Here is a 57671-nt window from a genome sequence, read left to right on the forward strand (position 1 = left end):
CCCGTCCTTCCTGCGCAAGGGCGAGGGCTTCGGCACACCGGAGGACTGCGCGGCCCTCGTCCCCTTCCTCGCCTCCGAAGCGGCCCGCTCCGTCACCGGCCAGGCGATCGGCATCGGCGGCGACCGCCTCACGCTCTGGTCGCACCCGCAGGAGATCAAGTCGGCCTACGCGGACGGGGGCTGGACCCCGGACACGATCGCCGACGCGTGGCCCACGTCGGTCGGCGCCGAACTCCAGACGGTGGGCATCCCCGCCCCGAAGCTTCCGGAGGGGGAGGCCCGATGAACGCGATGAACATCGACGAGCTGGCCGCGATCGACGTCCACACCCACGCGGAGGTGTCCTCCAAGGGCCACGGCTCCCTCTCCGACGACCTCCATGAGGCCTCGTCCGCGTACTTCAAGACCGAGGGCAACCGGAAGCCGACGCTCGAGGAGACGGCCGCGTACTACCGCGAGCGGAACATGGCCGCCGTGATCTTCACGGTCGACGCCGAGTCCGCGACGGGCACGGAGCCGGTCCCGAACGAGGAGGTGGCGGAGGCGGCGGCCGCCCACCCGGACGTCCTGATCCCCTTCGCCTCCATCGACCCGTTCCGGGGCAAGGCCGGAGTGAAGCAGGCCCGCCGCTTGGTGGAGGAGTACGGAGTAAAGGGCTTCAAATTCCACCCCTCCATCCAGGCCTTCTTCCCCAACGACCGCGCGGTCGCCTACGACCTCTACGAGCTGATCGAGGAAACAGGCACCATCGCCCTCTTCCACACCGGCCAGACGGGCATCGGCGCGGGCGTGCCGGGCGGCGGCGGCATCCGCCTCAAGTACTCGAACCCCCTCCACGTGGACGACGTGGCGGCCGACTTCCCCCACCTCAAAATCATCCTGGCGCACCCGTCGTTCCCCTGGCAGGACGAGGCCCTGGCGGTGGCGACGCACAAGCCGGGCGTGCACATCGACCTCTCCGGCTGGTCCCCGAAGTACTTCCCGCCCCAGCTGATCCAGTACGCGAACACGCTGCTCAAGGACAAGGTCCTCTTCGGCTCGGACTACCCGGTCCTGACCCCGGACCGCTGGCTCGCGGACTTCGCGAAGCTCCAGATCAAGGACGAGGTCCGCCCCAAGATCCTCAAGGAGAACGCGGCACGCCTGCTGGGCCTGACCAAGCCGTAGCAGGCACGCGAGCCGCAGCAGGCACCGGAGCCATAGGAGGCACGGATGCGCAACGAGGGACTGGGGTCATGGCCCGCACGCCGGGCCCGCAAGACCCCGCACCGCACCGCCCTGATCCACAACGGCACCACATACACATACGCCGACCTGCACGACCGCACGACCCGCCTGGCGCACGCCCTGCGCGCACACGGCGTGCGCCGCGGCGACCGCGTCGCGTACCTCGGCCCGAACCACCCCTCGTACCTGGAGACACTGTTCGCGGCGGGCACGCTGGGGGCGGTCTTCGTCCCCCTCAACACCCGCCTGTCGACAGCCGAACTCGCCTACCAAATAGCCGACTCGGGAGCGAAAACCCTCCTGCACACGGGAGACGGGGAACACGCGAAGGCACTGTCGGTCCCGGTGACAATCGAGGCTGACGGAAGCGGATACGAGGAATTGCTGGAGGCCGCCCCAGCGGACCCGGTGGACGAGGCGGTCGGCGGCGACGACGTCTGCCTCATCATGTACACCTCGGGCACGACGGGCCGCCCCAAGGGCGCGATGCTCACCCACGCCAACCTGACGTGGAACGCGATCAACGTCCTGGTCGACCACGACCTGATCGCGGACGAGGTCGCCCTCGTCTCGGCGCCCCTGTTCCACACGGCGGGCCTGAACATGCTGACGCTGCCGGTGCTGCTCAAGGGCGGCACGTGCGTCCTGGTCGGCGCGTTCGACCCGGCGGCCACGTTCGACCTGGTGCGGCGGCACGGTGTGACGTTCATGTTCGGCGTCCCGACGATGTTCGACCTGCTGACCCGCCAGCCCGCGTGGCCGACCGCGGACCTCTCGTCCCTACGCCTCCTGACCTGCGGGGGTGCCCCGGTGCCGCCGCCGCTGATCGCGGCCTACCAGGAACGCGGCCTCACCTTCCTCCAGGGCTACGGCATGACGGAGGCGGCCCCCGGCACCCTCTTCCTCGACGCGGAGCACGCGGTGAGCAAGGCGGGCTCGGCGGGCGTGCCGCACTTCTTCAGCGACGTACAGGTGGTGGGCCCGGACCTGACGCCGGTGGACACCGACGAGACGGGCGAGGTGGTGGTCCGCGGCCCACACGTGATGCCGGGCTACTGGGGCCTGCCGACGGAAACCGCAGCGGCCTTCTCCGACGGCTGGTTCCGCACGGGAGACGCGGCACGCGTGGACGCCGACGGCTACGTGACCATCGTCGACCGCTTCAAGGACATGATCATCTCGGGCGGCGAGAACATCTACCCCGCAGAGATCGAGGCCGCGCTGCTGGCCCACCCCGACGTGGCGGAGTGCGCGGTGATAGGCGTCCCCGACGAGAAATGGGGCGAGGTCCCCCGGGCCATAGTCGTCCCGCGCGCGGGCACGACCCCACTCCCCGAGACCCTCCTGACCTCCCTCTCCGGCCGGCTGGCGAAATACAAGATCCCCAAGTCCCTCCTCCTGGCCGACGGACTCCCGCGCACGGCCTCCGGAAAGCTCCTCAAATCCCGCCTGCGCGAGGCGCACGGCGGCTCTCACGAACAGGACGCCCAACAGCCATGACCACGACCCTCACGGTGAACGGCCTGCCCGAACTCAAGAAGCTGTCCGGCACGGACCTCGGCACCAGCGACTGGCTCGAGATCACCCAGGACCGCATCAACACGTTCGCCGACGCGACGGGCGACCACCAGTGGATCCACGTGGACCCCGAACGCGCCGCGGCGGGCCCCTTCGGCGCCCCGATCGCCCACGGCTACCTGACCCTCTCCCTCTTCATCCCCCTCTTCACCGACCTCCTGGACGTCCAGGGCGTCACCACAAAGGTCAACTACGGCCTCAACAAGGTCCGCTTCCCGTCCCCGGTCAAGGCGGGCTCCCGCATCCGCCTGTCGGCGCGGGTGGCATCAGTGGAAGAGGTGTCAGGCGATGGAGCCCAAATCACCATCGACGGAACCATAGAAATAGAGGGCACCCAGAAGCCGGCAGCAGTCCTCCAAAGCGTCTCCCGCTTCTACGCCTGACACGCAAACGCAAAAAGACCCCGCCGACAGCGTCTCCGCTGCTGACGGGGTCTTTCAGGCACCCAATTCAAGGTGCCCCCGGCAGGATTCGAACCTGCGCACCCGGCTCCGGAGGCCGATGCTCTATCCCCTGAGCTACGGGGGCGTGCGCCGCGCTGTGCGTGGCGACGGGTAGAACACTACCAGCTCCTTTGAGGTCCTCAGGAACGGGTTATTGGGCGGGGAGCGGCGGGGTTCGTGTCGCCTGTAGGGGGCGGAAGTGGGGAAAACCCGGACGCGGTGACCGGTGTCGACCTACTCTCGAGTTGTGCCAGGCGCGTCCGGCCGAGTCCTTGTCGTGGACGACAACAAGGTGATTCGGCAGCTGATCAGGGTCAATCTCGAGCTGGAGGGCTTCGAGGTCGTGACCGCGGCCGATGGTGCCGAGTGTTTGGAAGTGATCGACCAGGTGCGGCCCGACGTCGTCACGCTGGACGTCGTCATGCCCCGGCTCGACGGGCTGCGGACCGCCGCCCGGCTGCGGGCGGACGCCCGTACGCGTTCGTTGCCCATCGTCATCGTCAGCGCCTGCACCCAGTACGAGGTCGAGAGCGGGCTCGACGTCGGCGTCGACGCGTTTCTCGCCAAGCCCTTCGAGCCGAGTGAACTGGTGCGTGTCGTACGGCAGTTGAGCGAGCAGGGGCGCGCGGGGGCGGCCCCCGGCGGTGCCTCCCGCGCGGGTGCAGGGCGCCCCGTGAGTGCCGCAGATGACGCCGAGCAGGCCACCCGCACCGCCGACGCCTGAGCGTCCCGCCGGCCCGGCTCCCCGTCCGTATCCCGGACCTTCCGGGAAACCGACTCGCCTACCCACCCCCCTCCTCCCATACGCTTGTCCCGTGACCCCCGCCGAGCTCTCCCGCACCGTCCTGCGCGCCGTCCGTCGCGCGGTCGACGACGGCGAGCTCGACGCGGCCGTGTGCGCGGCGGGCGAGGAGCGGATCGTCGTCGAGCGGCCGCGGGCCGGCGGGCAGGGGGACTACGCCACCAACGTCGCGCTGCAGCTCGCCCGCCCTGCCGGACGGCCCCCGCGTCAGGTCGCCGAGATCCTGTCCCGTCGGCTCGGGGAGAGCCCCGGTATCGACGGTGTCGTCGTCACCGGACCCGGGTTTCTCAATGTCAGGCTGTCGGAATCCGCGTCCGCCTCCGGCGCATTCGTCGCGGAGATCCTGAGCGCCGGGGAGCGATACGGGTTCGCTGAAGGCGCCACCGCCACCGGTCAGGTTGTTCAGTTGCACGCTCCCGACGAGGTGCGTGCCCTCGTCGTCATGGACTCCGTCGCCCGTCTGCTGCGCTCCCAAGGCGTCCACGTACGGACCAGCTGCGCAGGCCGGCCCCGGCCCGAGTGGGTCGACGTCCTCGGCGTCCACGTCGACGCGGTCGGCAGCCCCGACGGCGGCATCGGCATCCGGCCCGTGCCCGCCCCCGCCGACCCCATGCCGCTCGGCCGTGACGCCGCCCGCTGGGCTCTGCTCCACCCCGCGGCCCACGACCGGCCCCGCATCGGCGACGACGAGCACCAGCACCTCGCACAGCGTGAGTCCAATCCGCTCTTCCGCGTCCGGTACGCCCACGCCCGCACCCACGCCCTGACCCGCAACGCCGCGGACCTCGGCTTCACCGCCGACCCCACCGGACCCGCCGGGCATGCCGAAGACGTACCCGGTCAGGAAGACCTCGTCGCCGTGCTCGCCGACCACCCCCGCATCCTCCGCGCCGCAGCCGAGCAGCACGCCCTCGACCGGCTCGCCCGGCACCTCGTCGGCGTTGCCGACACCTTCATGGCCTCGCTCTGTCCGGCCGTACTGCCCCAAGGCGAGGAGAAACCCTCGGCCGCCCACCGTGCCCGGCTCGCGCTCGCCGAAGCCGTCGGGACGGTGCTCGCAGGCGGCCTGACCCTGCTCGGCATCGACGCACCCGAACATCTGTGACACAGAAGTAGACGAAGAGAGCCACCGCAGCCATGAGCCGTTCCGCACACCCCGCCGGCCCCCGTCACGCCGACGTCCTGCCCGAGGGCCACTACAACAGCGCCCCGCCCACCGACCTCAACGTCCTCGACCCGAAGGTGTGGGCGCAGACCGTGGCCCGTGCCGGCGACGGTGGCGTCAGCGTCGGCGGCATCGAGGTCGCCCGGCTCGCCGAGGAGTTCGGCACGCCGGCGTACTTCCTCGACGAGACCGACTTCCGTGCCAGGTGCGCCGCCTGGCGTGACGCCTTCGGGCCCGACGCCGATGTCTTCTATGCCGGTAAGGCCTTCCTCAGCCGCGCTGTCGTGCGGTGGCTGGACGAGGAGGGGCTGAATCTGGATGTCTGCTCAGGGGGCGAGCTTGCTACCGCGCTCTCCGCGGGCATGCCCGCCGAGCGCATCGCCTTCCACGGCAACAACAAGACCGAGGAAGAGATCAGCCGCGCGGTCCAGGTCGGCGTCGGGCGCATCGTGCTCGACTCCTTCCAGGAGATCGCGCGCGTCGCCCACATCGCCGACGGCCTCGGCAAGCGGCAGCGCGTGCAGATCCGCGTCACCGTGGGCGTCGAGGCGCACACCCACGAGTTCATCGCCACCGCGCACGAGGACCAGAAGTTCGGCATCGCCCTCGCCGACGGGCAGGCGGCAGAGGCCGTGCGGCGCGCCATCAAGCTGGACGGCATCGAGCTCATTGGGATCCACTCGCACATCGGGTCGCAGATCTTCGACATGGCGGGCTTTGAAGTTGCCGCGCGCCGTGTGGTCGGGCTGCTCGCCGAGGTGCGCGACGAGCACGGCATCGAGCTTCCCGAGATCGACCTCGGTGGCGGTCTCGGCATCGCGTACACCAGCGACGACGACCCCCGCGAGCCGCACGAGATCGCCAAGGCGCTCAACGAGATCGTCGGCCGTGAGTGCGAGGCGGCGAACCTCCGCACCCCCCGTATCTCCGTCGAGCCCGGCCGCGCCATCGTCGGCCCGACCGCCTTCACGCTCTACACCGTCGGCACCGTCAAGCCGCTCGAAGGACTGCGTACCTACGTCTCCGTCGACGGCGGCATGTCCGACAACATTCGCACCGCGCTCTACGACGCCGAGTACACCGTCGCCCTCGTCTCCCGCCGCTCCGAGGCCGAGCCGATGCTCGTCCGTGTCGTCGGCAAGCACTGTGAGAGTGGCGACATCGTCGTGAAGGACGCGTTCCTGCCGTCCGATGTCGCTGCCGGGGACCTCATCGCCGTGCCGGCCACCGGCGCGTACTGCCGCTCCATGGCCAGCAACTACAACCACGCACTTCGCCCGCCCGTCGTCGCCGTGCGCGACGGCGAGGCCCGGGTGATCGTCCGGCGCGAGACGGAGGAAGATCTCCTGCGTCTCGACGTCGGATAAATGAAATCTACGTCTCACGATCCGGACCGGGGGCTGAAACCCCGGTCCGGTGGGTGAGACTGGACCCACCGTAGATACACGTAGCGATACACGTAGAGATACGTCGAAGTATCGGAAGCAGTAGAGGAAACGAGGTCGCATGATGCGTACGCGTCCACTGAAGGTGGCGCTGCTGGGCTGTGGGGTTGTCGGCTCAGAGGTGGCGCGCATCATGACGACGCACGCCGACGACCTCGCCGCCCGGATCGGTGCCCCCGTCGAGCTCGCGGGTGTGGCCGTGCGGCGGCCCTCCCGGGTCCGCGAGGGAATCGATCCCGCGCTGGTCACCACCGACGCCACCGCGCTCGTGAAACGCGGCGACATCGATGTGGTCGTCGAGGTCATCGGCGGGATCGAGCCCGCGCGCACCCTCATCACCACCGCCTTCGAGCACGGCGCCTCCGTCGTCTCCGCCAACAAGGCGCTCGTCGCCCAGGACGGCGACGCCCTGCATGCCGCGGCCGTGGAGCACGGCGAGGACCTCTACTACGAGGCCGCGGTCGCCGGCGCGATCCCGCTGGTCAGGCCGCTGCGCGAGTCGCTCGCGGGGGACAAGGTCAACCGCGTCCTCGGCATCGTGAACGGCACGACGAACTTCATCCTCGACGCCATGGACTCGACCGGCGCCGGCTACCAGGAAGCGCTCGACGAGGCCACCGCCCTCGGGTACGCCGAAGCCGACCCGACCGCCGACGTCGAGGGCTTCGACGCCGCCGCCAAGGCCGCCATCCTCGCCGGGATCGCCTTCCACACCCGCGTCCGCCTCGACGACGTGTACCGCGAGGGCATGACCGAGGTGACCGCCGCCGACTTCGCGTCCGCGAAGCAGATGGGCTGCACCATCAAGCTGCTCGCCATCTGTGAGCGGGCCGCCGACGGGCAGTCCGTCACCGCCCGCGTGCACCCGGCGATGATCCCGCTGTCCCACCCGCTGGCCTCCGTGCGCGGCGCGTACAACGCCGTCTTCGTCGAGGCCGAGGCCGCGGGCCAGCTCATGTTCTACGGGCCCGGTGCCGGCGGCTCGCCGACCGCGTCCGCCGTACTCGGCGACCTCGTCGCCGTCTGCCGCAACCGCCTGGGCGGCGCGACGGGACCCGGCCAGTCCGCGTACACACAGCTGCCCGTCTCGCCGATGGGCGATGTCGTGACGCGGTACCACATCAGCCTCGACGTGGCCGACAAGCCCGGCGTTCTCGCGCAGGTGGCGACGGTCTTCGCCGAGCACGGTGTCTCCATCGACACCGTGCGTCAGTCGGGGAAGGACGGCGAGGCCTCCCTCGTCGTCGTCACCCACCGCGCGGCCGACGCGGCCCTCACAGGGACCGTGGACGCGCTGCGTCAGCTCGACACCGTGCGCGGTGTCGCCAGCATCATGCGTGTTGAAGGGGAGTAGCAGCTCATGACCGGACAGACCCACCAGTGGCGCGGCATCATCGAGGAGTACCGGGACCGGCTCCCGGTGACCGACACCACGCCGGTCGTGACACTGCGCGAGGGCGGTACGCCGCTCGTGCCCGCGCAGATGCTCTCCGAGCGCACCGGCTGTGAGGTGCACCTGAAGGTCGAGGGTGCCAACCCGACCGGTTCGTTCAAGGACCGCGGCATGACCATGGCCATCACGAAGGCCAAGGAGGAGGGCGCGAAGGCCGTCATCTGCGCCTCCACCGGCAACACCTCGGCCTCCGCCGCCGCGTACGCCGTGCGTGCCGGCATGGTCTGCGCCGTCCTCGTGCCGCAGGGCAAGATCGCGCTCGGCAAGATGGGCCAGGCGCTCGTCTACGGCTCGAAGATCCTCCAGGTCGACGGCAACTTCGACGACTGCCTGAACCTGGCCCGCGCCCTCTCCGAGAACTACCCGGTGGCGCTGGTCAACTCGGTCAACCCGTTCCGCATCGAGGGCCAGAAGACCGCCTCGTTCGAGATCGTGGACGCCCTCGGCGACGCGCCCGACATCCACGTCCTCCCGGTCGGCAACGCCGGCAACATCACGGCCTACTGGAAGGGCTACAAGGAGTACGCGGCCGACAGCGTCTCCTCCCGCACCCCGCGCATGTGGGGCTTCCAGGCCTCCGGCTCCGCGCCGATCGTGCGCGGCGAGGTCGTCAAGGACCCCTCGACGATCGCCACCGCGATTCGCATCGGCAACCCCGCCTCGTGGCAGCACGCGCTCGCCGCGCGCGAGGAGTCCGGCGGCTTCATCGACGAGGTGACGGACCGTGAGATCCTGCGCGCCTACAAGCTGTTGGCGTCCCAGGAGGGTGTCTTCGTCGAGCCCGCGTCGGCCGCGTCCGTCGCCGGCCTGCTGAAGGCCGCCGAGCAGGGCAAGGTCGACCCCGGCCAGAAGATCGTCTGCACCGTCACGGGCAACGGTCTGAAGGACCCGGACTGGGCCGTCGCCGGTGCTCCGCAGCCGGTCACCGTGCCGGTCGACTCCGCCGCGGCCGCCGAGCGACTCGGCCTCGCCTGAGTCGTACGACTCTTTACGCGACGCTGACACGCCGTCAACTGGGCGTTTCAGTACAGGGGGTGCACAGGGGGGCTTACGACACGCATCGTGCGCCTCCTGTGCGCCCTATGTCGCCACTGAACCTTCCTTCGATAGGCTGTGTCGAACCCGCCCACCGCATATGCCGTGGTGCCGCCGCTGTTCCGTCGATCGCGGCCCGGGTGTCGACGCACGCATCACCAGACATCGACGCATCACAAGACATCGGAAGTTCTCGAAACATCCCGTAGCTCAAGGAGAGTCATCGAGCGATGGCCGGTCCCGCCTTCCGCGCCGCCGCCGTCAGGGTGCGCGTTCCCGCCACCAGCGCCAATCTCGGCCCGGGCTTCGACAGCCTCGGCCTGTCGCTGGGGCTCTACGACGACGTGGTCGTCAGGGTCGCCGACTCCGGCCTGAACATCGACATCGCCGGTGAGGGCTCCGAGACCCTGCCCCGCGACGAGTCGCACCTTCTGATCCGGTCCCTGCGTACGGCCTTCGACGCCCTCGGCGGACAGCCGCGCGGCCTTGAAATCGTCTGCGCCAACCGCATCCCGCACGGCCGTGGCCTGGGCTCTTCGTCCGCAGCGATCGTGTCCGCCGTGGTCGCGGCGCGCGCCGTGACGATAGGCGGCGGCGCCCTGCTCGACGACGCCGCGCTGCTCGAACTCGCCACCGAGATCGAGGGCCACCCCGACAACGTGGCCCCGTGCCTGCTCGGTGGCTTCACCATCGCGTGGACGGAGACCGGCGCGGGCCGCGCGATCCGTCTCGACGCGGCCAGTTCCATCGTTCCGGTGGTCTTCGTTCCCGGAAAGCCGGTCCTCACCGAAATGGCGCGAGGACTCCTGCCGCGCACCGTCCCGCACGTGGACGCCGCGGCCAACGCGGGCCGGGCGGCCCTGCTCGTCGAGGCCCTGACCAGGCGCCCCGAGCTGCTGCTCCCGGCCACGGAAGACCGTCTCCACCAGGAGTACCGGGCGCCGGCGATGCCGGAGAGCGCCGCCCTTGTGGAGCGGCTGCGGGCCGACGGGGTGCCCGCGATGATCTCCGGAGCGGGGCCGACGGTCCTCGCTCTGGTGGAGGAAGAAACGGCCGACAAGGTCGCCCGGCTGGCCGGGGAGGGCTGGGCGGCGAACCGCCTTGACCTCGATGTCGACGGAGCGAGCGTGCTGCCGCTTGGCTCCTGACACCCGGTTGCCGGAATACGAGAGGGGGAATGTTTGTTGGATCCGGTAGTGTTAACCTCAAGTCTGCACCCGGCCCTACCATGGCGAGGTGCTGTGTGTCCCCGTCAGGGACAACCATTCTTCCGGGAGCCTCCCCAGCGATTCTGTGCAGCGTCCTCGCATGTCGAGACGTGGCGCTGAAGAGTGGCGAGCACGCTCCGGAACCGGCGTGACCGAGCCGCGTGACACAGAAATCCAGTGCACCCGCGGAATCGGGCTACGCCGTCACCACCGAATTCTTCCGCCTCTTCGGCGGACAACCGCCCCGGCACACGGTCCGTACAGGCTGGACCACCGCCGGACAGCACAACACGGTCGCCGAGCCAGACAGGCCGACGTCCGCTCCAGGGAAGGACCCTTCGTGAGCGACACCACCGATCTGATGGGCGTGACTGCCGACAGCTCTGCTGCCGCGCCCGCCGCGTCCTCTGCGGACGCCTCCGCCGCGCCCGCCCGGCGGCGCCGCGGTACCGGCCTTGACGGCATGGTGCTGGCCGAACTGCAGCAGGTCGCATCGGGCCTCGGTATCAAGGGCACTGCGCGGATGCGCAAGAGCCAGCTGATCGAGGTCATCAAGGAGGCGCAGTCCGGGGGAGGCAATTCCCAGAGCGCCCCCGCGAAGAGCGCCGACGCCGCAGAGACGAAGCCGAAGCGGCGGGCCACCTCGAAGGCCCGCACCGGCGACGAGTCCGCGGCCGACGCGGCGCCCGCGAAGGCGGGTGCCAAGGCGGACAAGGCCGAGGCCGCCGACGCCAAGGCGAAGAAGGCCACGGCCCAGCAGCAGATCGAGATCCCCGGCCAGGGCGCGAGTGACGAGCAGCCGGCCGGCGAGCGTCGTCGCCGCCGTGCCACGTCCGAGGCGGGCAGCCCCGAGACGGTCACCGCCGAGGCCAAGTCCGAGACGCGGCAGGACCGCCAGGACAAGCAGCAGGACCGCCAGCAGGACCGTCAGGACGGCGGCGACGGCAACAAGGGCGACGGCGGCCAGGACGGCAACCACGAGGGTCGTCGCGACCGTCGTGACCGTCAGGGCGACCGCCAGGGTGGCCGTGGTGGGCGCGACCGTGACCGTCAGGGCGACCGCGATCGTCAGGGCGACCGTGACCGCCGCGGCGGCAAGGGCGACGACCAGGGCGGGAACAGCCAGGGCGGCGGCCGGAACAACCAGCAGGGTGGCGGCCGGAACAACCAGCAGCAGGACGACGGCTACGACGACGACGGCGGCGGCCGCCGCGGGCGCCGGGGCCGTTACCGCGACCGTCGTGGGCGTCGTGGGCGCGACGAGCCGGGCTTCGGCAACGAGCCGCAGGTCTCCGAGGACGACGTCCTGATCCCCGTCGCGGGCATCCTCGACATCCTCGACAACTACGCCTTCATCCGTACGTCGGGCTACCTGCCGGGTCCCAACGACGTCTACGTCTCCCTGGCCCAGGTCCGCAAGAACGGCCTGCGCAAGGGTGACCACGTCACCGGTGCCGTGCGTCAGCCCAAGGACGGCGAGCGCCGCGAGAAGTTCAACGCGCTCGTCCGCCTCGACTCGGCGAACGGCATGGCGGCCGAATCCGGCCGTGGGCGCCCGGAGTTCAACAAGCTGACGCCCCTCTACCCGCAGGACCGCCTCCGCCTGGAGACGGACCCGGGTGTGCTGACGACGCGCATCATCGACCTCGTCGCGCCGATCGGTAAGGGCCAGCGCGGTCTGATCGTGGCCCCGCCGAAGACCGGCAAGACCATGATCCTTCAGGCCATCGCCAACGCGATCACGGTGAACAACCCCGAGTGCCACCTGATGGTCGTCCTCGTCGACGAGCGTCCGGAAGAGGTCACCGACATGCAGCGGTCGGTGAAGGGCGAGGTCATCTCCTCGACCTTCGACCGTCCGGCCGAGGACCACACCACGGTCGCCGAGCTCGCCATCGAGCGCGCCAAGCGCCTCGTGGAGCTGGGTCACGACGTCGTCGTGCTGCTCGACTCGATCACCCGCCTGGGCCGCGCGTACAACCTCGCGGCGCCGGCCTCCGGCCGCATCCTGTCCGGTGGTGTCGACTCGACCGCCCTTTACCCGCCGAAGCGCTTCTTCGGTGCGGCCCGCAACATCGAGGACGGCGGCTCGCTGACCATCCTCGCCACCGCGCTGGTGGACACCGGGTCCCGCATGGACGAGGTCATCTTCGAGGAGTTCAAGGGCACCGGCAACGCCGAGCTCAAGCTCGACCGCAAGCTCGCCGACAAGCGCATCTTCCCGGCGGTGGACGTGGACGCGTCCGGTACCCGTAAGGAAGAGATCCTGCTCGGCAGCGACGAGCTGGCGATCACCTGGAAGCTGCGTCGCGTGCTGCACGCGCTCGACCAGCAGCAGGCGATCGAGCTGCTGCTCGACAAGATGAAGCAGACGAAGTCCAACGCGGAGTTCCTGCTGCAGATCCAGAAGACGACGCCGACGCCGGGCAACGGCAACGACTGACGCTTCACCGGGATCCAGGGGCTGGGCCCCGCCGCTTCGTGCGGCGGGGCCCAGCCCTTTTCCATGCCTGGTCGGAGCCTGGTCGCAGCGATTCGGGGCACTCGTGGGTCAGAGACCTTCACCACACGTATAAGGATCTGTGCCCTCTGTGAAGCATGTGGCACATGGGCGTGAAAGTGCAGGTGAGAGGCTTGCGGGTTGTTGGTACCGCTACGTACCGTCGCACTTCCGTCCCGGAATGCGCACACGTGTTTGTGCAACCCTTCTTGGCGGTCCGCCGTCACACCGAGTGAACGAACAAGCGGACCGAAGGATCAGAAGCAGACGAACCTGCGAGGAGTTATGCCGGAACGTGACAGCAAGCCCGGGCGCCACCGCGGCGCCAAGGGCAGCCGCCGCAAACCGCGCAGTGGGCGCAGCAAGGCGCTGCGGATCGCGGCGTGGAGCGCCGCGGGCGTCGTCGTCCTCGGTGGAACCGGCCTGGGGTACGTCTACTTCCAGCTCAACGGCAACATCAAGAGTGTCGACATCGACTCGCAGCTGGGCACCGACCGTCCGCAGAACGTGGACAACGGCTCCGAGGACATCCTCGTCCTCGGCTCCGACACCCGGGCCGGCGACAACGAGAAGGTCGGCGGCGGTGCCGACGAGGGCTCCGCGCGCTCGGACACCGCGATGGTCGTCCACGTCTACAAGGGCCACAAGCGGGCCAGCGTCGTCTCCATCCCCCGGGACACGCTCATCGACCGCCCCTCGTGCACCGACAAGGACGGCAACGAGTACCCGGCGCAGAACGAGGTCATGTTCAACTCCGCGTACTCGACGGGCGGCGCGGCCTGCGCGGTGAAGACCGTCGAGTCCCTGAGCGGAATCCGCATGGACCACTACGTGGAGGTCGACTTCAGCGGCTTCCAGAAGCTGATCGACGACCTCGGCGGCGTGAAGGTCACCACCACGAAGGCGATCAACGACCCCGACAGCCATCTGAACCTCGACGCCGGTACGCACACGCTCAGCGGCAAGCAGTCGCTCGGCCTCGTCCGCACCCGGCACGGCGTCGGTGACGGCAGTGACCTGGGGCGCATCCAGCTCCAGCAGGCGTTCATGAAGGCCCTGATGGACCAGATCAAGAGCGTCGGCGTCTTCACCAGCCCGAGCAAGCTGTACGCGCTCGCGAACACCGCCACGAAGACGGTGACCACGGACTCGCAGCTGGCCTCGGTCAAGGACCTGACCTCGTTCGCGAGCGGGCTCAAGGGCATCGGCTCCGGCGACATGAACATGGTGACGCTGCCCGTGCAGTACGACCCGAACGACGCCAACCGCGTGCTCCTGGACAAGACCAACGCGAAGAAGGTCTGGAAGGCCCTGGAGGCCGACAGGACCATCCCGAAGTCGGCCACGAAGGACTCCGCCAAGGGCTCCGCCGACAGCGTCGTGAAGTAGCCGCGAAGCAACGACGACCCCTTCTGGGAGGGCCGGGAATACTTCCGGGCCCTTCTCGGTTTTGGGGGATACGGCCAGTCCTGGCAGACTGGTACGTCGGTCCCGGTTCACGCTCCCGCATCCCGCGTCAGCGACCCGGCGCCCTCCATGAACCTAGGAGACACCTTGAAGCGCGACATCCACCCCGAGTACGTCGAGACGCAGGTCTCTTGCACCTGTGGCGCGTCGTTCACCACCCGTAGCACCATCTCGTCCGGCACCGTCCGTGCCGAGGTCTGCTCCGAGTGCCACCCGTTCTACACGGGCAAGCAGAAGATCCTCGACACCGGTGGCCGTGTGGCCCGCTTCGAGGCCCGCTTCGGCAAGGCTGCCGCTGCCAACAAGTAGCGGAGCTCCAGCGCCGGTCCACGGTGCCCCTGTTTATCGCGGGGGCACCGGGACCGGCGCTTTGCGGTGCAGCCCCTTTTGACCCCCGTAACTGCAGGAGCCGGAGATGTTCGAGGCCGTCGAGGAACTGATCGGTGAGCACGCCGATCTGGAGCAGAAGCTCGCGGACCCCTCGGTCCACGCCGACCAGGCGAACGCGCGCAAGCTCAACAAGCGCTACGCCGAGCTGACCCCGATCGTCGCCACCTACCGCTCCTGGAAGCAGACCGGGGACGACGTCGAGACGGCCAAGGAATTCGCCGCCGACGACCCGGACTTCGCGGCCGAGGTCAAGGACCTCGAGCAGCAGCGCGAGGAGATCACCGAGAAGCTGCGGCTCCTGCTGGTGCCCCGCGACCCGTCCGACGACAAGGACGTGATCCTCGAGGTCAAGGCCGGCGCCGGTGGCGACGAGTCCGCCTTGTTCGCCGGTGACCTGCTGCGCATGTACCTGCGCTACGCGGAGCGCGTCGGCTGGAAGACCGAGATCATCGACGCCACCGAGTCCGAGCTGGGCGGCTACAAGGACGTCCAGGTCGCCGTGAAGACCAAGGGCGGGAACGGCGCGACCGAGCCCGGCCAGGGTGTCTGGGCCCGCCTGAAGTACGAGGGCGGCGTGCACCGCGTGCAGCGTGTGCCCTCGACCGAGTCGCAGGGCCGCATCCACACCTCCGCCGCCGGCGTGCTGGTCACGCCCGAGGCCGAGGAGGTCGACGTCGAGATCCACGCGAACGATCTGCGCATCGACGTGTACCGCTCCTCGGGCCCCGGCGGGCAGTCCGTCAACACGACCGACTCCGCCGTCCGCATCACGCACATCCCCACCGGCGTCGTGGCTTCCTGCCAGAACGAGAAGTCCCAGCTGCAGAACAAGGAGCAGGCGATGCGTATCCTGCGCTCCAGGCTCCTCGCAGCGGCGCAGGAGGAAGCGGAGAAGAACGCCGCCGACGCCCGCCGCAGCCAGGTCCGCACCGTCGACCGCTCCGAGAAGATCCGTACGTACAACTTCCCGGAGAACCGCATCTCGGACCACCGTGTCGGCTTCAAGGCCTACAACTTGGACCAGGTGCTCGACGGCGAGCTCGACCCCGTGATCCAGGCGTGCGTCGACGCGGACTCGGCCGCCAAGCTCGCCGCCGCGTAGAACCGCACCGCCCGCCCCGTACGACAGCTCAGCCCGGAGGAACAGCGTGCAGCAACATTTTGGGGGGCGACCCCCGAACCCCCGCAGCGTGCTGCTCGCGGAAGTGGCCCAGGCCACTCAGCGGCTTGCCGACGCCGGCGTGCCCTCGCCGCGCAATGACGCGGAGGAGCTCGCGTCCTTCGTGCACGGCGTCAAGCGGGGCGAGCTGCACTCCGTCAAGGACGCGGACTTCGACGCCCGGTACTGGGAGGCGATCGCGCGCCGCGAGGCCCGCGAGCCGCTCCAGCACATCACCGGGCACGCCTACTTCCGCTATCTGGAGCTCCAGGTCGGTCCCGGTGTGTTCGTGCCGCGCCCGGAGACCGAGTCGGTCGTCGGCTGGGCCATAGACGCCGTGCGCGCGATGGATGTCGTCGAGCCGCTGATCGTCGATCTGTGCTCCGGCTCCGGCGCCATCGCGCTCGCGCTGGCCCAGGAGGTGCCGCGCTCGCGCGTGCACGCCGTGGAGCTGTCCGAGGACGCTCTCAAATGGACCCGCAAGAACGTCGAGGGGTCCAGGGTCGACCTGCGCCAGGGCGACGCCCTGGAGGCCTTCCCCGACCTCGACGGCCAGGTCGATCTCGTCATCTCCAACCCGCCGTACATCCCGCTCACCGAGTGGGAGTACGTCGCCCCCGAGGCCCGTGACTACGACCCGGACCTCGCCCTGTTCTCCGGCGAGGACGGGCTCGACCTGATCCGTGGCATCGAGCGCACCGCCCACCGCCTCCTGCGCCCCGGCGGCATCGTCGTCATCGAGCACGCGGACACGCAGGGCGGCCAGGTGCCGTGGATCTTCACCGAGGAGCGGGGCTGGGCGGACGCCGCCGACCACCCCGACCTCAACAACCGCCCGAGGTTCGCGACGGCCCGCAAGGCGCTGCCGTGACCGACGCGTTGTCCATTGAGTTTGACGAATTCGAGCAGTACGCAGAGCAGGAGGCCCGCTAGATGGCACGGCGTTACGACACCAACGACGCAGTCGACCGCGCTACCGGCCTGCGTGAAGCCGCCTCCGCAGTCCGCCGCGGCGAGCTGGTCGTGCTGCCCACCGACACCGTGTACGGCATCGGTGCCGACGCCTTCACGCCGGAGGCGGTCGGTGACCTCCTGGAGGCCAAGGGCCGTGGCCGCAACATGCCGACGCCGGTGGTCATCCCCTCGCCGAACACGCTGCACGGGCTCGTCACGGACTTCTCCGAGATGGCCTGGGAACTGGTCGACGCGTTCTGGCCCGGCGGCCTGACCCTCGTCGCCAAGCAGCAGCCGTCGCTGCAGTGGGACCTCGGCAGCACCCGTGGCACCGTCGCGGTCCGCATGCCGCTGCACCCCGTCGCCATCGAACTGCTCACCGAGGTCGGCCCGATGGCGCTCTCCTCCGCGAATCTGACCGGCCACCCGGCACCCGAGGACTGCGACGCCGCGCAGGAGATGCTCGGCGACTCCGTCTCCGTCTACCTCGACGGGGGGCCGACGCCCGGCAACATCCCGTCATCCATCGTCGACGTCACCGGCAAGGTCCCGGTCCTGCTGCGCGAGGGCGCGCTGACCGCGGACGAGCTGCGCAAGGTCGTACCCGACCTCGAGGTGGCGAATTGACAGCCCCTGAGACGGGGCGTGGCATAGGCAACGGGTACGTACGCACGCCGGCACTCCCCGGCGACACCTTCCGCATCCTCCACGTCAGCACCGGCAATGTGTGCCGCTCGCCGATCACCGAGCGGCTGACGAGGCATGCCCTCGCGGACCGGCTCGGCGCGCCGCTCGCCGGCGGTCTCGTCGTGGAGAGCGCGGGCACCTGGGGCCACGAGGGCGCGCCCATGGAGGCCAACGCGGAAACGGTCCTGGCCGACTTCGGTGCGGATGCCTCCGGCTTCGTGGGCCGTGAGCTCCTCGACGACCACGTCATAAGGGCCGACCTGGTCCTGACCGCGACCCGCGACCACCGTGCGCAGGTCATCTCCATGGGCCACAGCGCGGGCCTGCGCACGTTCACGCTGAAGGAGTTCACGCGGCTCGTGCAGGCCATAGACCCGGCCACGCTTCCGGATCCCCTGGAGTCGGGTGTGGTCGAGCGTGCGCGGTCCCTGGTGCGGGCCGCTGCCGCGCTCCGGGGGTGGCTGCTGGCTCCCTCCGTGGAGGCGGACGAGGTGTACGACCCGTACGGGGCACCGCTGCCGTTCTTCCAGTCGGTGGGCGGCGAGATCCATGAGGCCCTGGACCCGGTGGTCACGGCCTTGACGGGCGTCAAGAAGTAGCTCCGCTCAGGCCCCCCGAAACGTTTACGCCCCATGCCTCGATCCAGCCCCGCCGGCGTTTGAGGCGCGGGGTCCGGGGCGGAGCCCCGTGGCGTGACGCCGGGCGGGCGCAACGACGCGGATCTACATTGGAAGGCACTTACCTCCCCGACGCGAGGCCCGGAGCCGACCATGCCGGTGATGACACAACCCGCAGCCACAGCGGAGCTACTGCGGCAGGACCCCGAACTGGCCGAGATCCTCCTCGGGGAGACCGCCCGCCAGGCGGACTCCCTCCAGCTCATCGCCGCGGAGAACTTCACGTCGCCCGCGGTCCTCGCCGCCCTCGGCTCCCCGCTCGCCAACAAGTACGCGGAGGGCTACCCCGGCGCCCGCCACCACGGCGGCTGCGAACTCGTCGACGTCGCCGAACGCCTCGCGATCGACCGCGCCAAGGCCCTCTTCGGCGCCGAACACGTCAACGTACAGGCGCACAGCGGCTCTTCGGCTGTGCTCGCCGCGTACGCCGTACTGCTGAAGCCCGGCGACACCGTCCTCGCGATGGGCCTGCCGTCCGGCGGCCACCTCACGCACGGCTCACCGGCCAACTTCTCCGGCCGCTGGTTCGACTTCGTGCCGTACGGCGTCGACGCGGAGAGCGGGCTCATCGACTACGAGCAGGTCCGCGCCGCGGCCCGCGCCCACCGCCCCAAGGCCATCGTGTGCGGCTCGATCTCGTACCCCCGGCACATCGACTACGCCGCCTTCCGGGAGATCGCCGACGACGTGGGCGCCCACCTCATCGCCGACGCCGCGCACCCCATCGGCCTGGTCGCCGGGGGAGCGGCCCCGAACCCGGTCCCGTACGCCGACATCGTCTGCGCCACCACGCACAAGGTGCTGCGCGGGCCGCGCGGCGGGATGCTGCTGTGCGCGGCCGAGCTGGCAGACCGCGTCGACCGGGCCGTCTTCCCCTTCACCCAGGGCGGCGCCCAGATGCACACGATCGCCGCGAAGGCCGTCGCGTTCGGAGAGGCTGCGCGCCCCGCCTTCACCGCGTACGCCCATCAGGTCGTCGCCAACGCGCGGCTGCTCGCGGGCGCGCTCGCCGCGGAGGGCTTCGGCATCACCACCGGCGGAACCGACACCCATCTGCTGACCGTGGACCCGGCCCCGCTCGGCGTCGCGGGCGCGGTAGCGCGTGGCCGGCTCGCCTCGGCGGGCATGATCCTCGACACATGCGCGCTGCCCTACGAAGGGGGCCGCGGCCTGCGGCTCGGCACTGCCGCCGTCACCACACAGGGCATGGGTGAAGGAGAGATGGCCCGCATCGCGGTGCTCCTGTCGGGTGTCGTACGTGACGTTCTCGACGTCCGCACGGTGCGTGAAGAGGTGCGCCAACTGGCCGGAAGATTCCCCCCGTACCCCGCCTGGAACGGGGTAGGAGAGCGGTAGAACACCCCTTGCGCCGCACCAGTGCACCTCTGGAACCGTCAGCCGTGCAACCATCGTCGCTACCCGGAAGTCCCCAACCCTAAGCACGCGAGGCTAGGGTGTGGGGCTGAGATGGCCAGCGATACCTGTGGGGAAGCCCGTGCGTGAATACCTGCTGACGCTCTGCATCACGGCCGCGGTGACCTATCTGCTCACAGGCCCGGTGCGGAAGTTCGCGATCGTGGCCGGCGCCATGCCGGAGATCCGTGCACGTGACGTGCACCGGGAGCCCACGCCGCGGCTCGGCGGTATCGCCATGTTCTTCGGCCTGTGCGCGGGCCTGCTCGTCGCCGATCACCTGACCAACCTGGACAAGGTCTTCGAGTCCTCGAACGAACCGCGGGCGCTGCTCTCCGGCGCCGCCCTGATCTGGCTGATCGGCGTCCTGGACGACAAGTTCGAGATCGACGCCCTCATCAAGCTCGGCGGCCAGATGATCGCCGCGGGCGTGATGGTGATGCAGGGCCTGACGATCCTTTGGCTGCCGATCCCCGGTGTGGGGACGGTGTCGCTGACGCAGTGGCAGGGGACCCTGCTCACCGTCGCGCTCGTCGTGATCACCATCAACGCGGTGAACTTCGTCGACGGCCTCGACGGGCTCGCGGCGGGCATGGTGTGCATCGCCGCCGCCGCGTTCTTCCTGTACGCGTACCGGATCTGGTACGGCTACGGCATCGAGTCCGCGGCCCCGGCCACGCTGTTCGCGGCGATCCTGATGGGCATGTGTCTGGGCTTCCTGCCGCACAACATCCATCCGGCCAGAATCTTCATGGGCGACTCGGGCTCCATGCTCATCGGTCTCGTCCTCGCGGCCGGCGCGATCTCCATCACAGGGCAGGTCGACCCGGACGCGCTCAAGCTCAACCTCGGCGGCTCCACCCGCGACACCACGCACGCGATGCTGCCCGTCTTCATCCCGCTGCTGATGCCGCTGACGATCATCGCGATCCCGTTCGCCGACCTCGTCCTCGCGATCGTGCGCCGCACCTGGAACGGGCAGTCGCCGTTCGCGGCGGACCGCGGGCATCTGCACCACCGGCTCCTGGAGATCGGCCACTCGCACTCCCGCGCGGTGCTGATCATGTACTTCTGGTCGGGCCTCATCGCCTTCGGCGCGGTCGCCTACTCGGTGCACTCCGCGTCCGGGATGTGGGTCATGCTCACCATCGTCGCGCTGAGCTTCGTCGGGCTCGTCATGCTCCTGCTGCCGCGCTTCACGCCGCACGCGCCGCGCTGGGCCCAGCACTTGGTGCCGCCGCGCTACCGGCGACCGGCCGGGGGAGGGGACGGGGCGGCCGAGCCGTCCGAGGGCTCCGAGACGTCCGGCGGCGAACCGGACCGCGACCGGATCCCCGCGGGTGTCAACGGAGCGACGGCGATCGGCGCCCGTTCGCGCTTCACGGATCGGCGTAAGGCCGGAACGTCTCGTTGACGCGGGCGATCACGAAGTCCGAAATGAGCCCAATACCAGACATGTTGGCCTCGTGCGTGCACAGACGCGCAGGATCCCCCTCACGTGTGACGGTTGGCACACCTTCTAGGTAAAGACCGCATCAAATAGTTTGTGATACCGTTCACGAAGCCAGGGGGAGGGCCGAAAGGCCTTAGTGCAACGGCCATTTGGCCCGAATCGGACTGCCGAATCCCCGGACTACGCTCGTCCATGACGACACCCTGCCCCACACCAGTAAGCGGAGTTGCCGCCATGCCGTCCAATGACGCACGGACCCTTCTTCAAGCCGTCGTACCAACCGCTGTCGCGGGCGTGATTGCCGCGGTGATCAGTGGTGTGGTTGCGGGCGGCAAGGGGGCCATCGGTGCGCTGGTCGGTGCTCTTGTGGTCATCGTGTTCATGGGCCTCGGGCAGCTCGTGCTGATCCGCACGGCAAAATCGCTTCCGCAGCTGTTCCAGGCGATGGGGCTGATGCTCTACGTCGCCCAGCTGCTGCTGCTCTTGATCTTCGTGGCAGTCTTCAAGGACACGACTCTCTTCAATCCCAAGACCTTTGCCATCGCGCTGGTGGTCTCGACCGTCGTGTGGATGGCAGCCCAGGCCCGCGCTCACATGAAGGCCAAGATTTTCTATATCGATCCCGAGTCGGCGCCCGGATCCAAGGGGTCCGGAAGCAGCGAAAGGGACGAGAAGACCGGGTCGTCATCGTGAGAGGTAGGGCCGGGATAAGCACCCGTTCGTCGGGCTGCTATCGTCCGGTGCCAACTGCGGCATCGCCGGCGCGGGCACGAGAGCTGACGCCTGCACGATCGCGAGGCTCACTGCCTGCCCGCCGCCCCCACGCCCGAAACACCAGACCGGTGCCGATCCGCGGCTGCGCGCCGCACCGACACAACGAGGTTGCCGTACTTATGCGTCACGCCGAAGGAGCCCGCGGTGAGTGCTGACACGACCCAGCTCGCCTTTGACTGGAGCTGTCGGATCATGTCCGACAACGGATGCGGCTTCCCGGCGCCGGGCCTGCACTCCTTCCTGTTCGAACCGATTGCCGACTTCGGCTGGTTCTACTTCAACAAGGTGATGCTGCTCGCTCTCATCACCACGGTCATCATCTGCTGGTTCTTCTACGTCGCGTTCGGCCGCTCGAAGGTCGTGCCCGGCAAGATCCAGATGATCGGTGAGGCCGGCTACGACTTCGTCCGCCGCAACATCGTCTACGAGACGCTGGGCAAGCGCGAGGGCGAGAAGTACGTCCCGATCATGGTCTCGCTGTTCTTCTTCATCTGGATCATGAACGTCTGGTCGGTCATTCCGCTGGCTCAGTTCCCGGTCGGATCGGTCATTGCCTACCCGATCGTCCTCGCGGCCATCGTGTACCTGATCTGGGTGCCGCTGACTTTCAAGCGCCATGGTTTCGTGGGCGGTTGGAAGAACATCACCGGCTACGACAACTCGCTCGGCCCGATCAAGTGGCTGGTCTCGTTCATCGAGTTCTTCTCGAACCTGCTGGTCCGCCCGTTCACGCACGCGGTCCGACTCTTCGCGAACATGTTCGCGGGTCACCTGATGCTGGTGATGTTCACCGTCGCCTCCTGGTACCTGCTGAACAGCTGGATGATCCCGGCCGCGGGTGTCTCCTTCGTCATGACGATGGTCATGATCCTCTTCGAGCTTTTCGTGCAGGCCGTCCAGGCATACGTCTTCGTGCTGCTGGCCTGCTCGTACATTCAGGGCGCTCTCGCCGAGCACCACTGAGCTGCACCCGTCCAACCACCCCAGGTCGTCCGGTGGACAACCCCCACCGGTTCGTAAAGAAAAGGAAGTAACGGCATGTCCGCGTCCATCGAACTCGCCGCTGGCGTCTCCGGCTCCCTCGGTTCCATCGGTTACGGTCTCGCCGCGATCGGCCCCGGCATCGGCGTCGGCATCGTCTTCGGTAACGGCACCCAGGCCCTGGCCCGCCAGCCCGAGGCCGCCGGCCTGATCCGCGCCAACCAGATCCTCGGCTTCGCCTTCTGTGAGGCGCTCGCCCTCATCGGCATCGTCATGCCGTTCGTGTTCGGTATCTGATTTCTGTACCTGACACGATTCGACGAAAGGCACTGATGTGATCGCCAACCTGGTTGCACTCGCGGCCGAGGAGGAGCAGAGCCCGCTCGTCCCGCCCGGTCCCGAGCTGCTCATTGGCACCCTTGCCTTCGCCATCGTCTTCTTCGTCTTCGCCAAGAAGCTCCTCCCGCGTATCAACAAGACGCTGGAAGAGCGCCACGCGAAGATCGAAGGCGGTATCGAGAAGGCCGAGGCGCTTCAGACCGAGGCCCAGAGCGTGCTCGAGCAGTACAAGGCTCAGCTCGCCGAGGCCCGGCACGAGGCCGCGCGGCTGCGCCAGGAGGCGCAGGAGCAGGGTGCCGCGCTCATCGCCGAGATGCGTGCGGAGGGTCAGCGGCAGCGTGAGGAGATCATCGCCGCCGGCCACTCGCAGATCGAGGCCGACCGCAAGGCCGCCGCTCAGGCGCTGCGTCAGGACGTGGGCCTGCTGGCCACCGACCTGGCCGGCAAGCTTGTCGGCGAGTCCCTCGAGGACACCGCCCGGCAGTCGCGCACGATCGACCGCTTCCTCGACGAGCTCGAGGAGAAGGCAGAGGCTGCACGATGACCGCCCACGGAGCGAGCCGCGAGGCACTGGCCGCCGCGCGTGAGCGTCTGGACGCGCTGACCGACAACACGTCGGTCGACGCCAAGGCGCTCGCCGGCGACCTGGCCTCGGTGACCGCGCTGCTGCAGCGCGAGGTCAGCCTGCGACGGGTCCTGACCGACCCGGCTCAGGCCGGTGAGGCCAAGGCCGAGCTCGCGAGCCGCCTGCTCGGCGGCCAGGTCGGCGGCGAGACCGTCGACCTGGTGTCCGGCCTGGTCCGCTCCCGGTGGTCGGCCTCCCGCGACCTGGTCGACTCCCTCGAGGAGCTGGCCAACACCGCGGACCTGACCGCGGCGCAGAAGAGCGGTGAACTCGACGACGTCGAGGACGAGCTGTTCCGGTTCGGCCGGATCGTCTCCTCCAACACCGAGCTGCGCGCCGCACTGACCGACAAGTCCGCTTCGAACTCGGCCAAGGGCGAGCTCGTCAAGCAGCTGCTCGACGGCCGGGCCAAGCCCACCACCGAGCGGATCGTCGGCCGTCTTGTGACCGCGCCGCGGGGACGTAGCCTGGAAGCGGGACTCGAGTCCCTCTCCAAGCTCGCCGCCGAGCGTCGCGAGCGCATGGTGGCGGTCGTCACCACCGCGGTGCCGCTGAGCGACGCGCAGAAGCAGCGTCTGGGTGCGTCCCTGGCGAAGCTCTACGGGCGTCAGATGCACCTGAACCTGGACGTGGACCCCGAGGTCCTCGGCGGGATCAAGGTGCAGGTGGGTGACGAGGTCATCAACGGCTCGATCGCGGACCGCATCGAGGAGGCCGGCCGCCGTATGGCCGGCTGACCGCAACAAGCTCAACACGTACGACTACGGCCCTAGTTGGGCCGTGCAGAGGATTCCTGGGGGCTGACCCCAGACCCCCCAAGAACACTTCGGGCCCAACAAGGAGAGCAGGGAACCCAGATGGCGGAGCTCACGATCCGGCCGGAGGAGATCCGGGACGCGCTGGAGAACTTTGTCCAGGCGTACAAGCCGGACGCGGCCTCGCGCGAGGAGGTCGGTACGGTCACCCTTGCCGGCGACGGCATCGCGAAGGTCGAGGGCCTCCCCTCGGCCATGGCCAACGAACTGCTGAAGTTCGAGGACGGCACCCTCGGCCTCGCGCTCAACCTGGAAGAGCGCGAGATCGGCGCCATCGTCCTGGGCGAGTTCAGCGGCGTCGAGGAGGGACAGCCGGTCACGCGTACCGGCGAGGTCCTGTCCGTCGGCGTCGGCGAGGGCTACCTGGGTCGCGTCGTCGACCCGCTCGGCGCCCCGATCGACGGTCTCGGCGAGATCGAGACCAGCGGTCGTCGCGCCCTCGAGCTGCAGGCCCCGGGCGTCATGGCCCGTAAGTCGGTCCACGAGCCGATGGAGACCGGCTACAAGGCCGTCGACGCGATGACCCCCGTCGGCCGTGGTCAGCGTCAGCTGATCATTGGTGACCGCCAGACCGGCAAGACCGCCCTGGCCGTCGACACGATCATCAACCAGCGCGACAACTGGCGCACCGGCGACCCGAACAAGCAGGTCCGCTGCGTCTACGTCGCCGTCGGTCAGAAGGGCTCCACCATCGCCTCCGTGCGTGGTGCGCTCGAAGAGGCCGGCGCGCTGGAGTACACGACCATCGTCGCCGCCCCGGCGTCCGACCCGGCCGGCTTCAAGTACCTGGCGCCGTACACCGGTTCGGCCATCGGCCAGCAGTGGATGTACGAGGGCAAGCACGTCCTCATCATCTTCGACGACCTCTCGAAGCAGGCCGACGCCTACCGCGCCGTGTCCCTGCTGCTCCGCCGCCCGCCGGGGCGCGAGGCCTACCCGGGTGACGTCTTCTACCTGCACTCCCGTCTGCTCGAGCGCTGCGCGAAGCTCTCGGACGAGATGGGCGCCGGTTCGATGACGGGTCTGCCGATCGTGGAGACCAAGGCGAATGACGTCTCGGCGTTCATTCCGACCAACGTCATCTCCATCACCGACGGCCAGTGCTTCCTGGAGTCCGACCTGTTCAACGCCGGCCAGCGTCCGGCCCTGAACGTCGGTATCTCGGTCTCGCGTGTGGGTGGTTCCGCCCAGCACAAGGCCATGAAGCAGGTCTCCGGCCGACTCCGTCTGGACCTGGCCCAGTACCGCGAGCTGGAGGCGTTCGCCGCCTTCGGTTCCGACCTGGACGCCGCGTCGAAGGCGCAGCTGGAGCGCGGTCAGCGTCTCGTCGAGCTACTGAAGCAGGCGCAGTACGAGCCGATGGCCACCGAGGACCAGGTCGTCTCCGTCTGGGCCGGTACCAACGGCAAGATGGACGAGGTGCCGGTCTCCGACATCCGCCGCTTCGAGAAGGAGCTCCTGGAGCACCTGCACCGCAAGGAGCAGGGACTCATGACCTCCATCAAGGAGGGCGGCAAGATGTCGAACGACACCATCCAGGCCATCGACGAGGCCGTCGCCGACTTCAAGAAGCAGTTCGAGACCTCGGACGGGAAGCTTCTCGGCGAGGACGCTCCGGCCGCCGCCAAGTGACGTAAGGAAGGGACCTGACTCATGGGAGCCCAGCTCCGGGTCTACAAGCGTCGCATCCGATCCGTCACCGCGACCAAGAAGATCACCAAGGCGATGGAGATGATCGCCGCCTCGCGTGTCGTCAAGGCACAGCGCAAGGTGGCGGCCTCCACGCCGTACGCGACCGAGCTCACGCGCGCGGTCACGGCGGTGGGGACCGGGTCGAACACCAAGCACCCGCTGACGACGGAGTCGGAGACGGCGAGCCGTTCCGCGGTTCTGCTGCTCACCAGCGACCGCGGTCTGGCCGGCGCCTTCAACGCGAACGCCATCAAGGCCGCCGAGCAGCTCACGGAGAAGCTCGTCGGCGAGGGCAAGGAGGTCGACACGTACATCGTCGGCCGCCGCGGTCTGGCCCACTACAACTTCCGCGAGCGCAAGGTCGTGGAGTCGTGGGCGGGCTTCACCGATGAGCCCACGTACGCGGACGCCAAGAAGGTCGCGGCCCCGCTGATCGAGGCCATCGAGAAGGAGACGGCGGAGGGCGGCGTGGACGAACTCCACATCGTCTACACCGAGTTCGTCTCGATGATGACGCAGACGGCCATCGACGGCCGGCTGCTGCCGCTCAGCCTCGAAGAGGTGGCGGAGGAGTCGAAGGCGTCCGGCAAGGGCGACGAGATCCTTCCGCTGTACGACTTCGAGCCGTCGGCGGAGGACGTCCTCGACGCCCTGCTGCCGCGCTACGTCGAGAGCCGGATCTACAACGCGCTGCTCCAGTCGGCTGCCTCCAAGCACGCCGCCACGCGCCGCGCGATGAAGTCGGCGACCGACAACGCGGGAGACTTGATCAACAACCTCTCCCGTCTTGCCAACGCGGCCCGCCAGGCCGAAATCACCCAGGAAATCAGCGAGATCGTCGGTGGCGCCAGCGCCCTGGCCGACGCGACCGCGGGGAGTGACAAGTAATGACGACCACTGTTGAGACCGCGACGGCCACGGGCCGCGTCGCCCGGGTCATCGGCCCGGTCGTCGACGTGGAGTTCCCCGTCGACGCGATGCCGGACATCTACAACGCCCTGCACGTCGAGGTCAACGACCCGGCGCAGGACGGCGCGAAGAAGACCCTGACGCTCGAGGTTGCCCAGCACCTCGGTGACGGCCTGGTCCGCGCGATCTCCATGCAGCCCACCGACGGCCTGGTCCGCCAGGCCCCGGTCGTGGACACCGGCGCCTCCATCACGGTGCCCGTCGGCGACTTCACCAAGGGCAAGGTGTTCAACACCCTCGGCGAGGTCCTGAACGTCGACGAGCAGTACACCGGCGAGCGCTGGGGCATCCACCGCAAGGCGCCGAACTTCGACGAGCTCGAGTCGAAGACCGAGATGTTCGAGACCGGCATCAAGGTCGTCGACCTTCTCACCCCGTACGTCAAGGGTGGAAAGATCGGCCTGTTCGGCGGTGCCGGCGTCGGCAAGACGGTGCTCATCCAGGAGATGATCTACCGCGTCGCCAACAACCACGACGGTGTCTCCGTGTTCGCCGGTGTCGGCGAGCGCACCCGTGAGGGCAACGACCTCATCGAGGAGATGGCCGAGTCCGGCGTCATCGACAAGACCGCGCTGGTCTTCGGTCAGATGGACGAGCCGCCGGGCACCCGTCTGCGCGTGGCCCTCGCGGGTCTGACCATGGCGGAGTACTTCCGCGATGTGCAGAAGCAGGACGTGCTGTTCTTCATCGACAACATCTTCCGCTTCACGCAGGCCGGTTCCGAGGTCTCGACCCTGCTGGGTCGCATGCCCTCGGCCGTGGGTTACCAGCCGAACCTGGCCGACGAGATGGGTCTCCTCCAGGAGCGCATCACGTCGACCCGTGGTCACTCGATCACGTCCATGCAGGCCATTTACGTGCCCGCGGACGACCTGACCGACCCGGCCCCGGCGACGACCTTCGCCCACCTCGACGCGACGACGGTGCTTTCCCGTCCGATCTCCGAGAAGGGCATCTACCCGGCCGTGGACCCGCTGGACTCGACGTCCCGCATCCTGGACCCCCGCTACATCGCGGCGGACCACTACAACACGGCCATGCGCGTCAAGACGGTCCTCCAGAAGTACAAGGACCTTCAGGACATCATCGCGATCCTCGGTATCGACGAGCTCGGCGAGGAGGACAAGCTCACTGTCCACCGCGCTCGTCGCGTGGAGCGCTTCCTGTCGCAGAACACCCACGTCGCCAAGCAGTTCACCGGCGTCGACGGGTCGGACGTGCCGCTGGACGAGACGATCGTGGCCTTCAACGCGATCATCGACGGCGACTACGACCACTTCCCGGAGCAGGCGTTCTTCCTGTGCGGTGGCATTGAGGACCTCAAGGCCAACGCCAAGGAGCTCGGCGTCTCCTGAGCTGCAGAGCTCCAGGGAGGGCCGGGGTGCGTCCCGGCCCTCCCGCAACGCCCACTAGACTTTGAACCGACACCCGGCAGCGAGTGCCGCCGGGTGGTGACCCGAGGAGCCCACCTTGGCTGCTGAGCTGCACGTCGAGCTCGTCGCCGCGGACCGTAGTGTCTGGTCCGGCGAGGCCACCCTGGTCGTCGCGCGTACCACGTCCGGCGACATCGGCGTCATGCCCGGTCACCAGCCGCTGCTCGGTGTGCTGGAGTCGGGACCCGTGACGATCCGTACGACGGACGGGGGAACGGTCGTGGCGGCTGTCCACGGCGGTTTCGTCTCGTTCGCCGACAACAAGCTGTCCCTGCTGGCCGAGATCGCCGAGCTTTCGGACGAGATCGACGCCCAGCGGGCGGAGCGGGCGCTGGAGCGCGCGAAGTCGGACGCGGACGCGTCGGCCGAGCGTCGTGCCGACGTTCGACTCCGTACGGTGGCGGCGCGCTGAATCCAGCGAGCCACATGATGTACCTCAGCCGCGGCCCAGGCCGGAGATAATCTCCGGACCGGGTCGCGGCTGAGGCGATCTACCGGTAGTTGCTGTTTTTGCTGTTCCGTTATCAGGCATTCGGCGCCTGATCGGTCGAGAAGCGAGGAGGTCGGTGCAGATGGTCCTCGTTCTCGTGCTGTGCGTAGTCGCGATCGTCGTACTCGTGGTGGTGGGGCTTGTCGCCTTCGGAGTGCGGCGGCGGCTCATTCAGCGGTCGGGCGGTACGTTCGACTGTTCGTTGCGGTGGGATGCGCCGGGGCCCGATGCGGATGATGCGTCCGGTAAAGGGTGGGGTTACGGGATCGCCCGCTACAACGGGGACCGGGTCGAGTGGTTCCGGGTCTTCTCGTATGCGCCTCGTCCGAAGCGGATTCTGGAGCGGGCGGCGATCGAGGTCACCGGGCGGCGGGCGCCCGAGGGTGAGGAGGAGCTCGCGCTCCTCTCCGACGCGATCGTCCTCGCGTGTACGCATCGCGGTACGCGTCTCGAACTCGCCATGAGCGAGGACGCCCTCACCGGTTTCCTGGCCTGGCTCGAGGCAGCCCCTCCCGGCCAGCGCGTCAACGTGGCGTAACCCTTCTCTTCCCCCACCCCACCCCTTCCCGAAAGCCCTCAATCGCCGGGCGGGCTCTATTTAGAGCCCGCCCGGCGATTGAGGGCAATCTTTAGAGCCGGTCCGGCAGGACTTTCGGGAAGGGGTGGGGTGGGGGAGATGCTTGGAGAAGCCGGGCCCACGGGGGGCGTTCCCGTGGGGCCGGCTTCGGTTTGGGGTGGGGCTACTTCAGGCCGGAGTCGATCGCGGAGACCAGCTCACCGTTGGACGTGTCGCCCGAGAACTCCCAGAAGAACGAGCCGCCGAGCCCCTGCGACTTGGCCCAGGACATCTTCGAGCCGATCGTCGCGGGCGTGTCGTACGACCACCAGTCCGAGCCGCAGTGCGCGTACGCCGTACCAGCGATCGTCCCGTTCGACGGGCACTTGGTCTTGAGGACCTTGTAGTCCTCGATGCCCTGCTCGTACGTGCCGGCCGCCGGCCCTGTGGCCGTGCCGCCGGGCTCCTTCTGCGTGACCCCGGTCCAGCCGCGGCCGTAGAAGCCGATGCCGAGCAGGAGCTTGGACGCCGGCACACCCTGCGCCTTCAACTTGGCGATCGCGTCGGCCGACGTGAAGCCCTGCTGCGGGATACCGGAGTACGACGTGAGCGGGGAGTGCGGCGCCGTCGGACCCTTCGCGTCCCAGGCACCGAAGAAGTCGTACGTCATGACGTTGTACCAGTCGAGGGACTGGGCGGCGCCCGCGTAATCGGCCTTCTCGATCTTGCCGCCCGCGGAGCCGTCGGCCGTGATGGCGGCGGTGACCAGGTTGCTCGCGCCGAACTTGGTGCGCAGGGCCGAGGTGAGGCCCTTCAGCGCGGCGGGGCCGGACGTGTCACAGGTCAGACCGCACGCGTTCGGGTACTCCCAGTCGATGTCGATGCCGTCGAAGACATCGGCCCAGCGCGGGTCCTCGACCAGCTTGTAGCAGGAGTCGGCGAACGCGGCCGGGTTCTTCGCGGCCTCACCGAAGCCGCCGGACCAGGTCCAGCCGCCGAACGACCAGAGGATCTTGAGGCCCGGGTGCTTGGCCTTCAGCTGACGGAGCTGGTTGAAGGCGCCGCGCAGCGGCTGGTCCCAGGTGTCGGCCTGCCCGGAGACGGAGTTGCCGGCCGTGTAGGCCATGTCCGTGTCGGCGTAGGCGTCGCCCATGGTGCACTTGCCGCCCTGGACGTTGCCGAAGGCGTAGTTGATGTGGGTGACCTTGGCGGCCGAGCCGGAGGTCTCCAGGTTCTTCGGGTAGTACTGGCGGCCGTACACGCCCCAGTCGGTGAAGTAGCCGAGCTTCACCTTGTCACCGGGGCCGGGCCCCGGGTCCGTGCCGCCGCCAGTGGTGTGGACCTTGACGGAGCCGGACACCGGACCCGTCTGGTCGGCGGTGTCGCGGGCCTGCACCGTGTACGAGTAGTCGGTGCCGGCGCTCAGCCCCGTGTCGGTGTACGAAGTGCCGGTCACCGTCCCGACCTTGGCGCCGTCGCGCAGCACGTCGTAGTTCTTGACGCCCTTGTCGTCGGTGGCGGCGGACCAGTTCAGCTTGACCGAGGTGTCGGTGATGCCCGAGGCGGTCGGGGTGCCGGGCTTGGAGGGCGCGGCGTCGCCGGGGACGTCGCCGCCGTCGCAGGAGGCACCGTTGAGCTTGCAGCCCGTGGGGGCGCCGGAGCCGCTGCCGTTGAAGCCGAAGGAGACCGAGGCGCCGGGGGCGAGCGTCCCGTTCCAGGAGAGGTTCTTGGCGGTCCAGTGGTCGGCGGAGTTGGTGACGGTCGCGTCCCAGGCGGAGGTGACCTTCGTACCGGACGGGAAGTCCCACTCGACGTTCCACGAACTCACGCTCGTGGTCCCGGAGTTCTTGATGGTCCACTTGCCCTCGAAGCCGCTGCCCCAGTCCTGGGTCTTGGCGTACGTGGCGGTGACGGCGGTGGCCTCGGCCGCGGCGTGCGAGGGGGTGGCGAGACCGACGAGGGCGGCGGCGGGGAGGACGAGGGTCGCGAGTGCGGCGGTCGCTCTGTGTCGAAGTCTGTGTCTGGGTGCGTCGGTTGAACTCATCGGTGCTCCTTGGGAGGTCCTGGGTTCGTGAAGGGGGTGGAACCCTGCGACGCCCATGAGCACCGGAGTGGGGGGTGTGCTCACCGCAGTGCGGCGAGAATAGAAAGGTCTGGACCAGCGGTCAAGGTCTAAACCAATCACGGCTTTCGGCCAAGTTCCGCGCAGCAGCTCAGAGGGCCTACAGGCCCAACTCCTGTGCCAGTACGGCCGCTTGGACTCGGCTGCGCAGTTCCAGCTTGCCGAGCAGGCGGCTGACGTGGGTCTTCACCGTCGCCTCCGCCATGTCGAGACGTACCGCGATCTCCGCGTTCGACAGCCCCTCGCCGAGGCGGCCGAGCACCTCCCGCTCGCGCCGGGTCAGGGTCTCCAACTCCGGGGGAGCGGCCATCGGTTCGGGCTTTCCGGGGCTCGCCGCGAACTCGGCGATCAGGCGGCGCGTCACGGCCGGGGCGATCATCCCCTCGCCGCGCGCCACCGTCCGTACGCCCTCGATCAGGTCCTTCGCGTCCGTGTTCTTCAGCAGGAACCCGGACGCGCCCGCGCGCAGCGCCCCGAACACGTACGCGTCGAGGTCGAAGGTGGTCAGCATGAGCACGTCAGCGAGGCCTTCGGCGACGACCTCGCGCGTGGCCGAAACCCCGTCGAGCCGGGGCATCTGGACGTCCATCAGGACCAGGTCGGGTCGGAGTTCGCGGGCGAGGGACACCGCCCGCTCGCCGTCCTCGGCCTCGCCGACGACCTCGATGTCGGGCGCGCTGTTCAGGATGAGCACGAGCCCGGCCCGTACGGCGGACTGGTCCTCGGCGACGAGTACGCGGATCACGGAGGTCACGTGGGGTCTTCTCCTTCGGTGTGCAGCGGAAGGGCGGCGCGCACCCGCCACACCCCGCCTTCCTGTGGCCCGGCCTCGAACACGCCGCCGAGCAGCGCCGCCCGCTCCCGCATCCCGACGAGCCCGGCCCCGGAGCCCGGCGCGCGCGGCCCGTCCCGGTCGGCCCCGTCGCCCCCGTACGGGCTGTCGACCCGCACCTCGATGCGCTCGTCGGAGCGGTCGACGGACACCGTGACCCGCCCCGGCGCCGCGTGCTTCAGTGCGTTCGTGAGGGATTCCTGGACGATGCGGTAGGCGGCGAGCTCGACCGGCGCGGGCAGGTCGGTGACGGCGCCGGACACGGCCAGGTGGGCGTCCAGGCCGTTCGTACGGGACTGCTCGACGAGGGCGCCGAGGGACTCCAGGGTGGGCGCGGCGACCGGTTCGGTGTCCTCGCCCGCGTCCCGCAGGATGCCGATGAGGCGGCGCATCTCGGCGAGGCCGTCGACGCTGTTCTCGCGGATCGTCTTCAGCGCCCCACGCGTGGTGTCCGGGTCGTCGAGGGACAGCGCGGCCGTGGAGTGGATCGCGATCGCCGACAGGTGGTTCGCCACCATGTCGTGCAGCTCGCGGGCCATCCGGGCGCGCTCCGCCGTCACCGCCTGCGCCCGGTCCATCTCGGCGAGCAGCGCGGTCTGCTCCGCCCGCAGCCGCTCCGCCTGCGCGGCCTCCCGGTGGCCGCGCACCAGCATGCCGGTGGCCGCGGGCCCGAACGACACGAGCCCCGTCGCGACCCCGATCAGGACCGCCTCCGGCTGCCGCCACCAGGCCACGAAGCCGAGCGTGACGGCGACCGTGAGCAGCCCCGTGACCACCGGGAGACGGCGCGCGGCGGCCGGTGTCCCGTACAGCGCGCCCGCGTACATCAGGTCCGTGAACATCAGGACCGTCGCCAGGCTGCCCTGCGTGAACTGGTCGGCGATCACGGCGACCGTGCCGACGATCACCGCGAACCGCGGCCGGGTGCGGCGCAACAGCTCGAGCGCCGCCATGACGACGAGCGGCACGAGCAGCCACGCGCCGTCGAAGACGCGCCCCGGGTTCATCCCGAGGCCGAGGCCCCACAGCGCGAGACCGCCGAGCAGCCCGACGGCGGCGATCCGGACGTCGTCGCGGTGCGGACGGTCGAGGGCGAACTGCATGCCCCCATCCAACACGGCCGGAGCGGGGCGGGCATGGCGCCGTGGGACGAGCGGGGCCACGGCGGCACTACATCGAAGGATGCAGTCGCACTTCGTCATGTACGACGACGATCACGCGCCGTACGGCAGGGAGCCTTGAAGTGGGGAACGAGAGGAGTCCGTCGTGATCGTCACGCTGATCATCGCCTGCGAGGTCGGTTTCTGGGTGCTGCTGGCCGCCGGCCTCGCGCTGCGCTACTGGGCCAAGATGCCGCGCGCGAGCGTCGCCGTACTGCTCTGCGAGCCGCTCCTGGAGGTCGTGCTGTTCGTCGTCACAGCCATCGACCTCAAGAACGGCGCCGAACCCGACTGGAAGCACGGCCTCGCCGCCGTCTACATCGGCTACTCCGTCGCGCTCGGCCACTACACGATCAAGTGGGCCGACGTCCGCGTCGCCCACCGCTTCGCGGGTGGCCCGCCGCCGTCGACCCCCAAGTACGGGGTGCCGCGCGCGATCCACGAGTGGAAACTGGCCGCCCGCTGGACCCTCGCCGCGCTCATCGCGATGGGCCTGCTTCAGGGCGCGATCTGGTACGTCGACGGGGACGGGGCGACCGACTCCCTGGCCGCGTGGCAGCAGAAGATGCTCTTCCTGATCGCCATCAACGTGATCATCGCGCTGAGCTACACGGTGTTCCCGAAGAAGGCCCCGGCCATGACGACGACCAAGGGCTAACGCTCGCCGCCGGGCACCCACAGCACGTCCCCGACCTCCTTGTTCGCGATCCTGGCCAGGATGAAGAGGAGGTCGGAGAGGCGGTTCAGATACGTCGCCGTGAGCGGGTTCATCGTCTCGCCGTGGACCTCCATCGCCGCCCACGTCGACCGCTCCGCCCGGCGCACGACCGTGCAGGCCTGGTGCAGCAGGGCCGCGCCCGCCGTACCGCCCGGCAGGATGAAGGAGCGCAGCTTCTCCAACTGCTCGTTGAAGTGGTCGCAGTCCGCCTCCAGCTTGTCGACGTAGAACTGCTCGACACGCAGCGGCGGGAACTCGGGCTCGGCTACGACCGGCGTCGACAGGTCCGCGCCCACGTCGAACAGATCGTTCTGCACGCGCGTCAGCACCTTCACCACCTCCTCGTCGAGGCCGCCGAGGGCGACGGCGGTGCCGATGACGGCATTGGCCTCGTTGGCGTCCGCGTACGCCGAGATCCGCAGATCGGTCTTGGCGGTGCGGCTCATGTCGCCGAGGGCCGTGCTGCCCTTGTCTCCGGTACGGGTGTAGATGCGCGTCAGATTGACCATGCGGTCAGCGTAGTTATGCTCCGGCTTCGCGGAAGACACGTGTGCCCACCGTCACGGCGAGCCCTGCGAAGACGAGCGCGACCAGGACCCCGTACAGCATGTGCGTCGTCGCGTACTCGCCCACGTACGCGTCCCGCATCGCGTCGACCAGATAGCGGACCGGCATCACGTGCGACAGCACGTCGAGCCAGCCCGGCGCGAGTGCCATCGGCAGCATCAGCCCGGACAGCAGCATCGACGGCATGGTGACCGCGTTGATGACCGGCCCGAACTCCTGCGGCGTGCGCACGTTGAAGGCGAGCGCGTACGACAGCGACGCCAGCGAGATCGTCAGCAGCGCCACGAACGCGAACCCGATGAGCACCCCCGCGAGCGGCGCCCGCAGCCCCATCACCAGCGCGGCGAGCACCAGCAGCACCGCCTGGAAGAGGAACAGCGCGGTGTCCCGCAGCACTCGGCCGAGCAGCAGTGCGAGCCGGCTGACGGGGGTGACGCGCATCCGCTCCACGACGCCGTAGTTCTTCTCCAGGATGATCCCGAACCCGGCGAACGCCGCCCCGAACAGCCCGAGTTGGAGCAGCAGTCCGGGGACCAGTACCTGCCAGGAGCTGCCGCTGGAGCTCAGCGGGAGGCTGGTGAGCAGCGGCCCGAAGAACAGCAGGTACAGCAGCGGCATCAGGATGCCGAAGAGCATCTGGAAGCGCGAGGAGAGGGTCTGGCGGGCGTAGCGCCCGAAGATGATCGCGGTGTCGGACATCAAGGTCTTCATCGTGCTCACACCGCCACCGGAGTCGTGTCCACCGGCGCGGGGCCCCGCCCGGTGATGGCCAGGAACGTGTCCTGGAGCGTCGCGTCGATCGACCCGCCGTGCGCCAGCTTGAGCGCGCTCGGTGTGCCCTCGGCGGCCACGACTCCCTTGTCCACCACGACGATCCGGTCCGCGAGCGCGTCCGCCTCGTCGAGGTAGTGCGTGGTCAGGAAGACGGTCGTGCCGTAATCGGCGCGCAGCCGGCGCACCAGGTCCCACAGGTCGGCGCGGGCGCCCGGGTCGAGCCCGGTCGTCGGTTCGTCGAGGAAGAGCACCTCGGGGTGGTGCACGAGCCCCATCGCGATGTCGAGGCGGCGCCGCTGCCCGCCGGAGAGCGCGGCGGTCTTGCGGTCCATGAGGTCGGCGAGGTCCAGATCGGCCGCCAACTCCCGTGCTCGTACGGCGGCCTGAGGTTTCGTCAGCCGATACAGGCGGCCCTGCGTGACCAGCTCCTCGCGTACGGAGATGCTCGGGTCGACGCCGCCGGACTGGGCGACGTAGCCGACCGCGCGCCGCACGCCCGCCGGGTCGCTCGCCAGGTCGCAGCCCGCGACGGTGGCCGCACCGCCGGTCGGCGGCAGCAGCGTCGTGAGCATCCGCAGGGTCGTGGTCTTGCCCGCGCCGTTCGGGCCGAGGAAGCCGAGGATCTCGCCGGGCTCGACGCGTAGGTCGATGCCCCGGACGGCCTCGACCGGGCCCTGTTTGGTCTGGAAAGTCCGGGCCAGGCCGGACGCGCTGATGACTGCCATGGGAGCCAGAAAAACAGAGTCGCTTAAATTTTGCAACGCCCCCAAAATTTCAGGGAGGCCAGCAAACCCGTAGAATCGGCGCATGGCAGAAGGGCTCAGGGAGCGGAAGAAGCGGCAGACCCGGCAGTACATCTCGGACGTCGCGACCGGGCTGTTCATGGACCGGGGCTTCGATGCGGTGACCGTCGCGGAGATCGCGGACGCGGCGAACGTCTCCGTGAACACCGTCTACAACTACTTCCCGGCCAAGGAGGACCTGTTCCTCGACCGCTCCAAGGGTGTCGTCGACCGGATGTCCCGCTGGGTGCGCGGCCGGGGGCCGGGGGAGTCCGCGGGCGGCGCCGTCCTGCGGGAGCTGCGCGAGGAGGTCGAGGCGGTGTCGCCGCGCGTCGGACTGATGGATGGCTACAGCGACTTCATGCGCGTCGTGCACGCGGCCCCGGCGCTGCGCTCGCGCCTGTGGGCCATCCAGCAGGAGGTCCACGACAACCTCACCGAGACCCTGCACGCGGAGACCGGCGCCTCCGCCGACGACCCGCTGCCCGACCTGATCGCCGGTCAGATCGGCTGGGTCCACCAGACGGTGATGGCGGGCATCGGACGCCGCATGCTCGCGGGCGGCAGCCCCGCCGAGGTCTCCCGCGAGATGCTCGACGTGCTCGACGAGATGGAGGAACTTCTGAGCGACAAGGTGCTCAACTACGCCGTCCGTGACGCCTGATGGGCACGGATGATCGATCACTGATCCGTGCCGGTGTGATGTCCGTCATTCGAGACGTGACGCGCATCTCTTAGCGGTCACACGGCCGCTCACGGGCGCTAGTGTCCGCCGAAGAGCAACGTAAACAGTGGTTAAGCGGTCGCGCGGACACGCGGTTAGGGGACGTACGTGGCAGGGAAGCTCGCCGTCATCGGAGCCGGCCTCATGGGGTCGGGCATCGCGCAGGTTTCCGCCCAGGCGGGCTGGGACGTCGTCCTGCGCGACGTCACCGACGAAGCGCTCACGCGCGGCACCGACGGGATCAAGGCCTCGTACGAGAAGTTCGTGGGCAAGGGGAAGCTCGACGCGGCCGAAGCGGAAGCCGCGCTCGGCCGCATCACCGCGACCACCGAACTGGACGCGGCAGCCGACGCGGACGTCGTCGTCGAGGCCGTCTTCGAGAAGCTCGAAGTGAAGCACGAGATCTTCCGCGCGCTCGACAAGATCGTGCGGGACGACACGGTGCTCGCCTCGAACACCTCGGCCATCCCGATCACCAAGATCGCGGCGGCCACCGCACGCCCGGAGCGCGTCGTCGGCGCGCACTTCTTCTCGCCCGTACCGATGATGCAGCTCTGCGAACTCGTGCGCGGCTACAAGACGAGCGACGAAACGCTCGCCACCGCGCGGGAGTTCGCCGAGTCCGTCGGCAAGACCTGCATCGTGGTGAACCGGGACGTCGCCGGGTTCGTGACGACCCGTCTCATCTCCGCCCTCGTCGTCGAGGCCGCGAAGCTGTACGAGTCGGGGGTCGCCACCGCCGAGGACATCGACGTCGCCTGCAAGCTGGGCTTCGGTCACGCGATGGGGCCGCTCGCCACCGCAGACCTGACGGGCGTCGACATCCTGCTGCACGCGACCGAGAACATCTACACCGAGTCGCAGGACGAGAAGTTCGCGCCGCCGGAGCTGATGCGCCGGATGGTGGACGCCGGTGACATCGGCCGCAAGAGCGGGCAGGGCTTCTACAAGCACGCTTGATCGCACAGCTGATGCCATGTCACCCCTCGGGGTGAATTCGGTATCGGTTCGCTTACAGACGGCAACTTTCGGCCCCCGCGGCCCGTCAGTTGCAGTGACATACCCAGATCACCCGGATCACCGGATCTTCCGGATCACATGAACAGCTGAGTACCGGCTCAGAAGCAGTCGCGTACTCCGACCACGCCGAGCACTTCTGTATTTCCCACGGGGAGCGCATATGTACATCAGGGGCGACCACGTCGAGCTGGTCGTCGGGGGCCGCCTCGACGTCCGCAGCGCGGCGGACGCCCGTTCGGTCCTGCACACCGCCGTCGACGACGGAATCGGCGACCTGGTGCTCGACCTGTCCGAACTCGACTCCTGGGACGCGACGGGGCTCGGCGTCATCATGGGCGCCCACCGCCGGGCGGGCCGCTGCGGACGCCGGCTCGTGCTGCGCCGTGTGCCGCCCCAGATGCAGCGCCTGCTCGTCGCCACCAGACTGCACCGGATCCTGGCCATCGAGGGTGGCATCGGCGTCGAGTCCCTGCCGCGCGTCTGAGCCGCGCGTCCGAGGCGGAAGGCCGCGCGCGGCCGGGAGTTGACGGTTGAACCGGAAGGTTTGACCCCGGAAGGGTGTGAACCAGTCATTCCGGCGGGAACCGCTGACAATCCTCACGAGACTGTGACGTCTCGGGCGGCGCGGGACCTCCCGGCTTCGTAGATACTGGGCGAAGCGACAGTGCGGTGTGCACAGGCCGGGAGGGGCAAGCGGCACACCACGCTTTTGGGGGGCTTTGACAATGGACCCGATGGACCGGGGACCGCAAGATTCCAGCCAGGAACGGCGCGACGGGGCAGACGGCAGCGGGGGACGCCAGCGTCCGCCCCGCGATCCTCTGACGCCCGACTACGGCCAGGCGTCACCGGCGCTCGCCCGCACCGTGCGACTCGTCTCGGGCGATCACCTGCTGACCGTCAATCCCGTTGACGGCAGCGAGATCGAATCCTGCCCGCCCGGCGAGCGCCCGGGCCGGCCCACCAAGTACGACGCCACGGAGCGTGCGGCGCTCGCCCGCGCCGCCCGGCCGCCGCTGCCGCCCGGCCCCGCACAGCCGCAACTGCCGCTCCTGGAGCGGCAGGAGGAGCGGGAGCGCCTGGTGCGGCTCCTGGCGCGCGGCCGCTCCGTACGGCTCACGGGGCCCGCGGGATCCGGGCGTACGGCGCTGCTCGACCAGGTCTCCGAGGACTGCGCCGACATCGCGCCCGACGGCGTCGTTCGGCTCTGCGGCCACCTGCGCTCCGTAGAGGACCTGCTGTACGACCTGTTCGGCGCGGTCCACAAGGCGCCGCTGCACCAGCCCGACCGCGCGCTGCTGCTCGAACTCGTCCACGAGATCGGCGCCGTCGTCGTCCTCGACGACCTCGAGTTCGGCGGCGCCGCGCTCGACGAACTCCTCGAAGCGACGCCCGAGTGCGCCTTCCTGCTGTCCGCGACGCCCGACGTGCCGGCGCCGTCCGCCGACTCGCACGTCGAGGAGGTCTTCCTGGCGGGGCTCGGCCGCGGCGGCGGACAGGAGCTCCTGGAGCGGGCCGTCGGCCGGGTGCTCACCGACGAGGAGGCGCAGTGGGCCGCCGACCTCTGGTTCGAGTCCGAGGGCCTGCCGCTCCGGTTCGTACAGGCCGGCGCCCTGCTCCGGCAGCGCGACCAACTCCGCGCCGACCCCGAGGCCTTCGACGCGTTCGGGTACTACGAGGGTCCCGACGCGGCACCGATCGACGCGCCCTTCGACGCCGACGGGCACGACGTACCGCTGCCCGCGCTCGCCGAGGCCGCCGCGCCCGCCGCGCTGCTCGCGTCCCGACTCGGCGCGTCCGCGCGCGCCACCCTGGAGTTCGCGGTCGCGCTCGGCGGCGAGATCCCGCACCAGGCGCATCTGCCGGCGCTCGTCGGTGACACACACGCCGACGCCGCCCTCGCCGAGCTCGTCTCCTGCGCGCTCGTCACGCCGGTCGGCGGCCGCTACCGCCTCGCCGCCGGAGTGCACCGGCAACTGGAGGCCGCGGGCTACGGCACCGACGCAGCCGGCCGCGGGCACACCGCCGCCCAGCACTACGCGTGGTGGGCCGCGCACCCGTCGGTCGGGCCCGAGCGGGCGGCCGCAGAGTCCGACGCGGTGCTGGCCGCGCTCGCGGCGACGACGGCCCCTGAGACGTCCGTGGAGCTCGCCCGCGCGGCCGCGCCCGCCTTCGCCGCCGGGCTCGCCTGGAGCGCGTGGGAGCGCGCCCTCAGGGCCGGCCTCGAAGCGGCGCGCTCCACGGGACAGGTGGCCGAGGAGGCGTACTTCCACCACGAGTTGGGGATCCTCGCGCTCCTCGACGGGCAGCTCGACCGGGCCCGCTTCGAGCTGGAGGCCTCCATCGCGCTGCGCGGCGCCGTCGCCGACAAGCACGGCACGATCGCCGGGCGCCGGGCCCTCGCCCTGGTCGCCGACCGCTCGGGCGGCTCGCTGCCCGGTGGCAGTACGGCGGCGGGCGACGAGGTCCCGGACGCGATGTACGAGGAGTCGGCCTCGCCGCCCGGCGGAGTCCCCGCGTACACACGGTCCGAAGAGCCCAGCGAGCCCGACACTTTGGTGACCCGTCAGGCCGCCGCGCCCGTACCCGCACCGCCCGCCCCGACCGTCGTCGGGGGCAAGGCGCCCTCGCGCAAATCGGTGGTGGGCGGGGCCCGGCGCAACATGGTGGCGGCGGGCGCAGGCGCGCTGCTCGCGGCGGTGCTCGGCACGGTCGTCACGCTCGGCGCCACGTCGGGCAACGACGATCCGCCGTCGGACAAGGTCGACACGAAACCGTCGGCGACGGCGGGGGAGAACGGCGGGGACCTCGGCGCCGAGGGGGCGGGCGACGGCGACGGCAAAACGAGCGCGGCGCCGACCGACCCGGGCGAGGACGGCGTCCTCGGCACGGCGGACGACCCGACTCCGTCGAGCGGGGCGAGCGACAAGCCGTCCAGCTCGCCGAGCGGCTCCAAGGCGCCGGACGACCCGACGAAGTCGCCGACCAAGTCGCCCACGAAGTCCCCGACGAAATCGCCGACCAAGTCTCCGACGAAGTCGCCCACTCCGACGCCGACGAAGCCACCGACATCGAGCCCGCCGCCGGCGACGACAACCCCGCCACCGGCGACGACGACCCCGCCGACGACGCCGGACACCTCGGACACGGCAAGCGGCCCGATCACGACGACGCCGAACTCTCCGAGCAACGCCGCCTGAGGGCATATCAAGCCCCGTCGGCATTTGAGGCGCGGGGCCCCGAGGCGTCAACCCCGGGGCCCCGCACCCTCAGAAGAGCCGCAGCTTGTCGTCCTCGATGCCCCGCATCGCGTCATAGTCCAGCACGGCGCACCCGATACCCCGGTCCGTCGCAAGGACTCGCGCCTGCGGCTTGATCTCCTGCGCCGCGAAGACACCCCGCACGGGGGCAAGGTGCGGATCGCGGTTCAACAGCTCCAGGTAGCGCGTGAGTTGCTCGACCCCGTCGATCTCGCCACGGCGCTTGATCTCGACGGCCACGGTCTGCCCTTCGCCGTCCCGGCACAGGATGTCGACCGGGCCGATCGCCGTCATGTACTCGCGGCGAATGAGCGTGTAGCCCTCGCCGAGCGTGTCGATACGGTCGGCGAGCAGCTCCTGGAGGTGGGCCTCGACGCCGTCCTTGATGAGGCCGGGGTCCACGCCGAGCTCGTGCGAGGAGTCGTGGAGGATCTCCTCCATCGTGATGATGAGCTTTTCACCCGCCTTGTTGACGACGGTCCACTTGCCCTCGTCGTCTCCGGTGCCCTCCTTCAAGGTGCACGGCGGCGACATCCAGTTGAGGGGCTTGTAGGCACGGTCGTCCGCATGGATCGAGACGCTGCCGTCCGCCTTCACGAGGATGAGGCGGGGTGCCGACGGGAGATGGGCGGTGAGCCGGCCCGCGTAATCCACGGAGCAACGGGCGATGACGAGACGCATGGTCGGCAACGCTACTCGACCCTCGGTGGTCGACGCACTTCTCCCTCCCGTCTCCCACCACCGCACCACCCGAGCACCTGCGGTGCGCCCCTTTAATTCCCGTAATTCCAGTAAGCACGCGTTCGGCATTGGCCGGTTGTGTACGAACGAATACCCCTACGCCCTGTTGCCGTTCGGACACGTTGCCTAACGTAGAAGACAGGAGGTCGCGGCGCGTGCACGCTGCGTGTTCCACGGAGTGCTCGTGCCAAGGACTTCTGCCCTGTCCGTCAGCCCCCGCTCCCCGGGGGTGCGAGAGGAGAACCCATGTCGCTCGACGTCTCACCGGCGCTGTTGGATCAGGCCGAGCGAGGCGAGGTCGACGAAAAGGACTTCGTCGACTGCGTCCGGACCTCCCTGCCTTACGCATGGGAGATGATCAGCTCCCTGGTGGCTCAGCTGAAGGTCGACGGCGGAGCGTTCGCCGACAACCAGACGCCGCCCCCGGACGAGCAGGCACGCGGACAGCTTCTGCGCGCGCTCGCGAGTGACGCCATACGTGGGGCGCTGCAGCGGCACTTCGGTGTCCGCCTCGCGTTCCAGAACTGCCACCGGGTCGCGGTGTTTCCGCAGGACCCGTCGGTGGACGAGACGCTCGCCCGCTTCACCTCGGCCCGCAACCAGCTGCTCAACCAGTCACCGGAGCTGCGTGACTGCTGACGGCTGAGGGCGTAACAGCCTTTGCCTGCCGGCCCGTGCGCGGGAGGTGCATCTGTACGGGCCGGCGGGTGCCGAGGTCAACGTCCCAGTGCGTCAGTCGAGTTGAGGCAGTACCTCGGCTCCGAGGCGCCGCACGTTCTCCTCCGTGGCCGTGAGATCTCCCGAGCCCTCGACGAGCAGCGCGAACCGGGTGATCCCCGTCCGCTCCGATGTCGCCGCGAGTCGGTCCGCGCACAACTGCGGGGTGCCGACCGGGTGCAGGGAGCACAGCAGTTCCGTGTACGCGTACGGGTCGCGCATCGCCCGCGCCCTGCCGTCGACCGTCACATGGGCGTCGAGCCCCTGCTTCAGCCAGCCGGGCATCGCCTTCAGGAGTGTCTCCGCGGCCTCCGACTCGCTGTCACCGATCTGGGCGACACCGGCCGACACGTGCTCCGCCGCGTAGATCTCGTCGACCGAGCGTCCTGCCTCGCGGGCGCGGCGTCGCCACAGGCCGACCATCTCGGCCTTCTCCTCGTCCCCGATGTGCATGCCGAGCAGCATCGGCAGACCCCGCTCGGCGGCGAGCCGCACGCTGTTCGGTGACGTACAGGCGACGATCACTTCCGGCCCTTCCTGGACCGCTCCGCCGATCGCCTCGGTCGGGCGCGGCACGACCGGGACCTCGCGGAAGGCGAAGCGCTCACCGGCGCCCCCGACATGCTCGTCCCGCAGCCACTTGAGCAGCAGGTCGAGGGATTCCGGGAAGCCCTTCTCGTACGCCTCGATGCCGCCCCCGAAGACCTCCAGGTCCACCCAGGGCCCGCCCCTGCCGACGCCGAGCGAGAACCGGCCGCCGGACGTGACGTGCAGCAATGCCGCCTGCTCGCCGAGGGCGACCGGGTGCGCGGTCGGCAGCACGCTGACCGCCGTACCGACCCGCAGCGTGTTCGTGCGGCCGAGCAGCAGCGCGGCCAGCGTCACGGCCGAGGGACAGGTCCCGTACGGCACGAAGTGGTGCTCGGCGAGCCACACGGAGTCGAGGCCCGCCTCTTCGGCGACCTCCGCGGATCGCACCGCGCGATGCAGTGCCTCTCCCTGCCCCTGACCCGGAAACTGGGCCGCCAGTACAAATGTTCCTACGCGCATCGCTTTCCTGCCTTCCTCGGCACCGACGCGGGCATTCCCCCTATAGGCAATAACGGTTGGCAAGTGCCAAGGACACGGCCTCGCATGAAGATTGGCAGATTTTCCGGCAGATCTTGACATCGGGCCGGGCCGATGGACCTCGAGTGCCCCCTCCGTATCGGCGTACGCTGTTTGCGACCTCCTGCTCCGTTCACACACTCAGAGGTGAGACGTGTCTCCGCGCCGCAACCGCCCGAAAGCAGGCGGGTCGTCCCGCAGTAGCGACTCCACGAGCAGCGGGGACGAAGCGAAGCGCTACGGCGGGTTCCAGTCCACGGAGAGCTGGCAGGGCGAGCAGTGGAGCGTGCGCCACGTGGCGGGTGCGAGCGCGGCCGGAAAGACGTATCGCTGCCCCGGCTGCGACCAGCAGATCCCCTCCGGTGTCGCACATGTGGTGGCCTGGCCGGAGTACGGGGGAGTGGACGACCGGCGGCACTGGCACAAGGCGTGCTGGAACGCGAAGGACCGCCGCACCACGAAGGTGCAGCGGTCCAAGAACGCGCCGCGGTACTGAAGGCCACCAGGCCCAAGGAGCGCTGTACGTCCAGCTGTACGGCTATACGTCGCGGCTGTTGAGCGACAGGAACGCACCGCCGAGCGCCACCGCGGTGATCGCCGCCATGATCCACAGCGGCTGCCAGCCGGTCGGGCCCGAGCCCGCGGTCACCGAGTTGTCGTAGAGCACGGCGAGCTGGCTGGGGACCGAGTACTCGAGCAGCGCCTGCTGCAGGTCCTTGAGCGACTCCGAGAACATGAAGATCGCCATGACGAGCGGCAGCAGCACGACGCCGACCATGATGGTGATCGCGCCCGCCGAGTGCCGTACGAGCGTGCCGACGGCGAGCCCGAGCAGGCCGAGCAGCGCGACGAACAGGCCGACGCCGAACGTCGACTTCGCCCACGTGCCGCCCGCCGGCGAGTCCACGCCCACGATGCCCACCTGGAGCGCGCCGACGAGTGCGGCGAACACGGTGGTCAGCACCGTGACGAGCAGGAAGAAGACGATCGCCTTGGCGGCGAGCACCCGGCTCCGGCTGGAGCAGGCCGTCATCGTCGTACGGATCATGCCGGTGCCGTACTCGGAGGCGATGGTCAGGACGCCGAGGGTCATCACGCAGATGGTGCCGAGCAGGGTGCCGAAGAAGCCGAGGCTGAGCACCTGTTGGCTGCTCGGCGACGAGCCGTCGTCGGCGGCGACCACGGCGGCCGAGGCCAGACCGAGCCCGACCATCAGCACGATCATCACGCCCAGCGTCCACATCGTGGAGCGCACGGAACGGATCTTCGTCCACTCCGAGGCGAGTGCGTCGCCCAGGTGCGCCTTGCGGATCGGGATGGGCGAGGCGTACGAGGCGCCGGGAGCGGCGAGGGGCGGGGGCGGCGTGCTCATCGGGCGTCCTTGTCCATCGGCGGGGCGGTCGGGGCCGGTGCGGCGGCCGGAGCGGGCGCGACGGGCGGGGCCGGCGGGGGCATCGGGGCCGCGTACGGATTCTGGTCCGCGACGGGCTGCTGGGCGGGCGGCTGGACCGGGGCGTGGACCGGGGGCTGACCCGGACCCGGGGCCTGGACCGGAGCCTGACCCGGGGCCTGGGGCGGCGGCGGGGCGTACCAGCCCGGCTGGCCCTGTCCCGGCACCGGCATCTGGGCGGGCGGCACCGCGCCGGGCGGCAGCTGCTCGTGCAGGCCCGCGCGCTGGTCGGCGGTCGAGCGGTAGTCGACGGCGCCCTGCGTCATCCGCATGTACGCCTCTTCCAGCGACGCCTGGTGCGGCGACAGCTCCCACAGCCGTACGTCGGCGCTGTGTGCCAGATCGCTGATCTGCGGCAGTACCAGGCCCGTGACGCGCAGTCCGCCGTCCTGCTCGGGCATGACCTGGCCGCCCGCCTCGGTCAGCGCCGCCGTCAGCTTCTCGCGCTGCTGCGGCTCGCTGTCGGGGGTGCGCACCCGCGCGAAGCCGGCCGAGTTGTGCGCGATGAAGTCCCGCACGCTCATGTCGGCGAGCAGCTGCCCGCGTCCGATCACGATCAGGTGCTCGGCGGTGAGCGCCATCTCGCTCATCAGGTGCGAGGAGACGAAGACCGTGCGCCCCTCGGAGGCGAGCTGCTTCATCAGGTTCCTGACCCAGAGGATGCCCTCGGGGTCGAGCCCGTTGACCGGCTCGTCGAAGAGCAGCACCTGCGGGTCGCCGAGGAGCGCGGCGGCGATGCCGAGCCGCTGCCCCATGCCGAGCGAGAACCCGTTGGAGCGCCGCTTCGCGACGTCCTGAAGACCGACGACGCCGAGCACCTCGTCGACCCGGCGGGCCGGGATGCCGGAGAGTTGGGCCAGGCTCAGCAGATGGCTGCGGGCGGTCCTGCCGCCGTGCACGGCCTTCGCGTCGAGCAGCGCGCCGACCTGGCGCGGAGCGTTCGGGAGCCTGTTGTACGGATAGCCGCCGATGGTCACGTGGCCGGCGGTCGGCTGGTCGAGGCCGAGGATCATGCGCATCGTCGTGGACTTGCCCGAGCCGTTCGGCCCGAGGAACCCGGTCACGGTCCCCGGCCGCACCTGGAAGGAAAGGTTGTACACGGCTGTCTTCGCGCCATAGCGCTTCGTCAGGCCGACTGCCTCGATCATTCTCCGCACCCATCGGATCGGAAGGTTCTGAGAGTTTCCGGACGTCGGGGCAGACGCCCCCGTAAGGGTTAGGAGCGTATACGTGCGCTGACGGTTCCGGCCAAGAGTGAGCAAAGCGTCAGGCGGGGCCGGAGGGGATTGTTCCGCCCGAGCGCAGGATCCGGGTGCCCTCTTCGCGTACGGCGGGGGACGCGGCCGCGCGCTGTACCCAGTCCCGCGGGGCAGGGCCGAGCAGCGCGGCCAGCTCCGGAGAGGCCGCCATGAGCGCGATCAGGAGGCCCGCCTGGTCGCCGCCGCCGGCCCGCGGGGCCCCGGTGCCCGGGTCGACGAGAACGCCGTGCTCACCCACGTACATCTGCAGACCGGGGACGGGGGCGCCGGGGACGGTGATCCTGCGGTAGTTCGGCAGCTCCGTGGCGTCGACCGCCTTCAGCTGGGCCGCGTCGAGCCAGGACACGACGAGGGTGCGCGCGGCCCCTGGATCCGGGTAGGGGGCGGCGGCCACATATCCGTTGCGCCCGATGTGTGCGGAGCAGCCGACGCCGATGCCGCGGGTGGGGAGCGGCACCATCGGCACGGCGACCGGGAGACCCAGCTTCCTCAGCTTGTACGCGACCTGGGCGGGGGCCGCGTTGGAGCCGACGGCGAGGACGGGGGTGCGGTCCGCGGTCCAGCGGGGCAGCTCGCGCCCCACGTCCAGGTCGAGGAGTTCGTCGCCGCGCAGGAGGGCCGGGGCGGTGACCGGGCGGCCGGGGTAGCTGAGGGGAGTGAGGGCGGGGACGGTGTCGTAGCCGAGGGAGACAAGGGTGCGGCTGGGATCGATGAGCGCCATGGGGCCGCAGGCTAGGCCCTGTCCTATGCGTCCCGCTTCTTCAGCAGGGCGTATCCGACGATCAGCGCCACCGCCACCCACACCAACAGGATCGCGAGCCCGCCCCACGGCCCGTACGGCGCGTCGTCGCTCGGCGGGTCCACCACCTGCATGACCTTCAGGCCCGCCTGGTCGGGGAAGTACTGGGCGACCTTCTTCGTGGCCGAGACGCTGCCGAGGATCGGCGAGACCAGGAAGAAGAACGGCATCAGGATGCCGAGCGAGAGCATGGGGGAGCGGAGCATCGACGCGACGCCCATGGAGAACATCGTCATCAGCGTCATGTAGACGGCGGCGCCGAACACCGCGCGCAGCACGTTCGGCGCGCCCAGGTCCGTGCCGTGGTCGCCGAGCATCAGCTGGCCGAGGAAGAACGACGCGAAGCTGATGACCAGCGCGACGACGAGCGCGAGCAGCGCGGCGACCAGGATCTTGGAGAAGAGGAACGTGCCGCGCTGCGGGACCGCCGCGAGCGAGGTGCGGATCATGCCCGTGCTGTACTCGCTCGCGACCACGAGGACCCCGAAGACCAGCATCGCGAGCTGGCCGAGGGAGAGGCCGGAGAAGGAGATGAAGGTCGGGTCGAAGGTCAGCTTGTCCCCGGTCGACATCTTGTCGAACTCGTTGCCGGTGAACGCGCTGATCAGCATGCCGAGGCCGACGGAGACGAGCACCGCGAGGCCGAGCGTGAAGGCCGTCGAGTTCACCGATTTGATCTTGGTCCACTCGGAGCGGAGGACCTGGGCCGCGGCCATCTCAGGCGCCCTTCTCTCGGTTCCAGCTGGAACCCCAGCCCGACTGCTGCGGGTTCTGTGGGGCTCCCGGGTTCTGTGGGGCCTGCGGAGTCTGTGGGGCCATCGGGTTCTGTGGGGTCACTGGGCCTTGCGGGTTCTGCTGCTCCGGAGCGTCCGTGTGCGCGTGGTACTCCACCGACTCCGCCGTCAGCTGCATGAACGCCTCTTCCAGGGAGGCCTGCTGCGGGCTCAGCTCGTGCAGGACGAGCTGGTTGCGCGCCGCGAGCTCGCCGAGCTCCTCTGCGGGGTGGCCGTCCACCTCGAGAGCGCCGCCGGACTCCACGACCGTGATGCCGGCCCGGTGCAGCACGTCCAGCAGGCGCTCGTGCTGCGGTGAGCGCAGCCGGACGTACGAGCGCGAGTTCTGCCGGATGAAGTCCGGCATCGACATGTCGGCAAGGAGCCGTCCCTGCCCGATGACCACCAGATGGTCGGCGGTGAGCGCCATTTCGCTCATCAGGTGGGACGAGACGAAGACGGTACGGCCGGCGGACGCGAGGGATTTCATCAGGTTGCGGATCCAGTGGATGCCCTCGGGGTCGAGCCCGTTGACCGGCTCGTCGAACATCAGGATCTGCGGGTCGCCGAGGAGCGCGCCGGCGATGCCGAGCCGCTGCCCCATGCCGAGCGAGAAACCCTTGGCCTTCTTACGGGCCACGGCCGTGAGGCCGACCGTGTCGAGCACCTCGTACACGCGGCTCTTGGGGATGCCGTTGGACTGCGCCAGGCAGAGGAGGTGGTTGTAGGCGTTGCGGCCGCCGTGCATCGCCTTCGCGTCGAGCAGCGCGCCGATGTAGCGCAGCGGGTCCTTCAGCTGGGCGTAGTGCTTGCCGTCGATCCGGACGTCGCCCGCCGTCGGGTTGTCGAGGCCGAGCATCATCCGCATCGTGGTGGACTTGCCCGCGCCGTTGGGGCCGAGGAATCCGGTGACGATTCCTGGCCGGACGGAGAAGGTGAGGTCGTCCACGGCCGTCTTCTCGCCGTAGCGCTTGGTCAGCCCCGAGAGCTCGATCATGCGGCCACGCTAAATCGCGACAAAGCCCCCGGCCACTCGTGAGTGACCGGGGGCTTCGAGCTCGGCTCCCTCAAGCCTCGGCGGGGGCATTTCAAGCCCCGCCGGCGATTGAGGCGCGGGGTATGGGGCAGAGCCCCAAGCCCAGCCCCGGTTACCCGGCGAGCGCCCCGGGGCTCCGCCCCGGACCCCGCTGCTCAATCGCCGCAGGGGCTGAAACGGCCTACCGGGACTGCTGGGCCGGAACCCCGCGGGAGATGGGCTCCTCCTCCGCCGGGGCGCCCGCCGCAGCGACTGCCGCACCGGTGAGGGTGGCCAGCATCTCGCGGACATTCGTCAGCTGCGCGTTGATCGAGTCGCGGCGGTTGGTGAGCGCCGCCAGCTCGCGCTCGGACTCGCTGCGGATGCGGTCCGCCTTGGCGTTCGCGTCCGCGACGATGTCCTCGGCCTGGCGCTGGGCCGTCTCCACCGTCTGGCGGGCGCGCCGCTCGGCGTCCGTGCGCAGCTTCTCGGCCTCCAGGCGGAGCTGCTCCGCGCGGTGCTCGATCTCGGCGAGGCGCTTCTCGGCCTTGGCCTGACGCGAGGCCAGGTCGCGCTCCGACTGCTCGCGGCGCTTGGCCAGGTTCGTCTCGAAGTCGGCGGCGGCCTGGGCGGCCTTGGCGCGCGTCTCCTCGAAGAGGGCGTCCGCCTCCTCGCGCTTGGACTGCGCGTCCTTCTGCGCCTCGGTGCGCAGCGAGGTGGCCTCGCCCTTGGCCTTTTCGACGATCCGAACGCCCTCGTCCTCGGCCTTGGACTTGCGCTCGGCGGCGAACGACTCCGCGTCGTTGCGCACCTGCTGGGCCGCGGACTCGGCGAGCTCCCGGTGCTGCTCTGCCGCCCTGCGGGCCTCTTCGCGCAGGTCCTTGGCCTCCTCCTCGGCGAGGCGGAGGATCTTCTCGACGCGGGCGCCGAGGCCGGCGTACGACGGCTCCGCGTCGTTCACCTGCGCCTGAGCGTTCTGCGTCTCGAGGTGGAGTTCCTCGATGCGCTTTTCCAGAGCAGTGATACGGGCAAGAGCACTGTCACGGTCGGAGACGAGCTTGGAGATCCGTTCGTCCACCTGAGCGCGGTCGTACCCACGCCGCACAAGCTCGAAGCCGTAGGGGGAAGTGTCGCTCATGGGGTTCCTGTCGAATGAGACCGGTGAGGTGATAGGGGGAATCCTAGGGGGCGTAGCGGCGTGTCATCGGGCAGATGTCGTATTGATCAGCCTTCGACTCTAGAATGTCACCCCTTTTGAGTGGCGTAGGGACGGAGTGCTTGCCAGAACAGGGCCAAAGGTCCTTGGCGAGCACGGTAGTTGGCCGAAAGGCTAGCCCTCCGAGCCCTTGCCACCCGAACGTGTGGCCCCCGCCGTGGCCCCCGCCTTGACGCCGCCGTCCTTGCCTCCCCCGCCGGACGGAGCCTCAAAACTCTCCAACGCCTCCAACACGTCCTGGACACGGGAGATCTCGGCATTGATGTCCTCGCGGCGCCTGACCAGTACGTCGAGATCCCGCTGACCCTTGTCGATCATGGCGGTGGCCTCCTGCTCCGCGTCCGCCTTGATCTTGTCCGCCTCACGGGACAGCTCGGCCTTCTTCTGCTCGGCTTCCTTGAGAAGGCCTTCGGCCTTCTTCACGGCTGCGATCCGGACCTTGCCGGCCTCCGAATTCGCGTCGTTCAGAAGCTCCTTGGCCTTCGTCTGCGCCTCGGAAAGTTGTTCCTCCGCGGCCTTGACCAGAGCGTCGCAGCGTTCGCCCGCGTTCTTCATGGCTTCCGCCGACTCGCGGCGGGCGTGCTCGTGGAGCTCCTCGATCTCGGCCGTGATCCGGTCGCGCAGCTCCTCGGCGCGCTCCCTGATCTGCGTCGCGTCCCTGCGGGCGCCGACGAGCAACTCGTCCGCGTCCGTACGGGCCTTCTCCACGAGCGTGTTGCCCTCGACGGTCGACTCCGCGACCAGACGCTCGGCCTCCGTGCGGGCCGCGCCGACCATCGTGTCGGCCTGCGACTCCGCGTCGGCGGTCGTCTTCTGCGCCGTCTCCTGCGCCTCGCGGGTCAGCTTGTCGGCCTCGGTCGCGGACTCCGTGATGAGCTTGTCGACCTGCTCCGCGGCCTCCGTGCGCCGCTTGTTGGCGTCCTTGCGGGCCTCGTCCAGCGTGCGCTCGGCCTCCTCGCGGGCGGCCGCCGTGATGCTCTCGGCCTCCGCCGCGGCGTCCGCCTTGACGCGCTCCGCCTCGGTGCGGACCCGCTCGGCGTGCTGCTGCGCGGAGGTGACCGTCTCCGCGGCCTCGGCGCGCAGCCGCTCCGCGTCGCCGGACGCGTCCGAGATCAGCTTCTCGGCCTGGGCGACGGACTCGGTCCTGACGCGCTCGGCCTCGGTCCGCGTCTCGTTGGTCAACTGCTCGGCGGCGGCCGTCGATTCGGCGCGCAGCCGCTCGGCCTCGGTGCTCGCGTCACCGACGAGCTTCTCGGCCTTCGCGGTGGACTCGGAGCGGACCCGCTCCGCCTCCGCGTTGGTCTCCGTCGTCAGCCGCTCGGCCTCGGTGGCCGCCTCGGTGATCAGGGTGTCGGCCTGCTCGGCCGCGTCGGAGCGGATCCGGTTGGCGTCCGCGCGGGCGTCCGCGCGGGTGCGCGAGGCGTCCTGGTCGGCGGCCGAGCGCAGATCGGAGGCCTCCGTACGGACCTGCTGGGCGTGCTCGGACGCGTCCGTGCGCAGCCGCTCCGCCTCGGTGAACGCCTCCGAAACCGTGCGCTCCGCCATGGCCTTGGCGGCCTCCGCCTCGGCGGTGGCCTCGGAACGGACCCGGTTCGCGTCCTCGGTGGCGCGCTCGCGCTCCGCGTAGGCGTCGGAGCGGACCCGGTCGGCCTCCTCCTGCGCCTCCGTCCTGGTGCGCTCCGCCGCGTGCTCGGCGGCGCTGCGCAGCCCGGTGATCTCCTCCTGGGCCTGCTCCTGGAGCCCGGCCACGGAGTCGCGCACCTGCTGCGCCGTCTGCTCGGCGGTGGAGACCATCTCGGTCGCCCGCTGGTCCGCCTCCTCGACCAGACGTACGGCCTCGGTCTGCGCCTCGTCCACGCGGGCACGTGCCACGGCGAGCAGTTCCTCGCTCCGCTCGCGGGCCCGCTCGCGCTCCTGATCGGCCTCCTCGCGCGCGCTGCCGAGCGTCTCCTCGGCCTCGCGGCGGCGCCGCGCCGCCTCCTCCTGGGCGGCAGCCAGCGTCTCGGCGGCCTCGGTGGCGATCCGCTCGGCGGCGGTCTGCGCCTCGGCACGGATCCGGTCGGCGGACTCCTGCGCCTCCGTCTTGAGCCGCTCCGCCTCGTTCGACGCCTCGGACCGCAGTCGTACGGCGACGTTCTCTGCCTCGGAGCGGGTCGTCGCGGCGTCGGACGCGGCCTCCGTGCGAAGGCGCTCGGCCTCCGTCTCGGCCTGCGCCTGCACTGTACGGGCACGCTCGGCTGCGTCCGCGCGCAGCCGCTCGACCTCCTCGGCGGCCTCGCGGCGCAGCGTCTCGCCCTGCTCCCGCGCCTCGTTCAGCGCCGTCTCCGACGCGGTCAGGCGCTCCTCGGCCTCCGTGTGCAGGCGGGTCAGCTCGCGGGCCGCCTCGTCCTGCTTGGCCTGCATGGCCCGCTCGGCCTCGTTCTTGAGCTCCTGCGCCGCGCGCTCCGCCTCGGACCTGGTGGCCTCGGCCTGCTCCTCGGCCTCGGTGCGGTACCGCTCGGCCTCCGCGCGCGTGCGCTCGAGGGTCTCCTCGGCCTGCTTGCGCAGCGACGTGGCCCGCTCGATGGCCTCCGTGCGGACGCGCTCGCTCTCCGTCGTCGCGGCGGTCCGCAGTTCGTCCGCGTCCGCCTTCGCCTTGGAGAGCAACTGCTCGGCGGTGCTGGCCGACTCCTCGATCTGCTGGACGGCCTCGCGGCGGGCCTCGGCCCGGATCCGCTCGCCCTCCTCGACGGCCTCGGCCCGCAGCTGCTCGGCCTCGCCGCGAAGCCTGCGCGCCTCCTCCTGGAGCTCGACGGTCTTGGCGCGGTACTCCTTGGTGTCGTCCTTGGCGGCGCCCTTGAGCTCCGTCGCCAGGTCGTGCGCCTCGGCGCGCAGCCGGTCCGCCTCGGCCTCGGCATCGGCGCGGAGCCGCTCGGCCTCGTCGGCCGCCGCCTTCGTCGTCGCCTTGGCTTCCTCGGACGCCTTGTTGAGCACGTCCTCCGCGGTGCGCGCGGCCTTCGCGAGCTCGCCGGCGGTCTCCTCGGCGGTGACCGTACGGGCCTTCTCCTTGGCCGCGGCGATCAGCTGCTCGGCCTCGGCGCGCGCGTCGGCGACGACCTGCTCGGCCTCCGACTTCGTGGTCTCCGCGTCCTTGGTGGCCTCCTGGACCAGGCGGGCCACCTGCTCCTTGGCGGTGCGGGTGCGCTGCTCGTTGGTCGACTCGGCGGTCGCGAGCTGCTTGGCCGCGGCGTCCTTCGCCTCCGCGAGCACCTTGTCGGCCTCGGTGCGGGCCTCGCGCAGCGCGCTGTCCGCCTCGGCGATCTTCTGCTCGGCGGCCCGGCTCAGCTCGCCGGACCGGCGGCGGGCCTGCTCGGACTCCTCGCTCGTCGACGTCCGCAGCTGCTCGGCGTGGTCGGTGGCCTCCTGCGCCTGCGTCGACGCGGCGTTCAGCAGGCGCTCGGCGTCCTGCCGGGCGCGGGCCAGGATCGACTGCGCCTCGGCGCGCGCCTCCTCGGCCTCGGAGGTGAGGCGCTGGCGGGCCTGGTCGGCGACGCGCTCGGCCTCGGTGCGGGCGGCGGCGAGCGCCTGGTCGGCCTCGGCGCGCGACTCGTCGAGGAGGCGGCGGGCCTGCTGCTCGGTGCGGGCGCGCAGCTGCTCGGCCCACTGCACGTTCTCGTTGACGTGCGTCTCGACCGTGCGGCGGCGCTCGGAGAGTTCCTGGTCGAGCTGCTGGCGCCGGTTGACGGCCTCCGTGTGCAGCTCGGACTGGAGCCGGGACTGCTGCTCGGCGTGCTCCTGGAGGATCCGCTGGGTCTGCGCACGGGCCTCGCGCAGCTCGCGCTCGGCGTCGGCGCGCAGCTGGTCGGCCTGGATCTGCGCGTTACGGAGGAGCTGCTCGGCCTGGTAGCCGATGTCCGACCCGTCGTAGGCAGGCCGGGTCGCGAGGCTGCGGCGCGCCTCGTGCAGCTTGGCGCGCAACACCTCCACCTGGTAGCCGAGGTCCTCGGCGTGCTGGACGGCCTTCTCCCGATCGGTCTTCAGCCGGTCCATCTCGGCTTCGAACCGCGAGAGATGGTCGGTCTCAGCCGGCCGTCGGCCGTCCTGGCTCTCATAGCCCCGCACTGCGCGGTCCCATCCGTCCCCTGGTCGCAAGTTCTTCTTACGAGCCCCGCCCATCCCGCGACCGGGGCCCCCGGGGAATGGTGTCAGATCGAATGGGACGGCGCCGTCGGACCGTTACGGCTGATGCCGTGTGCTGCCCGACTTGCCCCGACCCTCGTCCCCCGATACCCGGACCCCGGCCCACGACTGGCCGTTGGAGACGGCAGCCGCCCCACAACCCTACCGGCCCGGCTATGTGGAGGTCAGTGCTCCACCGAGTCCTTAGGTGCCGCAGTGACGAGTTCGGTCAGTACGCCGTGACAGTCCTTGGGGTGCAGGAACGTGATGCGCGAGTCCATCGAGCCACGTCGGGGCTCTTCGTAGAGGACGCGTACGCCCTTGTTCTTGATGTCGTTCGCGTCCGTATCGACGTCGGCCGTGCCGAAGGCGATGTGGTGCACACCCTCGCCGTTCTTGGCCAGCCACTTGCCGACGGCGGAGTCCTCGCGGGTGGGTTCGAGCAGCTGGAGGTAGGTGGCGCCCCCGTCGCTCGTCTCGTTGACCTTGAGCATGGCCTCGCGCACGCCCTGCTCCTCGTTGACCTCGGAGTGGTACACCTCGAAGCCGTACGTGGCCCGGTAGAACTCGACGGTCTTGTCGAGGTCGAAGCAGGCGATCCCGATGTGGTCGATTCGCGTCAGCATGCTTTAAGTGCAGCGCGGTTCGAGGTGGTTACGCAACGTGCGCGCGATCACACCCCGGTGACGATGACGTGCGCCATACCGGTCAGTACATTCGAGTAAACCCTCGTTCACTTCTCACCTCCAAGGGGCCGTGCCTCATGTCAGGAACGACCGGTACCACGTCAGTGATCGTCGCGGGCGCGCGGACGCCCATGGGCCGTCTGCTCGGCTCGCTCAAGTCCTTCTCCGGAGCCGACCTGGGCGGCTTCGCGATCAAGGCCGCCCTCGACCGTGCGGGAATCGGTGGCGACCAGGTGCAGTACGTGATCATGGGCCAGGTGCTGCAGGCCGGGGCAGGGCAGATCCCGGCGCGCCAGGCCGCGGTCAAGGCGGGCATTCCGATGAACGTCCCGGCGCTCACGATCAACAAGGTGTGCCTGTCCGGGCTCGACGCCATCGCGCTGGCCGACCAGCTCGTGCGCGCCGGCGAGTTCGACGTGGTCGTGGCCGGTGGCCAGGAGTCCATGACGAACGCGCCGCACCTGCTGCCGAAGTCCCGCGAGGGCTACAAGTACGGCGCGGTCGAGATGCTCGACGCGATGGCGCACGACGGCCTCACCGACGCCTTCGAGAACATCCCCATGGGCGCGTCGACGGAGAAGCACAACACCCGCCTCGGCATCGCCCGTCCCGAGCAGGACGAGGTGGCGGCCCTGTCGCACCAGCGGGCCGCCGCGGCGCAGAAGAACGGCATCTTCGAGGCCGAGATCACGCCCGTCGAGATCCCGCAGCGCAAGGGCGAGCCGGTCGTCTTCAGCAAGGACGAGGGCATCCGCGCGGAGACCACCGCGGAGTCCCTCGGCAAGCTGCGTCCGGCCTTCGACAAGGGCGGCACGATCACCGCCGGCACCTCCTCGCAGATCTCGGACGGCGCCGCCGCGGTCGTCGTCATGAGCAAGGCGAAGGCGCTGGAGCTGGGCCTGGACTGGATCGCCGAGATCGGCGCGCACGGCAACGTCGCGGGCCCGGACAACTCCTTGCAGTCGCAGCCCTCGAACGCCATCCAGCACGCCCTCAAGAAGGAGGGCATCGGCACCGAGGACCTCGACCTCATCGAGATCAACGAGGCCTTCGCGGCGGTCGCCGTGCAGTCAATGAAGGACCTCGGAGTGTCCTCGGAAAAGGTGAACGTCAACGGCGGGGCCATCGCGCTGGGTCACCCGATCGGGATGTCCGGCGCGCGCATCGTCCTGCACCTCGCCCTGGAGCTGAAGCGGCGCGGCGGCGGTGTCGGCGCGGCGGCCCTGTGCGGTGGCGGCGGTCAGGGTGACGCGCTGGTCGTGCGGGTACCCAAGGCATAACGCCTTCGTATTCGAATGACGTCTTCGTCGGTGTACGAGAACTGGTGAACGGAGCTGTGATGCAGGACGTCCCCACGTTGGTCGCGCAGGCGAGGGAGGGCAGGCCGCGTGCCGTGGCCCGGCTGATCTCGCTGGTGGAGGGGGCGTCCCCGCAGCTGCGCGAGGTCATGGCCGCGTTGGCTCCGCTCACGGGTGGGGCCTACGTGGTCGGTCTCACCGGTTCGCCGGGTGTCGGCAAGTCGACTTCGACCTCGGCGCTCGTGAGTGCGTACCGGCGGGTCGGGAAGCGGGTCGGCGTGCTCGCCGTCGACCCGTCGTCGCCGTTCAGCGGTGGCGCGCTCCTTGGCGACCGGGTGCGGATGTCGGAGCACGCGTCCGACCCCGGGGTCTACATCCGCTCGATGGCGACGCGCGGGCATCTGGGCGGGCTCGCGTGGGCGGCGCCGCAGGCGATCCGTGTCCTGGACGCGGCGGGCTGCGACGTCGTACTCGTCGAGACGGTCGGCGTCGGCCAGTCCGAGGTCGAGATCGCCTCGCAGGCGGACACGTCGGTGGTCCTGCTGGCCCCCGGCATGGGTGACGGCATCCAGGCGGCCAAGGCAGGGATCCTGGAGATCGGCGACGTGTACGTGGTCAACAAGGCCGACCGGGACGGGGCGGATGCCACGGCCCGCGAGCTGAACCACATGCTGGGGCTCGGTGAATCCCGTGCCCCCGGCGACTGGCGCCCGCCGATCGTGAAGACGGTCGCCGCGCGCGGGGAGGGCGTCGACGAGGTCGT

At 69.8% G+C, this 57671-nt stretch carries 54 protein-coding genes and 1 tRNA gene (2 of these 55 only partly in view); 38 read left to right on the forward strand and 17 right to left on the reverse strand.

Translation table 11 applies throughout. The annotated features are described in order from the left end of the window. The 4 genes in view from OHA73_RS28695 to OHA73_RS28710 are tightly spaced (at most 45 nt apart) and all read left to right on the forward strand, a layout consistent with a single transcriptional unit that may run on beyond the window. Positions 1–286, forward strand: partial view of an SDR family NAD(P)-dependent oxidoreductase gene (locus OHA73_RS28695; protein WP_327656477.1) — the 3' portion only. The gene continues 638 nt to the left of window position 1, outside the view; 286 of the gene's 924 nt are visible here — the last part of the coding sequence; the start codon falls outside the window, past its left edge; it ends in the stop codon at positions 284–286. 5 nt (positions 287–291) lie between these two features. Next, on the forward strand, positions 292–1167 hold the full coding sequence (locus tag OHA73_RS28700; RefSeq protein WP_327658541.1) for an amidohydrolase family protein: 876 nt from the start codon (positions 292–294) through the stop codon (positions 1165–1167). Positions 1168–1212: 45 nt separating this feature from the next. Beyond that, positions 1213–2727 (forward strand): acyl-CoA synthetase, encoded by a 1515-nt coding sequence (locus OHA73_RS28705; protein WP_327656478.1) that lies wholly within the window; start codon positions 1213–1215, stop codon positions 2725–2727. Further along, the gene (locus OHA73_RS28710; RefSeq protein WP_266714070.1) at positions 2724–3188 is read left to right on the forward strand and encodes a MaoC family dehydratase; all 465 of its coding nucleotides are present in this window, start codon (positions 2724–2726) and stop codon (positions 3186–3188) included. The genes OHA73_RS28705 and OHA73_RS28710 overlap by 4 nt, the downstream gene beginning before the upstream one ends. A gap of 73 nt (positions 3189–3261) precedes the next feature. Here OHA73_RS28710 and OHA73_RS28715 read toward each other — a convergent pair. Next, positions 3262–3333, reverse strand: a tRNA-Arg gene (locus OHA73_RS28715). A gap of 141 nt (positions 3334–3474) precedes the next feature. Between OHA73_RS28715 and OHA73_RS28720 the strand changes: the two genes are divergently transcribed. The 25 genes from OHA73_RS28720 (at position 3475) to OHA73_RS28840 (ending at position 29712) form a co-directional block, all read left to right on the forward strand. After that, positions 3475–3972, forward strand: coding sequence for a response regulator (locus OHA73_RS28720; RefSeq protein WP_266714072.1), 498 nt, complete (start codon positions 3475–3477; stop codon positions 3970–3972). A gap of 91 nt (positions 3973–4063) precedes the next feature. Continuing rightward, the gene (gene nrtL / locus OHA73_RS28725; protein WP_327656479.1) at positions 4064–5155 is read left to right on the forward strand and encodes an ArgS-related anticodon-binding protein NrtL; all 1092 of its coding nucleotides are present in this window, start codon (positions 4064–4066) and stop codon (positions 5153–5155) included. 32 nt (positions 5156–5187) lie between these two features. Then, the gene (gene lysA, locus OHA73_RS28730; RefSeq protein ID WP_266714076.1) at positions 5188–6582 is read left to right on the forward strand and encodes a diaminopimelate decarboxylase; all 1395 of its coding nucleotides are present in this window, start codon (positions 5188–5190) and stop codon (positions 6580–6582) included. A 139-nt stretch (positions 6583–6721) separates the two neighbouring features. Then, positions 6722–8014 (forward strand): homoserine dehydrogenase, encoded by a 1293-nt coding sequence (locus OHA73_RS28735; protein ID WP_266714078.1) that lies wholly within the window; start codon positions 6722–6724, stop codon positions 8012–8014. Positions 8015–8020: 6 nt separating this feature from the next. Then, positions 8021–9088, forward strand: coding sequence for a threonine synthase (thrC, locus tag OHA73_RS28740; protein WP_267069231.1), 1068 nt, complete (start codon positions 8021–8023; stop codon positions 9086–9088). A gap of 290 nt (positions 9089–9378) precedes the next feature. Continuing rightward, entirely contained in the window at positions 9379–10296 is a 918-nt protein-coding gene (gene thrB / locus OHA73_RS28745; protein WP_266714082.1) for a homoserine kinase, read from the forward strand. 400 nt (positions 10297–10696) lie between these two features. Continuing rightward, positions 10697–12799: a transcription termination factor Rho gene (rho, locus tag OHA73_RS28750; RefSeq protein ID WP_267069230.1), complete on the forward strand. Its 2103-nt coding sequence runs from the start codon at positions 10697–10699 to the stop codon at positions 12797–12799. A 342-nt stretch (positions 12800–13141) separates the two neighbouring features. Beyond that, the gene (locus tag OHA73_RS28755) at positions 13142–14245 is read left to right on the forward strand and encodes an LCP family protein (RefSeq protein WP_327656480.1); all 1104 of its coding nucleotides are present in this window, start codon (positions 13142–13144) and stop codon (positions 14243–14245) included. Between the two features lie 165 nt (positions 14246–14410). Continuing rightward, positions 14411–14632: a 50S ribosomal protein L31 gene (gene rpmE / locus OHA73_RS28760; RefSeq protein ID WP_100595864.1), complete on the forward strand. Its 222-nt coding sequence runs from the start codon at positions 14411–14413 to the stop codon at positions 14630–14632. Positions 14633–14738: 106 nt separating this feature from the next. Then, positions 14739–15815 carry a peptide chain release factor 1 gene (gene prfA / locus OHA73_RS28765; RefSeq protein WP_266714088.1) on the forward strand — a complete coding sequence of 359 codons (1077 nt, stop codon included), beginning with the start codon at positions 14739–14741 and terminating at the stop codon, positions 15813–15815. A 46-nt stretch (positions 15816–15861) separates the two neighbouring features. Continuing rightward, on the forward strand, positions 15862–16743 hold the full coding sequence (prmC, locus tag OHA73_RS28770; RefSeq protein WP_327656481.1) for a peptide chain release factor N(5)-glutamine methyltransferase: 882 nt from the start codon (positions 15862–15864) through the stop codon (positions 16741–16743). Between the two features lie 62 nt (positions 16744–16805). Further along, positions 16806–17453, forward strand: a complete 648-nt coding sequence (locus OHA73_RS28775; RefSeq protein WP_266714092.1) for an L-threonylcarbamoyladenylate synthase — start codon at positions 16806–16808, stop codon at positions 17451–17453. After that, on the forward strand, positions 17450–18112 hold the full coding sequence (locus tag OHA73_RS28780; protein WP_266714094.1) for an arsenate reductase/protein-tyrosine-phosphatase family protein: 663 nt from the start codon (positions 17450–17452) through the stop codon (positions 18110–18112). The genes OHA73_RS28775 and OHA73_RS28780 overlap by 4 nt, the downstream gene beginning before the upstream one ends. 171 nt (positions 18113–18283) lie before the next feature. Beyond that, complete coding sequence (gene glyA, locus OHA73_RS28785; RefSeq protein ID WP_266714096.1) at positions 18284–19546, forward strand: serine hydroxymethyltransferase; 1263 nt, start codon at positions 18284–18286, stop codon at positions 19544–19546. 139 nt (positions 19547–19685) lie between these two features. Beyond that, the gene (locus OHA73_RS28790) at positions 19686–21017 is read left to right on the forward strand and encodes an MraY family glycosyltransferase (RefSeq protein ID WP_266714098.1); all 1332 of its coding nucleotides are present in this window, start codon (positions 19686–19688) and stop codon (positions 21015–21017) included. Positions 21018–21290: 273 nt separating this feature from the next. Beyond that, the gene (locus OHA73_RS28795) at positions 21291–21749 is read left to right on the forward strand and encodes a hypothetical protein (RefSeq protein ID WP_266714115.1); all 459 of its coding nucleotides are present in this window, start codon (positions 21291–21293) and stop codon (positions 21747–21749) included. A gap of 273 nt (positions 21750–22022) precedes the next feature. Beyond that, a complete protein-coding gene (gene atpB, locus OHA73_RS28800) occupies positions 22023–22793 on the forward strand; it encodes a F0F1 ATP synthase subunit A (protein ID WP_267072788.1) in 771 nt (256 codons plus the stop codon). Positions 22794–22868: 75 nt separating this feature from the next. Further along, the gene (gene atpE, locus OHA73_RS28805) at positions 22869–23108 is read left to right on the forward strand and encodes an ATP synthase F0 subunit C (protein WP_266714117.1); all 240 of its coding nucleotides are present in this window, start codon (positions 22869–22871) and stop codon (positions 23106–23108) included. 37 nt (positions 23109–23145) lie between these two features. Further along, complete coding sequence (locus tag OHA73_RS28810; RefSeq protein WP_267069227.1) at positions 23146–23694, forward strand: F0F1 ATP synthase subunit B; 549 nt, start codon at positions 23146–23148, stop codon at positions 23692–23694. Further along, entirely contained in the window at positions 23691–24512 is an 822-nt protein-coding gene (locus OHA73_RS28815; protein WP_266714121.1) for a F0F1 ATP synthase subunit delta, read from the forward strand. Before OHA73_RS28810 ends, OHA73_RS28815 begins: the two co-directional genes overlap by 4 nt. A gap of 120 nt (positions 24513–24632) precedes the next feature. Beyond that, on the forward strand, positions 24633–26222 hold the full coding sequence (atpA, locus tag OHA73_RS28820) for a F0F1 ATP synthase subunit alpha (RefSeq protein ID WP_266714123.1): 1590 nt from the start codon (positions 24633–24635) through the stop codon (positions 26220–26222). Positions 26223–26243: 21 nt separating this feature from the next. Beyond that, a complete protein-coding gene (locus OHA73_RS28825) occupies positions 26244–27170 on the forward strand; it encodes a F0F1 ATP synthase subunit gamma (RefSeq protein ID WP_327656482.1) in 927 nt (308 codons plus the stop codon). Next, positions 27170–28606, forward strand: a complete 1437-nt coding sequence (gene atpD / locus OHA73_RS28830) for a F0F1 ATP synthase subunit beta (protein ID WP_266714127.1) — start codon at positions 27170–27172, stop codon at positions 28604–28606. The genes OHA73_RS28825 and atpD overlap by 1 nt, the downstream gene beginning before the upstream one ends. Positions 28607–28721: 115 nt before the next feature. Next, on the forward strand, positions 28722–29096 hold the full coding sequence (locus OHA73_RS28835) for a F0F1 ATP synthase subunit epsilon (protein WP_266714129.1): 375 nt from the start codon (positions 28722–28724) through the stop codon (positions 29094–29096). Between the two features lie 160 nt (positions 29097–29256). Beyond that, complete coding sequence (locus OHA73_RS28840; RefSeq protein WP_266714131.1) at positions 29257–29712, forward strand: DUF2550 domain-containing protein; 456 nt, start codon at positions 29257–29259, stop codon at positions 29710–29712. Positions 29713–29914: 202 nt separating this feature from the next. Here OHA73_RS28840 and OHA73_RS28845 read toward each other — a convergent pair whose 3' ends face one another. From OHA73_RS28845 to OHA73_RS28855, 3 genes are all read right to left on the reverse strand, one after another. Continuing rightward, positions 29915–31774 carry a glycoside hydrolase family 18 chitinase gene (locus OHA73_RS28845; protein ID WP_327656483.1) on the reverse strand — a complete coding sequence of 620 codons (1860 nt, stop codon included), beginning with the start codon at positions 31772–31774 and terminating at the stop codon, positions 29915–29917. 178 nt (positions 31775–31952) lie between these two features. Continuing rightward, a complete protein-coding gene (locus tag OHA73_RS28850) occupies positions 31953–32606 on the reverse strand; it encodes a response regulator transcription factor (protein ID WP_327656484.1) in 654 nt (217 codons plus the stop codon). After that, a complete protein-coding gene (locus tag OHA73_RS28855) occupies positions 32603–33787 on the reverse strand; it encodes a sensor histidine kinase (protein ID WP_327656485.1) in 1185 nt (394 codons plus the stop codon). Before OHA73_RS28855 ends, OHA73_RS28850 begins: the two co-directional genes overlap by 4 nt. A gap of 163 nt (positions 33788–33950) precedes the next feature. On the opposite strand from OHA73_RS28855, the gene OHA73_RS28860 reads away from it, so the two are divergent. After that, positions 33951–34502 carry a hypothetical protein gene (locus tag OHA73_RS28860; RefSeq protein ID WP_266714137.1) on the forward strand — a complete coding sequence of 184 codons (552 nt, stop codon included), beginning with the start codon at positions 33951–33953 and terminating at the stop codon, positions 34500–34502. Here the strand turns inward: OHA73_RS28860 and OHA73_RS28865 are convergent. The 3 genes from OHA73_RS28865 to OHA73_RS28875 are packed head-to-tail and all read right to left on the reverse strand — an operon-like array spanning position 34499 to position 36628. Further along, positions 34499–35071, reverse strand: coding sequence for a cob(I)yrinic acid a,c-diamide adenosyltransferase (locus OHA73_RS28865; protein ID WP_266714139.1), 573 nt, complete (start codon positions 35069–35071; stop codon positions 34499–34501). The genes OHA73_RS28860 and OHA73_RS28865 overlap by 4 nt on opposite strands. Positions 35072–35084: 13 nt before the next feature. Continuing rightward, positions 35085–35840, reverse strand: coding sequence for an ABC transporter permease (locus tag OHA73_RS28870; RefSeq protein ID WP_267072786.1), 756 nt, complete (start codon positions 35838–35840; stop codon positions 35085–35087). A gap of 5 nt (positions 35841–35845) precedes the next feature. Next, entirely contained in the window at positions 35846–36628 is a 783-nt protein-coding gene (locus tag OHA73_RS28875) for an ABC transporter ATP-binding protein (protein ID WP_267069223.1), read from the reverse strand. 82 nt (positions 36629–36710) lie between these two features. Between OHA73_RS28875 and OHA73_RS28880 the strand changes: the two genes are divergently transcribed. The 4 genes from OHA73_RS28880 to OHA73_RS28895 all read left to right on the forward strand — a co-directional run bounded on the left by OHA73_RS28880 (position 36711) and on the right by OHA73_RS28895 (position 41629). Further along, entirely contained in the window at positions 36711–37349 is a 639-nt protein-coding gene (locus tag OHA73_RS28880; RefSeq protein WP_266714143.1) for a TetR/AcrR family transcriptional regulator, read from the forward strand. 168 nt (positions 37350–37517) lie between these two features. Then, positions 37518–38369, forward strand: coding sequence for a 3-hydroxyacyl-CoA dehydrogenase family protein (locus OHA73_RS28885; protein ID WP_266714145.1), 852 nt, complete (start codon positions 37518–37520; stop codon positions 38367–38369). Between the two features lie 220 nt (positions 38370–38589). Continuing rightward, positions 38590–38913 carry an STAS domain-containing protein gene (locus OHA73_RS28890; protein WP_266714147.1) on the forward strand — a complete coding sequence of 108 codons (324 nt, stop codon included), beginning with the start codon at positions 38590–38592 and terminating at the stop codon, positions 38911–38913. Positions 38914–39154: 241 nt separating this feature from the next. Beyond that, on the forward strand, positions 39155–41629 hold the full coding sequence (locus tag OHA73_RS28895) for an ATP-binding protein (protein ID WP_327656486.1): 2475 nt from the start codon (positions 39155–39157) through the stop codon (positions 41627–41629). A gap of 69 nt (positions 41630–41698) precedes the next feature. On the opposite strand, the gene nucS is transcribed toward OHA73_RS28895, so the two are convergent. Next, complete coding sequence (gene nucS / locus OHA73_RS28900; protein ID WP_266714151.1) at positions 41699–42370, reverse strand: endonuclease NucS; 672 nt, start codon at positions 42368–42370, stop codon at positions 41699–41701. Between the two features lie 306 nt (positions 42371–42676). On the opposite strand from nucS, the gene OHA73_RS28905 reads away from it, so the two are divergent. Further along, positions 42677–43069, forward strand: coding sequence for an SCO5389 family protein (locus OHA73_RS28905; RefSeq protein ID WP_266714153.1), 393 nt, complete (start codon positions 42677–42679; stop codon positions 43067–43069). 93 nt (positions 43070–43162) lie between these two features. Here OHA73_RS28905 and OHA73_RS28910 read toward each other — a convergent pair whose 3' ends face one another. Beyond that, positions 43163–44197 (reverse strand): LLM class flavin-dependent oxidoreductase, encoded by a 1035-nt coding sequence (locus OHA73_RS28910; RefSeq protein ID WP_266714155.1) that lies wholly within the window; start codon positions 44195–44197, stop codon positions 43163–43165. A gap of 211 nt (positions 44198–44408) precedes the next feature. Between OHA73_RS28910 and OHA73_RS28915 the strand changes: the two genes are divergently transcribed. Further along, entirely contained in the window at positions 44409–44750 is a 342-nt protein-coding gene (locus OHA73_RS28915) for an ATP/GTP-binding protein (protein ID WP_266714157.1), read from the forward strand. Between the two features lie 42 nt (positions 44751–44792). Here OHA73_RS28915 and OHA73_RS28920 read toward each other — a convergent pair whose 3' ends face one another. The 8 genes from OHA73_RS28920 to mce all read right to left on the reverse strand — a co-directional run bounded on the left by OHA73_RS28920 (position 44793) and on the right by mce (position 55550). Beyond that, positions 44793–45626, reverse strand: coding sequence for an ABC transporter permease subunit (locus OHA73_RS28920; protein ID WP_327656487.1), 834 nt, complete (start codon positions 45624–45626; stop codon positions 44793–44795). After that, positions 45623–46852, reverse strand: coding sequence for an ABC transporter ATP-binding protein (locus OHA73_RS28925; RefSeq protein WP_327656488.1), 1230 nt, complete (start codon positions 46850–46852; stop codon positions 45623–45625). Before OHA73_RS28925 ends, OHA73_RS28920 begins: the two co-directional genes overlap by 4 nt. A gap of 118 nt (positions 46853–46970) precedes the next feature. Then, on the reverse strand, positions 46971–47684 hold the full coding sequence (locus OHA73_RS28930; RefSeq protein WP_327656489.1) for a hypothetical protein: 714 nt from the start codon (positions 47682–47684) through the stop codon (positions 46971–46973). A gap of 23 nt (positions 47685–47707) precedes the next feature. Continuing rightward, on the reverse strand, positions 47708–48478 hold the full coding sequence (locus OHA73_RS28935; protein ID WP_266714165.1) for an ABC transporter permease subunit: 771 nt from the start codon (positions 48476–48478) through the stop codon (positions 47708–47710). Between the two features lies 1 nt (position 48479). Further along, positions 48480–49532 (reverse strand): ATP-binding cassette domain-containing protein, encoded by a 1053-nt coding sequence (locus OHA73_RS28940; protein ID WP_266714167.1) that lies wholly within the window; start codon positions 49530–49532, stop codon positions 48480–48482. Positions 49533–49752: 220 nt separating this feature from the next. Continuing rightward, positions 49753–50688 (reverse strand): cellulose-binding protein, encoded by a 936-nt coding sequence (locus tag OHA73_RS28945; protein ID WP_266714169.1) that lies wholly within the window; start codon positions 50686–50688, stop codon positions 49753–49755. Positions 50689–50880: 192 nt separating this feature from the next. Beyond that, the gene (gene scy, locus OHA73_RS28950) at positions 50881–54867 is read right to left on the reverse strand and encodes a polarized growth protein Scy (protein WP_327656490.1); all 3987 of its coding nucleotides are present in this window, start codon (positions 54865–54867) and stop codon (positions 50881–50883) included. Between the two features lie 242 nt (positions 54868–55109). Further along, positions 55110–55550, reverse strand: a complete 441-nt coding sequence (gene mce, locus OHA73_RS28955) for a methylmalonyl-CoA epimerase (protein WP_266714173.1) — start codon at positions 55548–55550, stop codon at positions 55110–55112. 137 nt (positions 55551–55687) lie between these two features. On the opposite strand from mce, the gene OHA73_RS28960 reads away from it, so the two are divergent. Then, positions 55688–56890, forward strand: coding sequence for an acetyl-CoA C-acetyltransferase (locus tag OHA73_RS28960; protein ID WP_266714175.1), 1203 nt, complete (start codon positions 55688–55690; stop codon positions 56888–56890). Positions 56891–56949: 59 nt separating this feature from the next. Further along, on the forward strand, positions 56950–57671 hold the 5' portion of the coding sequence (gene meaB, locus OHA73_RS28965) for a methylmalonyl Co-A mutase-associated GTPase MeaB (RefSeq protein WP_266714177.1). It continues 235 nt past the right edge of the window; the window shows 722 of its 957 coding nt (coding positions 1–722); it begins with the start codon at positions 56950–56952; the stop codon falls past the right edge of the window.

Origin of the sequence: Streptomyces sp. NBC_00483 (genome assembly GCF_036013745.1) — a bacterium.
Classification (GTDB): Bacteria; Actinomycetota; Actinomycetes; order Streptomycetales; family Streptomycetaceae; genus Streptomyces.

Coding starts and splice junctions, on each gene's coding strand:
- OHA73_RS28960 (WP_266714175.1), top strand. CDS start 55,688: ATGTCAGGAACGACCGGTACCACGTCAGTGATCGTCGCGGGCGCGCGG.
- OHA73_RS28880 (WP_266714143.1), top strand. CDS start 36,711: ATGGCAGAAGGGCTCAGGGAGCGGAAGAAGCGGCAGACCCGGCAGTAC.
- OHA73_RS28840 (WP_266714131.1), top strand. CDS start 29,257: ATGGTCCTCGTTCTCGTGCTGTGCGTAGTCGCGATCGTCGTACTCGTG.
- OHA73_RS28710 (WP_266714070.1), top strand. CDS start 2,724: ATGACCACGACCCTCACGGTGAACGGCCTGCCCGAACTCAAGAAGCTG.
- OHA73_RS28925 (WP_327656488.1), bottom strand. CDS start 46,852: ATGATCGAGGCAGTCGGCCTGACGAAGCGCTATGGCGCGAAGACAGCC.
- OHA73_RS28945 (WP_266714169.1), bottom strand. CDS start 50,688: ATGAGCGACACTTCCCCCTACGGCTTCGAGCTTGTGCGGCGTGGGTAC.
- OHA73_RS28855 (WP_327656485.1), bottom strand. CDS start 33,787: ATGCAGTTCGCCCTCGACCGTCCGCACCGCGACGACGTCCGGATCGCC.
- OHA73_RS28910 (WP_266714155.1), bottom strand. CDS start 44,197: ATGCGCGTAGGAACATTTGTACTGGCGGCCCAGTTTCCGGGTCAGGGG.
- OHA73_RS28755 (WP_327656480.1), top strand. CDS start 13,142: ATGCCGGAACGTGACAGCAAGCCCGGGCGCCACCGCGGCGCCAAGGGC.
- glyA (WP_266714096.1), top strand. CDS start 18,284: ATGCCGGTGATGACACAACCCGCAGCCACAGCGGAGCTACTGCGGCAG.
- atpD (WP_266714127.1), top strand. CDS start 27,170: ATGACGACCACTGTTGAGACCGCGACGGCCACGGGCCGCGTCGCCCGG.
- OHA73_RS28735 (WP_266714078.1), top strand. CDS start 6,722: ATGATGCGTACGCGTCCACTGAAGGTGGCGCTGCTGGGCTGTGGGGTT.
- OHA73_RS28935 (WP_266714165.1), bottom strand. CDS start 48,478: ATGGCCGCGGCCCAGGTCCTCCGCTCCGAGTGGACCAAGATCAAATCG.
- nucS (WP_266714151.1), bottom strand. CDS start 42,370: ATGCGTCTCGTCATCGCCCGTTGCTCCGTGGATTACGCGGGCCGGCTC.
- OHA73_RS28700 (WP_327658541.1), top strand. CDS start 292: ATGAACATCGACGAGCTGGCCGCGATCGACGTCCACACCCACGCGGAG.
- OHA73_RS28795 (WP_266714115.1), top strand. CDS start 21,291: ATGCCGTCCAATGACGCACGGACCCTTCTTCAAGCCGTCGTACCAACC.
- OHA73_RS28845 (WP_327656483.1), bottom strand. CDS start 31,774: ATGAGTTCAACCGACGCACCCAGACACAGACTTCGACACAGAGCGACC.
- atpB (WP_267072788.1), top strand. CDS start 22,023: ATGTCCGACAACGGATGCGGCTTCCCGGCGCCGGGCCTGCACTCCTTC.
- atpE (WP_266714117.1), top strand. CDS start 22,869: ATGTCCGCGTCCATCGAACTCGCCGCTGGCGTCTCCGGCTCCCTCGGT.
- prfA (WP_266714088.1), top strand. CDS start 14,739: ATGTTCGAGGCCGTCGAGGAACTGATCGGTGAGCACGCCGATCTGGAG.
- OHA73_RS28815 (WP_266714121.1), top strand. CDS start 23,691: ATGACCGCCCACGGAGCGAGCCGCGAGGCACTGGCCGCCGCGCGTGAG.
- OHA73_RS28890 (WP_266714147.1), top strand. CDS start 38,590: ATGTACATCAGGGGCGACCACGTCGAGCTGGTCGTCGGGGGCCGCCTC.
- OHA73_RS28825 (WP_327656482.1), top strand. CDS start 26,244: ATGGGAGCCCAGCTCCGGGTCTACAAGCGTCGCATCCGATCCGTCACC.
- OHA73_RS28865 (WP_266714139.1), bottom strand. CDS start 35,071: ATGGTCAATCTGACGCGCATCTACACCCGTACCGGAGACAAGGGCAGC.
- thrC (WP_267069231.1), top strand. CDS start 8,021: ATGACCGGACAGACCCACCAGTGGCGCGGCATCATCGAGGAGTACCGG.
- thrB (WP_266714082.1), top strand. CDS start 9,379: ATGGCCGGTCCCGCCTTCCGCGCCGCCGCCGTCAGGGTGCGCGTTCCC.
- lysA (WP_266714076.1), top strand. CDS start 5,188: ATGAGCCGTTCCGCACACCCCGCCGGCCCCCGTCACGCCGACGTCCTG.
- OHA73_RS28930 (WP_327656489.1), bottom strand. CDS start 47,684: ATGGCGCTCATCGATCCCAGCCGCACCCTTGTCTCCCTCGGCTACGAC.
- OHA73_RS28905 (WP_266714153.1), top strand. CDS start 42,677: ATGTCGCTCGACGTCTCACCGGCGCTGTTGGATCAGGCCGAGCGAGGC.
- OHA73_RS28940 (WP_266714167.1), bottom strand. CDS start 49,532: ATGATCGAGCTCTCGGGGCTGACCAAGCGCTACGGCGAGAAGACGGCC.
- OHA73_RS28870 (WP_267072786.1), bottom strand. CDS start 35,840: ATGAAGACCTTGATGTCCGACACCGCGATCATCTTCGGGCGCTACGCC.
- OHA73_RS28875 (WP_267069223.1), bottom strand. CDS start 36,628: ATGGCAGTCATCAGCGCGTCCGGCCTGGCCCGGACTTTCCAGACCAAA.
- OHA73_RS28920 (WP_327656487.1), bottom strand. CDS start 45,626: ATGAGCACGCCGCCCCCGCCCCTCGCCGCTCCCGGCGCCTCGTACGCC.
- OHA73_RS28705 (WP_327656478.1), top strand. CDS start 1,213: ATGCGCAACGAGGGACTGGGGTCATGGCCCGCACGCCGGGCCCGCAAG.
- atpA (WP_266714123.1), top strand. CDS start 24,633: ATGGCGGAGCTCACGATCCGGCCGGAGGAGATCCGGGACGCGCTGGAG.
- mce (WP_266714173.1), bottom strand. CDS start 55,550: ATGCTGACGCGAATCGACCACATCGGGATCGCCTGCTTCGACCTCGAC.
- OHA73_RS28775 (WP_266714092.1), top strand. CDS start 16,806: ATGGCACGGCGTTACGACACCAACGACGCAGTCGACCGCGCTACCGGC.
- OHA73_RS28895 (WP_327656486.1), top strand. CDS start 39,155: ATGGACCCGATGGACCGGGGACCGCAAGATTCCAGCCAGGAACGGCGC.